General features: G+C 66.8%; 48 protein-coding genes and 3 pseudogenes. 14 read left to right on the forward strand and 37 right to left on the reverse strand.

Translation table 11 applies throughout. The features are described 5' to 3' along the window. Both fbiC and cofC read left to right on the forward strand, forming a co-directional pair. Positions 1-586 (forward strand): annotated as a pseudogene (fbiC, locus tag PD653B2_RS24790) (7,8-didemethyl-8-hydroxy-5-deazariboflavin synthase); the annotation flags it as partial. Continuing rightward, complete coding sequence (gene cofC, locus PD653B2_RS24795) at positions 583-1,164, forward strand: 2-phospho-L-lactate guanylyltransferase (RefSeq protein WP_165763349.1); 582 nt, start codon at positions 583-585, stop codon at positions 1,162-1,164. The pseudogene fbiC and the gene cofC, both read left to right, overlap by 4 nt. A gap of 287 nt (positions 1,165-1,451) precedes the next feature. On the opposite strand, the gene PD653B2_RS06175 is transcribed toward cofC, so the two are convergent. The 8 genes from PD653B2_RS06175 to PD653B2_RS06210 form a co-directional block, all read right to left on the reverse strand. Continuing rightward, positions 1,452-2,069 carry a cysteine hydrolase family protein gene (locus tag PD653B2_RS06175; protein ID WP_085871468.1) on the reverse strand — a complete coding sequence of 206 codons (618 nt, stop codon included), beginning with the start codon at positions 2,067-2,069 and terminating at the stop codon, positions 1,452-1,454. Between the two features lie 82 nt (positions 2,070-2,151). Continuing rightward, positions 2,152-3,222: an LLM class flavin-dependent oxidoreductase gene (locus tag PD653B2_RS06180; protein WP_085871469.1), complete on the reverse strand. Its 1,071-nt coding sequence runs from the start codon at positions 3,220-3,222 to the stop codon at positions 2,152-2,154. Positions 3,223-3,911: 689 nt separating this feature from the next. Next, positions 3,912-4,748 carry an FAS1-like dehydratase domain-containing protein gene (locus PD653B2_RS06185; RefSeq protein ID WP_085871470.1) on the reverse strand — a complete coding sequence of 279 codons (837 nt, stop codon included), beginning with the start codon at positions 4,746-4,748 and terminating at the stop codon, positions 3,912-3,914. Continuing rightward, positions 4,741-5,880 carry a CaiB/BaiF CoA transferase family protein gene (locus PD653B2_RS06190; RefSeq protein ID WP_085871471.1) on the reverse strand — a complete coding sequence of 380 codons (1,140 nt, stop codon included), beginning with the start codon at positions 5,878-5,880 and terminating at the stop codon, positions 4,741-4,743. The genes PD653B2_RS06185 and PD653B2_RS06190 overlap by 8 nt, the downstream gene beginning before the upstream one ends. A gap of 2 nt (positions 5,881-5,882) precedes the next feature. Then, on the reverse strand, positions 5,883-6,713 hold the full coding sequence (locus tag PD653B2_RS06195; protein ID WP_085871472.1) for an HpcH/HpaI aldolase/citrate lyase family protein: 831 nt from the start codon (positions 6,711-6,713) through the stop codon (positions 5,883-5,885). A 9-nt stretch (positions 6,714-6,722) separates the two neighbouring features. Then, positions 6,723-7,883 carry an acyl-CoA dehydrogenase family protein gene (locus PD653B2_RS06200; RefSeq protein WP_085871473.1) on the reverse strand — a complete coding sequence of 387 codons (1,161 nt, stop codon included), beginning with the start codon at positions 7,881-7,883 and terminating at the stop codon, positions 6,723-6,725. Continuing rightward, complete coding sequence (locus PD653B2_RS06205; protein ID WP_085871474.1) at positions 7,880-8,740, reverse strand: alpha/beta fold hydrolase; 861 nt, start codon at positions 8,738-8,740, stop codon at positions 7,880-7,882. Before PD653B2_RS06205 ends, PD653B2_RS06200 begins: the two co-directional genes overlap by 4 nt. Positions 8,741-8,752: 12 nt before the next feature. Continuing rightward, complete coding sequence (locus PD653B2_RS06210; RefSeq protein ID WP_085871475.1) at positions 8,753-9,706, reverse strand: 3-carboxyethylcatechol 2,3-dioxygenase; 954 nt, start codon at positions 9,704-9,706, stop codon at positions 8,753-8,755. 140 nt (positions 9,707-9,846) lie between these two features. Here PD653B2_RS06210 and PD653B2_RS06215 point away from each other — a divergent pair, with 140 nt between their 5' ends. Continuing rightward, on the forward strand, positions 9,847-10,782 hold the full coding sequence (locus PD653B2_RS06215) for a LysR family transcriptional regulator (RefSeq protein ID WP_085871476.1): 936 nt from the start codon (positions 9,847-9,849) through the stop codon (positions 10,780-10,782). Between the two features lie 530 nt (positions 10,783-11,312). On the opposite strand, the gene PD653B2_RS06220 is transcribed toward PD653B2_RS06215, so the two are convergent. The 7 genes and pseudogenes from PD653B2_RS06220 to PD653B2_RS06245 form a co-directional block, all read right to left on the reverse strand. After that, positions 11,313-11,504 (reverse strand): hypothetical protein, encoded by a 192-nt coding sequence (locus PD653B2_RS06220; RefSeq protein WP_085871477.1) that lies wholly within the window; start codon positions 11,502-11,504, stop codon positions 11,313-11,315. Positions 11,505-11,513: 9 nt separating this feature from the next. Further along, the gene (locus PD653B2_RS06225; RefSeq protein WP_133058987.1) at positions 11,514-12,200 is read right to left on the reverse strand and encodes a hypothetical protein; all 687 of its coding nucleotides are present in this window, start codon (positions 12,198-12,200) and stop codon (positions 11,514-11,516) included. After that, positions 12,197-12,775 (reverse strand): RNA polymerase sigma factor, encoded by a 579-nt coding sequence (locus tag PD653B2_RS24800; RefSeq protein ID WP_165763350.1) that lies wholly within the window; start codon positions 12,773-12,775, stop codon positions 12,197-12,199. The genes PD653B2_RS06225 and PD653B2_RS24800 overlap by 4 nt, the downstream gene beginning before the upstream one ends. A gap of 70 nt (positions 12,776-12,845) precedes the next feature. Continuing rightward, a complete protein-coding gene (locus tag PD653B2_RS24805) occupies positions 12,846-13,358 on the reverse strand; it encodes a hypothetical protein (protein WP_165763351.1) in 513 nt (170 codons plus the stop codon). A gap of 219 nt (positions 13,359-13,577) precedes the next feature. Next, positions 13,578-13,859: pseudogene (locus tag PD653B2_RS06235) on the reverse strand (YnfA family protein). A gap of 63 nt (positions 13,860-13,922) precedes the next feature. Further along, on the reverse strand, positions 13,923-15,224 hold the full coding sequence (locus tag PD653B2_RS06240; RefSeq protein ID WP_133058989.1) for a sensor histidine kinase: 1,302 nt from the start codon (positions 15,222-15,224) through the stop codon (positions 13,923-13,925). Between the two features lie 62 nt (positions 15,225-15,286). Beyond that, complete coding sequence (locus PD653B2_RS06245) at positions 15,287-15,964, reverse strand: response regulator transcription factor (RefSeq protein WP_085871481.1); 678 nt, start codon at positions 15,962-15,964, stop codon at positions 15,287-15,289. A 162-nt stretch (positions 15,965-16,126) separates the two neighbouring features. On the opposite strand from PD653B2_RS06245, the gene PD653B2_RS06250 reads away from it, so the two are divergent. Further along, positions 16,127-16,531, forward strand: coding sequence for a hypothetical protein (locus tag PD653B2_RS06250; RefSeq protein ID WP_085871482.1), 405 nt, complete (start codon positions 16,127-16,129; stop codon positions 16,529-16,531). Between the two features lie 129 nt (positions 16,532-16,660). Continuing rightward, positions 16,661-17,515, forward strand: a complete 855-nt coding sequence (locus tag PD653B2_RS06255) for a metallophosphoesterase family protein (protein ID WP_165763352.1) — start codon at positions 16,661-16,663, stop codon at positions 17,513-17,515. 167 nt (positions 17,516-17,682) lie between these two features. Here PD653B2_RS06255 and PD653B2_RS06260 read toward each other — a convergent pair whose 3' ends face one another. The 9 genes from PD653B2_RS06260 to PD653B2_RS06300 form a co-directional block, all read right to left on the reverse strand. Further along, positions 17,683-18,108 (reverse strand): hypothetical protein, encoded by a 426-nt coding sequence (locus PD653B2_RS06260; protein ID WP_133058990.1) that lies wholly within the window; start codon positions 18,106-18,108, stop codon positions 17,683-17,685. Positions 18,109-18,251: 143 nt separating this feature from the next. Next, positions 18,252-19,061 carry an ABC transporter permease gene (locus PD653B2_RS06265; RefSeq protein WP_085871485.1) on the reverse strand — a complete coding sequence of 270 codons (810 nt, stop codon included), beginning with the start codon at positions 19,059-19,061 and terminating at the stop codon, positions 18,252-18,254. Continuing rightward, entirely contained in the window at positions 19,058-20,026 is a 969-nt protein-coding gene (locus PD653B2_RS06270; RefSeq protein WP_085871486.1) for an ABC transporter ATP-binding protein, read from the reverse strand. Before PD653B2_RS06270 ends, PD653B2_RS06265 begins: the two co-directional genes overlap by 4 nt. A 114-nt stretch (positions 20,027-20,140) precedes the next feature. Beyond that, positions 20,141-23,233: an FtsX-like permease family protein gene (locus PD653B2_RS06275; protein ID WP_085871487.1), complete on the reverse strand. Its 3,093-nt coding sequence runs from the start codon at positions 23,231-23,233 to the stop codon at positions 20,141-20,143. Further along, complete coding sequence (locus PD653B2_RS06280; protein WP_165763353.1) at positions 23,230-23,898, reverse strand: ABC transporter ATP-binding protein; 669 nt, start codon at positions 23,896-23,898, stop codon at positions 23,230-23,232. The genes PD653B2_RS06275 and PD653B2_RS06280 overlap by 4 nt, the downstream gene beginning before the upstream one ends. A gap of 35 nt (positions 23,899-23,933) precedes the next feature. After that, positions 23,934-24,623, reverse strand: a complete 690-nt coding sequence (locus PD653B2_RS06285) for an ABC transporter ATP-binding protein (protein ID WP_085871489.1) — start codon at positions 24,621-24,623, stop codon at positions 23,934-23,936. Continuing rightward, complete coding sequence (locus tag PD653B2_RS06290) at positions 24,620-25,516, reverse strand: hypothetical protein (RefSeq protein WP_085871490.1); 897 nt, start codon at positions 25,514-25,516, stop codon at positions 24,620-24,622. Before PD653B2_RS06290 ends, PD653B2_RS06285 begins: the two co-directional genes overlap by 4 nt. Positions 25,517-25,593: 77 nt before the next feature. After that, positions 25,594-26,943 (reverse strand): sensor histidine kinase, encoded by a 1,350-nt coding sequence (locus PD653B2_RS06295; protein WP_165763354.1) that lies wholly within the window; start codon positions 26,941-26,943, stop codon positions 25,594-25,596. 8 nt (positions 26,944-26,951) lie between these two features. Beyond that, a complete protein-coding gene (locus tag PD653B2_RS06300; RefSeq protein ID WP_085871492.1) occupies positions 26,952-27,677 on the reverse strand; it encodes a response regulator transcription factor in 726 nt (241 codons plus the stop codon). A gap of 125 nt (positions 27,678-27,802) precedes the next feature. On the opposite strand from PD653B2_RS06300, the gene PD653B2_RS06305 reads away from it, so the two are divergent. The 5 genes from PD653B2_RS06305 to PD653B2_RS06325 all read left to right on the forward strand — a co-directional run bounded on the left by PD653B2_RS06305 (position 27,803) and on the right by PD653B2_RS06325 (position 33,172). Then, positions 27,803-28,126, forward strand: a complete 324-nt coding sequence (locus PD653B2_RS06305) for a PepSY domain-containing protein (protein WP_085871493.1) — start codon at positions 27,803-27,805, stop codon at positions 28,124-28,126. Positions 28,127-28,551: 425 nt separating this feature from the next. After that, on the forward strand, positions 28,552-29,031 hold the full coding sequence (locus PD653B2_RS06310; RefSeq protein WP_133058991.1) for a hypothetical protein: 480 nt from the start codon (positions 28,552-28,554) through the stop codon (positions 29,029-29,031). A gap of 3 nt (positions 29,032-29,034) precedes the next feature. Beyond that, a complete protein-coding gene (locus PD653B2_RS06315) occupies positions 29,035-29,775 on the forward strand; it encodes an ABC transporter ATP-binding protein (RefSeq protein WP_085871495.1) in 741 nt (246 codons plus the stop codon). Continuing rightward, positions 29,772-30,482 (forward strand): ABC transporter ATP-binding protein, encoded by a 711-nt coding sequence (locus PD653B2_RS06320; RefSeq protein WP_242665161.1) that lies wholly within the window; start codon positions 29,772-29,774, stop codon positions 30,480-30,482. The genes PD653B2_RS06315 and PD653B2_RS06320 overlap by 4 nt, the downstream gene beginning before the upstream one ends. Further along, positions 30,479-33,172: an ABC transporter permease gene (locus PD653B2_RS06325; protein ID WP_085871496.1), complete on the forward strand. Its 2,694-nt coding sequence runs from the start codon at positions 30,479-30,481 to the stop codon at positions 33,170-33,172. The genes PD653B2_RS06320 and PD653B2_RS06325 overlap by 4 nt, the downstream gene beginning before the upstream one ends. A gap of 203 nt (positions 33,173-33,375) precedes the next feature. Here the strand turns inward: PD653B2_RS06325 and PD653B2_RS06330 are convergent, their stop codons facing one another. After that, positions 33,376-34,344: a tyrosine-type recombinase/integrase gene (locus tag PD653B2_RS06330; protein ID WP_085871497.1), complete on the reverse strand. Its 969-nt coding sequence runs from the start codon at positions 34,342-34,344 to the stop codon at positions 33,376-33,378. Between the two features lie 401 nt (positions 34,345-34,745). Between PD653B2_RS06330 and PD653B2_RS06335 the strand changes: the two genes are divergently transcribed. Then, positions 34,746-35,036, forward strand: a complete 291-nt coding sequence (locus PD653B2_RS06335; RefSeq protein ID WP_207559385.1) for a hypothetical protein — start codon at positions 34,746-34,748, stop codon at positions 35,034-35,036. Positions 35,037-35,080: 44 nt separating this feature from the next. On the opposite strand, the gene fahA is transcribed toward PD653B2_RS06335, so the two are convergent. The 5 genes from fahA to PD653B2_RS06360 all read right to left on the reverse strand — a co-directional run bounded on the left by fahA (position 35,081) and on the right by PD653B2_RS06360 (position 40,925). Beyond that, complete coding sequence (gene fahA / locus PD653B2_RS06340) at positions 35,081-36,265, reverse strand: fumarylacetoacetase (protein ID WP_085871498.1); 1,185 nt, start codon at positions 36,263-36,265, stop codon at positions 35,081-35,083. Further along, positions 36,262-36,969 carry a hypothetical protein gene (locus PD653B2_RS06345; protein ID WP_207568278.1) on the reverse strand — a complete coding sequence of 236 codons (708 nt, stop codon included), beginning with the start codon at positions 36,967-36,969 and terminating at the stop codon, positions 36,262-36,264. Before PD653B2_RS06345 ends, fahA begins: the two co-directional genes overlap by 4 nt. 140 nt (positions 36,970-37,109) lie before the next feature. Next, positions 37,110-38,324, reverse strand: coding sequence for a homogentisate 1,2-dioxygenase (locus tag PD653B2_RS06350; RefSeq protein ID WP_085871500.1), 1,215 nt, complete (start codon positions 38,322-38,324; stop codon positions 37,110-37,112). A gap of 25 nt (positions 38,325-38,349) precedes the next feature. Further along, positions 38,350-39,957, reverse strand: coding sequence for an FAD-dependent monooxygenase (locus PD653B2_RS06355; RefSeq protein WP_085871501.1), 1,608 nt, complete (start codon positions 39,955-39,957; stop codon positions 38,350-38,352). Positions 39,958-39,962: 5 nt separating this feature from the next. After that, positions 39,963-40,925 carry an MBL fold metallo-hydrolase gene (locus tag PD653B2_RS06360; protein WP_085871502.1) on the reverse strand — a complete coding sequence of 321 codons (963 nt, stop codon included), beginning with the start codon at positions 40,923-40,925 and terminating at the stop codon, positions 39,963-39,965. 94 nt (positions 40,926-41,019) lie between these two features. Here PD653B2_RS06360 and PD653B2_RS06365 point away from each other — a divergent pair, with 94 nt between their 5' ends. Together PD653B2_RS06365 and PD653B2_RS06370 are read left to right on the forward strand one after the other, a co-directional pair. After that, entirely contained in the window at positions 41,020-41,949 is a 930-nt protein-coding gene (locus tag PD653B2_RS06365; RefSeq protein ID WP_085871503.1) for a LysR substrate-binding domain-containing protein, read from the forward strand. 179 nt (positions 41,950-42,128) lie between these two features. Then, on the forward strand, positions 42,129-42,671 hold the full coding sequence (locus PD653B2_RS06370; protein WP_165763355.1) for a MarR family winged helix-turn-helix transcriptional regulator: 543 nt from the start codon (positions 42,129-42,131) through the stop codon (positions 42,669-42,671). 36 nt (positions 42,672-42,707) lie between these two features. Here PD653B2_RS06370 and PD653B2_RS06375 read toward each other — a convergent pair whose 3' ends face one another. The 6 genes from PD653B2_RS06375 to PD653B2_RS06400 all read right to left on the reverse strand — a co-directional run bounded on the left by PD653B2_RS06375 (position 42,708) and on the right by PD653B2_RS06400 (position 48,935). Beyond that, positions 42,708-44,183 (reverse strand): APC family permease, encoded by a 1,476-nt coding sequence (locus tag PD653B2_RS06375; RefSeq protein ID WP_165763356.1) that lies wholly within the window; start codon positions 44,181-44,183, stop codon positions 42,708-42,710. 110 nt (positions 44,184-44,293) lie between these two features. Next, complete coding sequence (locus PD653B2_RS06380; RefSeq protein WP_085871506.1) at positions 44,294-45,208, reverse strand: polysaccharide deacetylase family protein; 915 nt, start codon at positions 45,206-45,208, stop codon at positions 44,294-44,296. Continuing rightward, complete coding sequence (locus PD653B2_RS06385) at positions 45,205-45,630, reverse strand: RidA family protein (protein ID WP_165763357.1); 426 nt, start codon at positions 45,628-45,630, stop codon at positions 45,205-45,207. Before PD653B2_RS06385 ends, PD653B2_RS06380 begins: the two co-directional genes overlap by 4 nt. Positions 45,631-45,648: 18 nt before the next feature. Then, the gene (locus PD653B2_RS06390; RefSeq protein ID WP_085871508.1) at positions 45,649-46,908 is read right to left on the reverse strand and encodes an amidohydrolase; all 1,260 of its coding nucleotides are present in this window, start codon (positions 46,906-46,908) and stop codon (positions 45,649-45,651) included. After that, complete coding sequence (locus PD653B2_RS06395) at positions 46,905-48,380, reverse strand: 4-hydroxyphenylacetate 3-hydroxylase N-terminal domain-containing protein (RefSeq protein ID WP_085871509.1); 1,476 nt, start codon at positions 48,378-48,380, stop codon at positions 46,905-46,907. The genes PD653B2_RS06390 and PD653B2_RS06395 overlap by 4 nt, the downstream gene beginning before the upstream one ends. 15 nt (positions 48,381-48,395) lie before the next feature. After that, on the reverse strand, positions 48,396-48,935 hold the full coding sequence (locus PD653B2_RS06400; RefSeq protein WP_165763358.1) for a flavin reductase family protein: 540 nt from the start codon (positions 48,933-48,935) through the stop codon (positions 48,396-48,398). A 635-nt stretch (positions 48,936-49,570) separates the two neighbouring features. Here PD653B2_RS06400 and PD653B2_RS06410 point away from each other — a divergent pair. After that, positions 49,571-50,518: a LysR family transcriptional regulator gene (locus PD653B2_RS06410; protein WP_133058992.1), complete on the forward strand. Its 948-nt coding sequence runs from the start codon at positions 49,571-49,573 to the stop codon at positions 50,516-50,518. Positions 50,519-50,746: 228 nt separating this feature from the next. On the opposite strand, the pseudogene PD653B2_RS06415 reads toward PD653B2_RS06410, so the two are convergent. Next, positions 50,747-51,048, reverse strand: a pseudogene (locus tag PD653B2_RS06415) (IS3 family transposase); the annotation flags it as partial.

Raw genomic sequence — 51,048 nt, forward strand, 5'->3', positions numbered from 1 at the left:
GTCGCTGCCCGGCACCGCCGCCGAGATCCTCGACGACGAGGTCCGCTGGGTCCTCACCAAGGGCAAGCTCCCGACCCGCACCTGGATCGAGGTCGTCACCACCGCCCACCAGGTCGGCATCCCGACCACCTCGACGATGATGTACGGCCACGTCGACAACCCGCGGCACTGGGTCAACCACCTGCGCGTCCTGACCCGCATCCAGGCAGAGACCGGCGGCTTCACCGAGTTCGTGCCACTGCCCTTCGTGCACACCTCCTCCCCGATCTACCTGGCCGGCGTGGCCCGCCCCGGCCCCACCCTGCGCGACAACCTCGCCGTCCACGCGATGGCCCGGATCCTCCTACACGGACGGATCCCCAACATCCAGACCTCCTGGGTCAAGCTCGGCATCGACGGCACCCGCGCCATGCTCCAGGCCGGCGCCAACGACGTCGGCGGCACCCTGATGGAGGAGACGATCTCGCGGATGGCCGGCTCCGAACACGGCTCCGCGAAGACCGTCGCAGAGCTCGTCGAGATCGGCGCCGGCATCGACCGACCCGTCCGCGAACGCACCACCACCTACGGCAACAGGCTCCGGTGACCTCGGTACTGCTCGTCCCGGTCAAGCGACTCACATTGGCCAAGACGCGACTCGACGTGCCCGCAAGCGATCGCTACCGCGTCGCTCGAGCGCTGATGAGAAACACACTAAGAACCGCCGCCCATGCAGCCGGGGGAACGTCGCTAGCAGTCGTCACCGCGGACGAAGAGGTGAGCGCGTTTGCAGCGGGCCTTGGCGCCGGTGTCGTGCTCGATACCACCGCAGACCTCAATTCAGCATTGGAGCAAGGCTTGAACGAACTCATTGCGGCAGATGCTGCACGGTCAGTGACCGTATTGGTCGCCGACCTCGCCCTTCTAAGTCCCGCCGACGTCCATTGGCTCCATCGAGAAGCAACAGCGACCAGCCAGCCCAAGCACGTTTCTGACCAAGCCGGCACAGGAACAACCGCCGTCGTCCTTCCGGCCGGGCACAGGGTTCCGATGGTATTCGGACCATCCTCGGCTGAGCGCTTTCGTTCATCCGGATGCCTGCCGCTCGATGGAGCGCCACTGGGTTTGCGCGCGGACCTGGACACCCTTACCGACCTGCGAAGGCTGGGCATCCCCGCCGCCTAATACCCGCATGGACGTCAATGAGTCACGCAGCCGCTGCTTCCAGTGTCGGTTGCAGGACCGCGACGGGAGCCTCGAACGCAGAGGCCTTCAGGAGCGACGACGTTGTGCTCCTCGCAGTCCGCTGGCGCCGCCATTGACAGTCCGAAGCGCGAGCGCACCACACCTACGGCGCCTCCGAGCGTCGATCTAGCCCGCCCAGAACAAGGGCGGCGCAGAGCAGATAGTGCTCTGGGCCGCGACAGCCGACAGGCTGTCTGCCTCTGCGGGCGCAGTTGGTGGTTTGATGGTCAGCTCGCATGGGACGCCGGCGCGCGGAGCGCCTCAGTGAATTCTTCGACGGTCGAGATCGTGGCGAGCAGAGACAATGACTGTGCGGAGGCCGCATGGGTTGCCGCGTCGGCGGCGCTGCAGGCGTCCTCGATGAGCAGCGTCTGGTAGCCGAGGTCGGAGGCTTGCCGCGCCGTTCCCTCAACTGAAGCGTTGGTGGCAACGCCGGCACAGGCAACGGTGGTGACTCCCCTACTCCGAAGCAGCAGGTCGAGCTGGCTGCTGGTGAACGCGCCAGGACGCTGATGGGTCACCACGAGGTCACCCGGCTGGGGAGTGAGCTCCTCGATGATCGTCGCGCCGGGAGTACCGTCCACGAGGCAACCGGCCTGTTGCACCATGCCCAGGAGCGGAGAGTTCGCGACCAGATCGCTGTAGTCGGACTGCCACGCGATCCGTAGGTAGACGATGGTGGCTCCTGCGGCCCGGCCGGCGGTGAGTGTGGCGCGAATGTGCTCGATGACGTGCCGCTCGGTCGCCTGCTGAGCGAAGATGGCGCCGAACGCGCCCTCGGGCCGCACGATGTCGTTTTGCATGTGAACTACGAGAATGGCGGTCTTGCTGGGCTCGAATTCCATCGGGCGTGTCCTCACAGTTGATGGTGGGTTTGGCTTGCGGCCCTATGTCGGGGACGCCGTGGCGTGGCTGCGTGACGACATCTCAGGACAGAAGTGCCCGGCCAATGTTCGCGATGTCACGGTGAGTCTCGGTGGGGTTGTAGAGGAAGAAGCTCAGCCCGTCGAGGCCGGAGTCCATCATGAGCTGCGCGTTGTCGCGGATCTCGGAGCGGCTGCCGTACAGGCACCAGAAGTCCAAGAGCTCCTTGCTCATGAGCTTGGAGTGACGCGGATCGTAGCCCTTGGCGTAGTTCTTCCACTGGTCGAGATGGTCGGTCGCACCGACCTCCTCGGGGGCGCCCATCAGCGCCATGGCCGCGTTGATGGACTTGTCCACGATGTCGACTCCGATCTCTTCTCGGTGCAGCTTCAGGAAGCCCATGTCGGTGATCGTTGAACCCATCGGCGCGGTCGTGCCAAACCCCTTGGACAGCGCATCCTCCCAGGTCTCCCCGGGTTGAGACTCATAGAACCAGGTCAGACCGATCAGCTTCACGCTGCCCGGCGAGCGACCTTCCTCCTCGACGAGTCGGTCCAGCTCCTTGCGGACCATGGCGATCATGTTGGGGTTGGGGCCGACGCAGTAGATCAGCGCGTCGGCGTACCGCGCGGCGTTGCGCAGACCCTTCGGCCCTCCGGCAGCGACGTACATCGGCATGTGCTCGGCCACCCGCAGCGTCCCGTCGCCGACGGCGAGGAGCTCGACGGCCCTCTCTTCGCCGCGCCAGTCATGCATCGCACGCTCCCCGTGAACCATGGCCTTGATGATGCCCATCGCCTCGGCGAGCTCCTTGGGAGACGCCGACTTGCGGCCCATCGAGTGCATGGCGTTGTTCGCCGTACCCATACCGCAGAAGATGCGGTTCGGCGCAAGCTCCTCCAAGGTGGCGAGGGAGTTGGCGATCGAGGGCGCGATGCGCGTGACCGGATCCATGACGTACGGCCCGATCTTCAACTCAGTCGTGACCTGAGTGGCCAGCGCCATGTATTGGAAGGGGTCGCTGGTGATGAGTGGCCCCTGCCCGATGCCAAGATGTGAGATACCGCTGTCCTCGGCGACCTTCGCCATTTCGATGTCATCGATCTTCGCAGTCGATCCAACAATGATGTCCATCGTGTGCCTTTCATTCTTGACGCTGGCACGAAAATCGCGCCAGGCCCCAAGCGGGTGTCTGTTGAGTCGGATTCCGCGATGAAGACGCGACGGGCGCGCATATAGCGGTGTGGCTGGTGTCACATGCTCGTCCGATCCACCGCCGCGATGAATACTTCTGATCCGCTGAGCGGGCCATTATTTCCTTGGCGAATCCTTCGGGTTACCTGGACCGAACCACCGCGCTATCCACCGCGAGATCACTCGGTCTGGACCGGTGGCGCCAAGACGACTCGCAGGTCGAGCGGTCGCCGGAACATCGAGCAGGGATCTTTTCCATTCGTATTCGTCGGCCAGTCGCATGTCGGGGTAGGCACTCAGCAGGGCGTTGATGGCGGCGCTGCTTCGATGCGTGCCAGCGGCGCCCCAATGCAGGTGTGGATCCCCCGCCCACAGGCGAGGTGCGCCGAGGCGGAGGGCCCGGGTCAAGGCGGAAGGAGTCGGCGTCGGGGCACCACGCTTCCTCGTCGCGGTTGGCGGACCCGAGGTGAAGGATCACCTTTGTCTCCGCGGCGATGATGGCATCGTGGACCTGGTCCTGGCTGGGGTGATGCGCAGAGTGAACTGCAGCGGCGTGTCCAGACGCAGGCTCTCCTCCACTGCGGCCGGCACCTTGCTCTTGTCTGCCCGCACGCTCTCCCACGAGGGGGTCAGCGTGAGGTGATCGAACCGGTCGCGGTCTGTCGCCCTGTGTAATCACGGACGTAGGTTTGGACGCCGCTGCTGCTTGTCGACGCGCCAGCGATCATCCCCTGGGATAGGAATAGCGGCGCGAGGAGTCTGTACTCGAAACAAAGCCCGGTGACGGTCTGCAGTCCCGCCGCCCTTGCAGTTTCTGCCATGATCAGGGCCTGCAGGGGCCCGTGCGTGACGAGATCCGGGTAGCCCTCGATCTTGGTCGCATAATCTCGGTCGTAGTGAATTCGGTGGGCGTTGTAGGTCAGCGCCGAGAATCGGAACAACAGCGTTTCCGACACCGGAATCGCGCGCTCGTGGGCGGCAAGGCCTAATGGACGCGGAGTGAAGGCGTCGTCGGGTCCGTCTGAGACGTGATCGCCAGAGTCAGCCACCGGGGCAATCGGCCGGTAGACCAGGTCTTGGTGCTCGACGAGCTTCACCTCGCCGTGCTGGGACAAGGCGTGCTCGACCTTGGCGAAGGTCAGCGGCCCGGAACGTCCTTGTTTCTCGGTGAGGGAGGTGAGCGTGCTGCGCCGCGTCGTATGCTCACCGATCCTGAGTTCGCCGTAGTAGGTCAATCGTCCGCCGGCCCACATGCGCCGTAGTCCAGGCCTTGGTGGGGCGGGGACTGTGTTGTGGAGCGGGTGTCCATCGGCGCCGATGTCTTCTTGGCGAGGATGTTCGAGTAGGTAGATCCAATGCCAGCCCAGCGGTAGCACGTCGCTGGGCTCGGGTACGTCGATGAGCGCTGCGAGTGCCTGCGCGGGCCACGGCTCCAGGATCCCGTCTCGCTCGGATACGTCAGTCATGGGCGGCGAACTCCGCTCGGAGGCTGGTGTTGTGTTGGCCGAGTTCGGGCACCGCACCCATCGCCGGCTCGCGTCCGGGCACCGTGACCGGGGGCAGGAGCGCTTGGACTCGGCCTCCTGGTGAGTCGATCTCGCGCCATCGGTCGCGGGCCTGCAGTTGCGGATGATCAAACAAGTCTTCGGGATTGCGCACGCGGGCGCATGCGAATCCCAGGACTTCCAGCATGGCGATGACTTCGTCGGAGGTCCGCCGGGCGAAGGTCGCCTCGAGGTAGCCGCGGATCTCGTCGTCGTTCTCGACGCGCTCGGGGTTCTTGGCGAACCGGGGATCCTCGGCGAGTTCTGGTCGGCCGATGACGTCGCGACAGAGGACCTGCCATTCTCGGTCGCTCTGGATTCCCAGGTAGATGGTGCCATCGGCGGTGCGGTAAGGCCCGTAAGGAGCGATCGAGGGGTGCTTGGCGCCGCTGCGGGGGAAGGGCCGGTCGCCGTAGCCGGCGTAGTAGACCGGTTGCATCATCCACTCGCTGAGCGCGTCGATCATGGCCACTTCCAGCGTGGTGCCCGTCTTGGTGCGCTGGCGTTCGTAGAGGGCTGTGAGAATGCCCGTGTAGGCGTACATGCCGGTGGCGATGTCAGCCACCGAGATGCCGACGCGCGCCGGTTCGGCGGCAGTGCCGGTGGAAGCCACGAGCCCGGCCTCGCATTGCACCAGCAGGTCGTACGCCTTCTTGTCCTCATAGGGGCCACCACGTCCGTAGCCGGAGATCGAGCAGTGGATGAGATCGTGCCGCGCCGCTCGGAGCGTTTCGGCGTCCAGACTGAGCCGCTCCACGGCGCCGGGGGCGAGGTTCTGGACAAGGATGTCGGCCTTGGCGAGGATCGCGTCGAGGAGCCGCCGGTCGGTGTGGTCCTTCAGGTCGAGCTCAACGCTCTCCTTGCCCCGGTTGAGCCACACGAAGTAGCTGGCTTCGCCCCTGACGGTGCGGTCGTAGCCGCGGGCGAAGTCTCCAGTGCCGGGTCGTTCGATCTTGATGACGCGCGCGCCGAGGTCGGCGAGCTGGCGGGTGGCAAAGGGCGCCGCGACGGCGTGCTCGAGCGTGACCACCGTGATCCCTTGCAAGGGCAGCACGATCAGCTCCTCTCATCGGGGTCGGGATCACGGTGGGGGGCTCGGTCCGAGGCGGCGGCGCGGGCCAGGACCTGGCGTGCTCGTTCGAGCACCGGCGCATCGACCAGTGCGCCTGCCACCTGGGCCGCTCCCCTGCCTTCGGCCTCGAGCACCTCGCGGGCCCAAGCGATGTCGGCGGCCTGCGGGGCGAAGCCCTCGGCGACTGCGGGCACCTGGGCCGGATGGATGCACAGCTTTCCCCCGAACCCGAGACTCCGCGCGTAGGCCACGTCGGCGGCGACGGTGTCGAGGTCGGTCACCGCACGAGTGACGCCGTCGATCGGCGCGGGGAGTCCGGCGAGTCGGGAGGCCAGGACCAGTTCGCTTCGTGCGGACAGCAGCGCCTCGCGGGTCTCGAGTGCGCCGAGGTCCAGCGCCAGGTCGATCGCGCCGAGCGCGAGCCTGGACACCGCTCCCCCGGCGGCGATGCCGCGGGCGCCCCCAACGCCGGCGGCCGACTCGATCAGGGCGAGGACCGGGCAGCCGAGGGTGGCCGCGATGCCGGCGAGGGTGTCGCCGTCCTCGGCCTTGGGCACGACCACTCCGCGCAGACCGGGGCGGCCGGCAAGAGCATCGAGGTCGGCGTGGTGCCAGGAGGCACCGGCCGGGTTGATCCGCACCCAGGCCTGCGCCGAGCCGAGCCACTCGGCCACGGCTCGCCGGGCCGTCTCCTTCGCCGGCTCGGCGACTGCGTCCTCGAGGTCGAGGATCACCTCGTCGGCGCCGCTGGCCGCCGCCTTCGCAAACCGCTCCGGACGGTCGCCCGGGACGAACAGCCACGTCACTGCGTGCACGAGCCCTCCTCAGATCGGGTTTCGGGCGACCAACTGGCGTGCAATGACATTGCGCTGGATCTCGTTGGTCCCCTCGCCGACGATCATCAACGGCGCATCGCGGAAGTAGCGCTCGACGTCGAACTCGGTGGAGTATCCGTAGCCACCGTGGATGCGGACGGCGTCGAGTGCGATGGTCATCGCTGTCTCGGAGGCGAACAGCTTGGCCATGCCAGCCTCCAGATCGGCGCGGGCACCCGACTCGTAGCGGCGTGCGGCGTACTGGACCAGTTGACGCGCGGCGGTGAGGCTGGTGGCCATGTCGGCGAGGTAGTTCCCGATCGACTGGTGCTCCCAGATCGGCTTGCCGAAGGAGTGGCGTTCCTGGGCATAGCGCAGCGCGTCCTCCAGCGCGGCGCGGCCCACGCCGAGAGCCCGACTGGCGACCTGGATCCGACCGATCTCCAGACCGCGCATCATCTGGGCGAAGCCCTTGCCCTCCTCGCCTCCGAGGACCGATCCGAGGGGCGTGCGGAGGTCCTGGAAGGAGAGCTCGCATGCTTCGACACCCTTGTAGCCGAGCTTGGACAGGTCGCGGCTGATCTCGAATCCGGGACCCTTCTCGACCAGCAGGATGCTGATGCCCCGGTGGGGCGGGTCGGCGGTCGGGTCGGTGCGGCACAACAACGCGAATAGATCGGAGCGGCGGGCGTTGCTGATCCAGGTCTTGGTGCCGTTGACGACGTAGTCGTCGCCGTCGCGGGCGGCGCTGGTCTTCATCGCCTGCAGATCAGAGCCACCGCCGGGCTCGGTGAGCGCCATGGTGGCACGCAGCTCGCCGGTGGCCATGCGCGGTAGGTAGTGGTCCTGCTGCTCCGGAGTCCCGAAGTCGACCAGCAGCTTCGCGACCACGCTGTGTCCGCCCATGGCGCCGGCCAGGCTCATCCAGCCGCGAGCAAGCTCCTCGGTCACCGCGGCGTAGCACGGCGCGGATACCTTGGCCGCTCCCCACGGCTCCGGTATCGCGAGACCGAAGATGCCGAGCTCCTTCATCTGCTCAATGAGCTGTTCGGGATAGGTGTTGGCGTGCTCCAACTCCTTGACCACGGGCTTGACCTCGCGATCGACGAAGGTGCGCACCAGGTCGACGATGGCCGTCTCGTCGTCGTCGAGCTCGATGTCCGGCCTCATGGGGTCGAACCGCTGTTCCGGGCGAGAAACTCCAGCATCGTCTTGTTGTAGGTGGCGTGCTGCTCCCACTGCGGCCAGTGGCCGGCGCCTTCGATGAGCTGGAACTCGCCCTGGGGGATGGCCTCGGCCATCTGCAGGCCCGCGCCGGCCGGGCCCGACGGATCGTCGCTGGTCCAGATCACGATCGCCGGTGCCTCGATGGCGGCGAAGTCCTCGTCCGAAACCAGATTGCGGGCACGGATCTCGGGATCCTGGAGGCAGAGGATGTGCCGCATGGAATCGGCGAAGCCGGGCTGGGAGTAGACCCCTCGGCGGACCTCGACGAGCTCGTCGGTCACCGTCGCCGGGTCGGCCATCAGCCATTCGAGCCGGGTCCGGACCGCTTCGGGCGTCGGGTTGTCGGCGGCCGCTTGGCTCAGGGTGCGGATGCGGTGCATGACCTCCGGGGTAGCCATCGTGCCGCCCGGGGTGTTGAGGACAAGCCGGTCGACCAGATCCGGGTGGGTCGCGGCGAACTTGAGCGCGACCCATCCGCCCAGGGACTCACCACACAGATGGGCTTTCTCCACCCCCAGGGCGCTCATGAGCTCCTTCAAGTGGGCCACGTACTCCGCGATCTCCAGGTCGTGGTCGGTGAAGGTGGTGTAGCCATGGCCAGGGAAGTCGTAGGCGATGACGCGGTACTCCCGGGAGAGCGCCTCGAGATTGTGGGTGAAGGCCTCGAGGTGACCGCCCGTGCCGTGCATGAGGATCAGCGCGGGGCCTGTTCCGACGTCGAGGACGCGGGTGTGCCACGGACCGACGTCGACATGGCGAAGGGTGTAGTCAAGGTGGTTCACGGTGGTCCAGATGCTCATGCCTGGGAACTCCTAGATGGATGCGGCGGACTGAAGGACAGCGGTCGTGGTCGCGAAGCCGGCGAACCACTCGGGGATCGGCCGGTAGTAGGTCGAGGTGACCGCGTAGTCGCCGAAGGCGGCCAACGCGGCGTACGCCGCGATCCAGGTCCGGACCTCGTGGGCGGAGTGGCCGCCCTCGGCGACGAACCAGTCGTTGTTGTGTTGGTCGATGGCTGCGAAGTCTGCGGCCGCCAGGGAGTCGAGGACCCGGCGGTCCCACTCCGGGTTGAGCGGACGGTACTTCGGCGATCCGGCGAAGAACTCTCGCGCGGCGCCGATGACGTTCTTCTCGCGTGCGGCCATCTGCTCGGGAGAGGGATTGCGGCCGTGCTTGAGACGTTCGATGACCTCGGGGGTCGATTCATCGAACCGGAGGACCGGCGGGTCGTGCGAGAGGCCGCCAGAGCCGATGATGAGAACCCGCCGATCGAGTCCGGACAGCGCCTCGCCGACGGCCCTGCCGAGCAACCGGGCGCGTATCGCCGGCCCGAGCGGCTCGGCGACGGAGTTGATGAAGATGGGCACCACCGGAATGCTGTGGATCGCATCGAAGAAGAAGGTGAGCGGCTGCACGATGCCGTGGTCGACCTGCATGTCTTCCGACAGCGCCAGGTCGATCCCGCTCTCCAGCGCGTGACGCAAGATCCTGCGGGCTACGCCGCGATCCACCTCCAGTGGACCGGTCGGCATTCCGTAGTCGCCGACCGACGTCGCCTCGGCACCGATGCAGAACGACGGCATCATGTCGTACAGGAAGCCGTTGTAGTGATCCGGCCCGAAGATGACGACGAGGTCGGGAGCGAAGTCCTCGACGAACGCGCGAGCACTCGCCAGGACCCCGTCAACCTCGGCTCGGACTTCGGGGCGCGGGTCGTGCTTCCCGAGGAGCGGGGTGTGGGATGTCCCCACCAGCGCGGCCGGCATGAACTCCCTCCAATCAGTATTGGGGCTGCACTGGGGGTCAGCCGGAGACTCTCGACCTTCATCATCAGTCCTGATGTGACGGCCTGTACAATGAAAATTCTTGATGCCCAGATCAGGAGCACGCATAGAGAGCAGTCGACATGGATCTCAGGCAGCTCACCGCCCTCGTCACGGTGACGGAGGTCGGCAGCATCACCCGCGGCGCCCACGTGCTGCATCTGGCCCAGCCCACGGTGACACGACAGATCCAACTGCTCGAGGACGAGCTCGGCGTCACGCTGCTGGAACGAGGCCGCCAGGGCGTCACCCTCACACCGGAGGGAAGGGTCGTCGTCGACGGAGCCCGCCGAGCGCTGCACGAACTGGACCGGGTGCGGGCGGAGATCCGTCCCCTCCGCCACGAAGTCACCGGCATCGTGCGACTCGGGCTGCTGGAGAGTGTCGTCGACCTGCTCGGCGACCCGCTCGTGCGAGCCGTTCGAGAAGAGCACCCCGGCATCGAGCTGCGCGTCCTCGCCGCCTATTCGGGACACCTCCGCGAATGGCTGGACACCGGAGACATCGACCTATCGCTGCTCTACAACCTCACCGCCTCGCCGACCCTCTCCGTCGCCCCTCTCGTGACCGAGGAGCTCTGGGCCGTCGCAGCCGCCGGAGAGCAGCTGCCACCCTCAGGCGTGCGCTGCCGCACCTTGCTGGACCACCCCCTCGTCCTGCCTGCCCCCGGACACGGTCTGCGGGTGCTGATCGACCAGGCCTTGGCCCACTTCCAGCGCGAGCCGAACATCGTCGTCCAGGTGAACTCGCTCCCGCTTCAGAAGAACCTCGTCGCCGCCGGTCACGGCTGGACTATCCTCCCCGCTTCGGCTGCCGTCGACGATGTCGCAGCGCACCGACTCACCGGCGCGCCGCTCATCGAGCCCCAAGTGACCCGCAATGTGGTCCTCGGCCTCCCCAGAGGGAGGCGGACACCCCGTGCCGTCGAGGCCGTCGTGGCCACCGTCACCCGCGTCGCAGGTGCGCTGACTGAACAGCAGAAGTGGCGCGGGACTCTCCTGCCGAGCAGAGGTACCTAGGAAAACGCGGCCGGTCTGCCGCCCTGTCCCATGCACCAGATCAACCCTGGCAGGCTCGAGGCCCCTGTCCGAAAGCGCCCCGACGTCGTCCACGACGAGGTCGGACTGCCCCTCGCCGCGCTCACGGCAGGGCACGTTCGTGTCTGCTCCCTGGGGGACCGCGGGTAAGCGCCCACACAAAGATCCAACTTCGCCCACTCGTTTCTGGTCAGAAACCTCGAAGGCCCCCTGGCCAGCGTTTCCGCTGGCCAGAGGGCCATTCTTCGTAGCGGGGGCAGGATTTGAACCTGCGACCTCTGGACGAGATCGGGGCACCTGCAACGACTACGGAGTCGGGCCGGAAGCTACCGATTCGCTCGGTGTGGTGAGGGATTCGCCCTCGCTTCCAGTCTCAGGATACCCGTCCGGTACCGAGTCGGACTGGCCCAATGTGGACCGTAAGTGGACCCGGATCGATTCCCCTGGCCCACGGTCGGCGTCCTCGCCGAGATCCTTGATATCAGCTGGCAGCGCCAAACCCGGGGCGCTTCTTAGTGATTGCCGAACTCGTAGCTGCCATCGACAAAGCCCAGCAACAGCCCGAGCACGGCGATGACGATTCCGGAGTACAACAGAATGTGGCCGGCCTTCTTGATGTCGACGTGCGGCGTCTCGACGGTGACGGCGAACTTCAGCACCGAACCGGCGATGGCGAGGAAGATGCCGAGGCCGAGGAGTCCCATGGTGTCCCGTCAGTTCTGGCCGGAGCCGTTGGTGCCGTGCTGACCACCGGTTGTTCCGGAGCCGCTGGAGCCGTTGCCCGATGTGCCCGTGTCGCCCGACTCACCGGTGGTGTCGCCCGTGGTTTCCTGGCCGCTGCCTTGCTGGTCCGCGCCACCGTCTGACCCGCCCTGGTCGCCGGAGCCGCCGGCCGGCTCGCCCGACTGGTCTCCACCCGACTGGCTGCCCTGGCCGTCGCTCTGGTCACCCTGTTCGGTTCCGTCCTGGCCGGGCTGGTCGACGTCCTGACCGGGCTGGTCGCCGTTGTCGTCGATGTTGGTGTCGGTCTGATGCTCGACCGGCCCCTGCTCGTCGGGGTTCGGGATTTCCAGTGGGGTGAGGGTGTTGATCACCCGGGAGACGATGCGCTGTGCCGGGGCGGGCAGCTCGTTGGCTGCGGCGGCGGCGGTGACGCCGCCGGCCAGGATTCCTGCCGTGACCAGGCCGATGAGGCCCGTCTTGGCTGCCTTGTTCCGGCGACTGCGCGCGGCGGCAAGTGGGGTTGCTCCAGCGAAGAGGGCAGCGAGTCCATGGCCGATCGGCGGCGTGGGTCGGTCAGCGAGGGCGCCCAGCTCGGCGAAGAGATCGCGCAGGGCCGGGTCATCCAGTGCGGTGTCGCTGATCATGGGTTCGTCCTCTTGATGGTTGTACTCGGTCATCGGAGTCCCTCCGACGTGGTCGCATCACTGGGGTCCGAGGGCTCGGTGCTCAGCAGCCTGCGGAGACTGCCCAGTGCCTTGCTCTGGAGCTTCTTGATGGCCACCTCGCTGCGCCCGATCGTCACCGCTGTCTCCTTGAGAGTCAGCTCGCCCAGCACCCGTAGTGTCACCACGGTGCGTTGGTCCTCGGGGAGCAGATCGAGCACCGCCAGGACGTCGCTGGAACCGGCACGTTCAAGGGCCTGGTCCTCGGCGGAGGCATGCGTGCGTGGGTCCGAATCCGCGTCGTACTCGGTGTGAGCCGGTCTGCGGTCCCGACTCCGCAACTCGTCCACGAGCTTTCCGTGAGCGACGGTGAACACGTAGGCGCGGAACCCGGGCCAGCCTCCGGTGATCTCGGCCATCCGGGGCAGGACCCGGACGAAGACATCGTTCGTCAGGCCGTCGGGGTCTGCTGCGCCCCGGAACTCCAGGTAGCCCGCGACGCGGGATGCGAGCGCCTCGTAGAGGGTGCGCATCGCTTCGCCGTCACCGGCCGCGGCAGCGGCCACGGCCAACTCGAGCTCTTCGGTCACCGACTGATTCCTCCAAGACACGATGGTAGGACGGGCAGGAAGACTGCCCGTCCTACCGATGACCATGGTGTCAGCCGTTGGAACCGTCGCCGTTCGCGCCGTCACCGGCGTTGTCCTGGCTGTCGCCAGCGTTACCGGAGTCGGTGTTGCCCGTGTCGCCCTGGTTGTCGTCGGCAGCAGCGTCGTTGGTGTCGCCAGCGTTGTCCTGGACGTCGCCTTGGGCACCGTCGTCAACGTTCTGGTTGTCGCCGTTGTCGTCGCCCTCGGCCACGTCACCGTTGTCGGCGTTGTCGTTCTCGCCGTTGTCGTCACCCTCGACGACGTCGCCCTCGTCGTTGTTGCCGTCCTGGGCGTCACCCTGCGCGGCATCGTCGGTGTTCTGGTTGTCGCCGTTGTTGTCACCCTCGACCACGTCAGCCGTGTCCTCGGGCGTCGCCGGCGTGCTCGGAGCGTCTACGACGGCCGGAGTCGGGGTCGTGGGGGCCGGGTCGCTGGTGGCCGCGTGAGCGGCGACGCCGATCCCGCCGATCGCGAGGACGGCGATGCCGGTGGCGGCGATGGTGCGCATGTTGGTGATCTTCACGGTGCTCTCTCCCATAGTCGTGGACGAAGGCGTCCTTGGCTGATAGGAGAACCGTTCGGCGCTGACCTGACGGCACCCCACGTGTCCAGAATGCGAGACATGGCTGCTTTCGTGGTCCCGACGACGCCACGCACCGCAGCCAGACATGCGAGTCGCCTTCGCCCGAAAGCCACGTCGAGTGTTGGACACGGCTCGAAACCGGTGGCGGCCGGCTCGAACCTACGATCGTGGCGCGTACATGATCCCGCCAACGCCGGCGAAGCAGACGAGAGCACCGGTGACGTCGTACCGCTGCGGCTTGAAGCCGTCCATCGCCATACCCAGGCGAACAAGTCGGCGACGAAGACGCCGCCGCCGTAGGCGGCGAGGATGCGGCCAAACGGAGCGTCCTCCTGCAGGGTCGCGTCGAACCCGAATGCACCGAGGGGCACGATGCCAGCGCCGATCCAATTCCAGCCGCGGTGCTCGGGGACCCTGCGAGACCAGCCAGGCGCCGCCGATCTCAGCCTCGACCCGCTGTTTGAATTGCCCGAGGTCGACGAGCGCTCGGCTCGACTGCTTGCGTCAACGTGTTGCTCGCGGGATCGTGAATGCGAATCGAGCACCAGCCTCGCTGTGAATCAGGTCAAGGGTTCCTCCCAGGGACTGCGCGATCTCGCGGGCGATGGGGAGTCCGAGGCCGGTGCCGCCCTGGGTTCGGGCCCGGCTCTGGTCCAGGCGCACGAACCGCTCGAAGACACGATCGCGGTCGGCCAGCGGAATTCCGGGGCCGTCGTCGATGACCTCGATCGTGGCCGAGTCGTCGGCCTCGGTGAGACGCAGCTCGATCCGGGAGTGGCAGTGGCGTGCTGCGTTGTCGGTGAGGTTGCGAACCGCGCGGGCGAGCTGGTGGCGGTCGGCGACCGCGCGGACCGGAGGCGCATGGAGGGCGACGTCGAGACTGTGCACGCGTCCTAGTCGGTCGGCTTCCTGGCGGAGGATGTCGTCGAGATCGACCTCTTCGAGGGTGAGCGGGATGCCGCGCTCGTCGGCGCGCGCGAGCAGAAGCATGTCGGCGACGAGCCGGTCGACACGGTCCAGCTCACCCAGGACCTCCTGCCCGGCCTGATCCCATTCCTGGGCCTCTGGGTGCAGGGCCGCGATCTCGTGCACCGCACGGATGGTGGCCAGCGGGCTGCGAAGCTCGTGGGAGGCGTCGGCGACGAACTGGCGTTGGCTCTGGCTGGCGACGTGCAGGCGGTCGAGCATGGCGTTCATCGTTTCGGCGAGACGGCTGATCTCGTCGTGCGTGTCGGGCACGGGGACGCGTTCGGTGGCTTTCGAGGTGCCGTGGATGCTGGCCACTCGGCGGCGGAGCTGCTCGACGGGAGCCAATGCCCGCCCGACCAACCAGTAGGAGGTGCCACCCACGGCAGCCAGCACCAGCGGGTAGCCCACCACCAAGAGTCCGACCACGATGGCCGTCGACTCGCTGACCAGTTCCAGGCTCTCGGCGACAAGGATGGTCACGGGACCGTCGGGGGTCCGTGCCCCCTGCGCGACCACGACGAAGTTGCTGCCTTCGCCGATCGGCAGGCTGTCTGTGACCAGGGTTTGCGTCGTCCCGACGTCGGGCTGGGCCGACACGATGGGTTGCTCGCCGTCGACTGACGGGCTGGACGCGATCACCCTCCCCTGTGCGTCGACGATCTGGACCAGGGACTGGTCGCCCTCGCCGGTGTTCAGGGCACCGGACGGTGTCGATGAGGCGATCTGGCTTGCGAGGTCGTGGGCTTGCTGTCGCGCAGCGTCGACGACAGCGTTCTCGAGCTGGTGGCGTTGGAGCAGCGCGAATCCGACCGCCCCCAACCCCAGGAAGATCGCCACGACGAGGGTGGCGGCGGCCGTGGCACGTACGCGGACGCTGCGGGTCCGACTCGACAGGGGACTCACGAGCTGCCGCCGACCAGGCGGTATCCCGCACCTCGCATGGTCTGGATCGTGGTGGTGCCGAACGGGTGGTCGATCTTGCGCCGCAAGTAGCCGATGTACACCTCGACGACGTTCTCGTCACCGTCGTAGTTCATGTCCCACACGCTTTGCACGATCTCGCTCTTGGACAGCACCTCGCCGGGATGGCGCATCAGGAACTGCAGCAGCCCGAACTCTCGTGGGGTCAACGTTATGTCGATCTGGCCGCGGCGGACCGCTCGGGTCGCCGGGTCGAGTGTGAGGTCACCAGCGGTCAGGACCGTGGGACGCTCGGGTGCGCCGCGCCGCACGAGTGCACGTAACCTGGCCACGAGGACCACGAAGGAGAACGGCTTGGTGAGGTAGTCGTCGGCGCCCAGGTCGAACGCGTCGGCCTCGTCGTACTCGCCATCCTTGGCGGTCAGCATCAGGATCGGTACCCACACCCCCGCCTTGCGCAGTTCCCGGCACACGTCGTATCCGTTCATCGAGGGCAGCATGATGTCCAGCACGATGACGTCGTAGTCACGAAGCTGCGCCTCGTCGAGACCTTCCGCCCCGTCGTGGACGATGTCCACGACGAAGCCCTCGGCACGCAAGCCGCGGCTGACCGTCTCGGCCAGCCGCACCTCGTCCTCCACCATCAACACCCGCACACCACACCTCCTCGATCCGTCGCCTCAGTCTGCGTGATCGCTGTTGTGAGGACGCTGAGGACGGCTCACAGCGGCTCTCAGCGTCGTCACAGCGCCTCTCACGCACTCTGGATTCATCGAGGTCGCCACCAAGGCGGCCCGAACACCCAGGAGGCAACCATCATGAAGACCACCAACCCGTTCCGGCGCAACGCCGCTGTCATCGCGGCCGCCGCGGTCGTCGGTGGCCTTGGCATCGGGGGTCTGGCCACGGCGAACGCCGACTCCGGCAATACCGGCCCGGGACCCAGCCAGGTGCAGCCGGCCGACCAGTCCGACGGCGACGGCGAGGCCAATGACGCCACCGAGGTCGAAGGCATTGAGGGCGCTGAGGAGGCCAACGACGGACCCGACCAGGGCCCCGACGCCAACCCCAACGAGCCCGGCCACCAGGACGCCGACGAGTCCGGCGAGGCCGAGGGCACCGAGGGCGCCGCGGAGGCCAACGACGGCGCCGACCAGGGCCCCGACGCCAACCCCAACGAGCCCGGCCACCAGGACGCCGACGAGTCCGGCGAGACCAACTGAGCGATCACACCCCCGAGATCGACGGTAGGTCGACATGGCTGAGTCACGTCGCAGCACGAGGGGCCCCACCGCATGAGGCGGTGGGGCCCCTCCCCGGTGTGCAGTCGGCGCCGTCAATCGCTGGTCCTCGTGCTGACGCTCATGCTGTTCGGCGCGGTGGGCGCCTGTACGCCTTCGGGTGAACCCACCACAGATCACGCATCGGGACCAGCCCTGAGTCTGGAGCAGGAGCCGACGACGCGGCTGGCCGTTGCCAGAGACACCGGAACGGGCACCGGAAGCGCCATCGAGGCAACGGTCGAGGAGATGGTCGCTCAAAACGCGATCTACAGCTATGACGCGCTCGTCCTCCTGGGCGACCTGATCTACCCGGAAGGCGATGCCGAGCAGGTGCCGACGCGGATCAGCGGCGTCTTCGACGCCCTGACGCAGCGGGGTGCCCGCCTGCTGCCCGTGCTGGGCAACCACGACTACATGAGTGACGAACAGGCGCAGATCATGCATCGGCTCGGGCGCTCCACGTCCTGGTACACCGAGACAGTCGGGATCGTGCGGGTGGTCGTGCTCGACACCGAGCAGGTCGACGACCCCGACCAACTCGCCTGGCTGGACGAGACCCTGGCCACCCCCACAGACGCCCCGTGGACGATCGTTGCGATGCACAAGCCCGCCTACTCGGCTGGCTACCACGGCTCTGACGAGTCGATCCAGGAGGAGTGGGTGCCGCTCTTCGAGCGGTACGCCGTGCCGTTGGTGCTCGCCGGCCACGACCACGACTATCAGCGCTCCAAGAAGATCAACGGGGTCACCTACGTCGTCTCTGGTGGCGCCGCTACTCTCCGACCCACCGGGAGGCGGGACTTCACGGCCGTCAGCGCCTCGATCCGTCACTTCCTCGACCTAGTCGTATCCCCCACCCGACTGACTGGGCGCGCCATCGACCAGAACGGGAACCTGATCGACTCGTTCGACCTCCGGCGGTGACCGTCAACGAACGGCGAGCCAAGGTCACCGCGTCGCGCGCCCGGTAGGTACGAGCCCAACGGAAAGTGGTGGGCGACGCGGCAGCTGCCGCGGCCGCCGGCTGGTCCGGGACCGTGGATCCACCGGCGCGAGCACGCCGTTGTGCCGAGGGATCTGAGGACGGGCGGTCATCGCTGGTCCGAGTTCCGAGGTCGCCTCGCCATCCATTGCTGGACCAGCAGCAAGGCGCCCAATGCTGCGGGAACGCCCAGGGCAACGCCGAGTATCCCGTGGGGGTTGAGCGTCTGTTGGTGCTCGACGCGGATGGTCGCTGCGTTGGACGCGGCGATCGTACGGCTCCGAGGTGTTAGAGCTACGGCGTAGGCCACGAAGTCGCCGCTGGAGATCGGTTGGACGATCCACTCGACCACTCTGGTGTCGCCGGGAGGTATCGCGCCCACCTGCTTCGTCAGGGTCGAGGTCCAGTCCTCCGGGTCCACCGAGGTGGACTTCGTCGGGTCGGTGACGTCGAGATGGAGGACCAGTTCCGGAGTCGCTTCGGCACCGTTGTTGGTGAGGGTGACATGGAGCGGGAGAGTCTCTCCCAGCTTCACGGACGCGTCTCGAGGGTCGACGCGCACGTCGATGGACCGCGTCCCTGGTGACCGAGTCGCCCCGGCCGCGTGGGCGGAGGCGGATCCGGAGATGGCGAGTAGCGCTGCTGTGAGCAGCGCGATCAGGAGAGCGGCCAGCCGGCTCATCGCGCATCCCCTAGCTGTAGCCGGCGCGCCAGCAGGATCGCAGCGGCGGTGAGGGCAATCGTTGCGAGGATCGGCGAGAGCAGGTAGATCCACTGCTCGGTCCATTCCTGTTGCTTGACGAGCACGTTGTCCGCGAGCGTCAGGCCGGCGCTCACCGGATTCGCCTTGATCAGGACGGGACCGAGTGTCGCGGACTTGGTAATCGCCGGGAGCTGGCTGGGGGCGGCCAGCATCAGCAGGATCGAGATCGAGGCAGCCAGGCTGGCCCGGTTGGACATCACGAAGGAGCTGATCGCAAGACCCAGTGCTGTCAGGGCGGCGGCGACGAGTCCGCCGGAGATGACCAACACGAGGACGGCGTCGAGGCCCACACGGGGGCCGTCGGCCATCACGACCACGAACGGAAGCGCCACGACCAACGCCGCCAACCACATGGTGCTGGCGGCAAGCAACTTGCCGGTCACGATGTCGCGGCGTGCAACGGGGGTCACCAGGAGCGCCTCGAGGGTGCCGCGCTCGCGCTCGCCGGAGATCGCATCGGCGCTGACCACTACGGCCGTGAGCGTGCCGAGCCCGATCGCGGTCTTTACGACCACGCCGACCGACTCGCGCGCATCCAGCAGGTTGATCGCCGCGTCGCCCGAGGCGAGGTAGGCCAGCACAGACAGTGCGATGGAGAAGGCGAGGAGGACGGAGAGACCCTTGGCGCTGAGCCACAGGTCCGCCGTCTCCTTGCGGAGCACCACCCGCCAGCCGGACCGCGCTCGCTCTTGGTGCTGTCGCGCCGCCCGCTCGGTCGTGGTCATTCGGTTTCACGTCCTCGTGAGGTGAGAGCGAGGAAGGCGTCGCTGAGCGCGGCCCGTTGGAAGTCGAAGGCTCGGGGCTCGATCCTTGCGTCGAGGAGGACCTTGAGGAGCTGGCTGCGTGCTCCGTCGACGGGGGCGAGTTCGACGTCGATGTCACCTGGTCGCGCGTTGTCGTACTCCACGGCACTCACGGCTGGCAAGGCGCGGAGCACCTCGTCGGCGGCGAGTACGTCGCCGAGGGCGACGCGGATCCTGGCTCGCTGGGTGACGCCGGAGCCGGCGACGACGTGGTCAACCGTGCCGTCAGCCACGATGCGTCCGTGGTCCATGACCGCGACCCGGTCGCAGACGCGTTCCACCTCGTCGAGCTGGTGGCTGCACAGGATCACGCAGGTGCCCTCCTCGACCGCACTGCTGGCCAGTTGACGCAGCAGGTCTTCCCGACCGGCCGGGTCGAGCCCGAGCGTGGGCTCATCGAGCAACAGCACGGCGGGCCGATTGATCAAGGCTCGTGCCAGGCCGAGGCGTTGCCGCATCCCACGTGAGAAGGTGCCGATGGGTTGGGACTTGTCGTCCAGCCCCAGTTGGCGAAGTCGATGCTCGGCCTGGCGCCGGGCCTCGCGGGGGTCCAGGCCGAACAGTTCTGCGTAGAAGGTCAGATGGGCCTTCGCGGTCTGGATGCCGGGATAGCCGTTGGACTCCGGCAGTACTCCGATGCTGGTCCTGATCGCGACCGGGTCGGTCAGGTCGTGACCATTGACCAGGATCGTTCCACTCGTGACGGGAACGATGGTGGTGATGGCGCGCACGACCGAGGTCTTGCCGGCACCGTTGGGGCCCAGGAGTCCGAGGATCTCGCCCGGACGCGCGACGAGGGAGACTCCGTCCACGGCCATGAACGTGCCATAGCGGACGTGCAGATCGACGCACTCCAAGGCGAGGGCCGGTGTGGGTTCATCTGTCATGGACGACTCCCTTCACGACCGTCGTCGTTGGAATTCTGGGAGGGTGCTCCTGAAGCCAGCCTGAACGTGGGGCCGATGGATGCGGAACCAACCCATCGCGTGGCAGCCGAGGAATCATCCATCGCGGAGCAGTTCTGCTGGATCCAGTCGTTGCACCAGCCAGTGTCCGAGCATGGCGGCCGCGCCGCCGGCGACGATAACCACACCGGCTGGGATGAGCGCCGCGGAGAACGGCACGACGAGAGGTGGCGACAAGACGAACAGCGGCTGCAGCACGTGCACGAAGTAGGTTCCCATGACGATGCCGACCGGGATGCCGGCGAGGGCGCCACCGATGCTGACAGCACCTGTCTCGGCCAGGATCCACCACAGGATGGAGCGGGCTTCGCATCCCTGCGCCCGCAGTGTTGCGTACTCCCGGCGCCGGTGCAGCAATAGTCCAAACACAAACAGTCCGCTGGCGATGGATGCCATGCCCAGCGCGAACCCGGAGTCGAGCGCGACCAGTCCCTTGATGTTGAGGGCGGCCAGGCTCGACTGGTCACTGCTGAGGTTGGTCCGCCGGGTGTCGATATGGAGGTCGTACCTGGCCGCAGGCGGACCCTCCAGGGCGTGCACTGCCGCATCCAGGGCGCCGTCAGTGTTGGTCGCAGCATTGGCCAGGAAGAAGTCCGGCGTCTGGGAGGGGACCGCGCGGGCGAAGGTGTGGAGGTCGATCACAGCGTCTGCGCCCTCGGGGAATCCTGGAAGGCGGGTGAAGAGTCCGACGACGTGGAGGTGGACGGTGCGCTGGTGCTGGGTGCTGCGGGCGAGGAGGACGTCGAGGTCGTCTCCGGTCCGCACCTTCAAGAAGGTGGCCATCTCTTCGCTGAGGAGGACCGCGTGGGGGTCGGACGCGATCTTGGAGAGTGCCCGGCTGCTAGTGGAGTCGACGAAGTGCTCGTCGTGCAGGGGGGCGATGGCTTGGTAACCGTGAGGGTCGACCGCGGCAAGGTTGGCCGGGTCGGAGGTGCGCGCGCTGGTGAGGATCACGTTGCTGGTGGCGAAGATGACGGGCGTCGCCTGCGGGACCGCCTTGCTGGTGAGTCGGGTGCTGTCGGAGATGTCGAGTTGGGGCTGGGCCCCGGCGGCTTGGGTGACCCGTAGGTCGGCGCCGGTGGCGAACCGGGCGTCCTCGCTCTTGGCCTGGTCGTAGGAGGCGGTGAAGGTGGCCAACGTCGTGAGGAGAGCCACGATCAACGTGACGAGGGCAGCAGCGTTCGCGATCGGCCACGGCCGTCGTCCGATGTTGAGCTGGGCCAGCCGCCACCTCAGTGGTTGGAGGTCAGCCCGCGAGCCGGGGTCCAGCCGGCCCAGGGCGGTCGAGATGAAGCGGGCCGCGACAAGGGAGCCGCCGACCCAGGCGGCAAGGGGTAGCAATAGGAGCTTGAGGTTGAGGTCGACGCCCCGTCCGAAGTACACAGACCCGGGCGCGCCGGCGAAGGCCCCGAGAGTGAGGGCCACCGTGGTGCCGATGACAACCACCGTGACGATCAGTAGGTCGACATGGAGGCGTCGCCACAGCGGTGCGCGTCGGAGGTATGCCGCGCGGTCCTCGTTGATCTCCCGGTCGACCGAGCGGCGCGCGGTCAGGTAGAGCGCCAGTCCGGTGGCGACGAAACCGGCGAGCGTCCCCAACGCCGCAGAGGTCAGGAGGTCGGTGGTGCGGGCCCGAGCGAGCGACTGAGCTCCCAACAATTGTCTGGTGGCGAGGTAGCCGACGGCGAGGCCGACGACCGAGCCGGCAGCCGTGATGAGCGTGGTGTGCAGCGCGAGCATCCGGAGCAGCTGGCGTCGGCTGGCGCCCCGGATGCGCAGGACGGCGTGCTCGCGTCGTTGGGTCTCTGCGAGGACGTTGCCAGCGTAGGCGGACAGCATCGCGGCCAGCAGGGCCCCGGGCACGCCGAGGAAGACGAACAGTCGTTTGGCCGCGGCGGAGTCGGCCACGGCGACCGAGAGGGTGTTGGAGATGTTGTCGAGAAGGTAGTCGTCCTGGTAGGGAGCCACCTGCATCACCGCGTCGGCCACGGCCTGGGTCTGCGTCAGTGCCGTCTGCGGATCGGCATCGAGGGCTTCACGGTCGAGGGTGAGGTCGACCTCGCGGATAGGTGGGGTCTTGAAGTCGTTGCGAATGCGGAGGGCCCGCTCGTAGGCCGGCTGGATGCGGTCGGCGAAGAGTCCTGAGCTGACCGCGACGGACAGCGGGGTGTACTGGAAGGTCTCCAGGTCTCCGCCGCGCCGGGAGGTGAAGAGCGTTCGTGCCCGGCTGAAGTCGGCGGTGCCGGAGACGGGCAGATGGATTCGGCGACCGTCAGGCAGGTCGAGGGTCACGGTGTCCCCGACGGCGATCGCGAGCTCGTCGGCCACCTCGGCCGAGACCACGGCCGCGTCGGGTCGCCAGCTGCCTGTGCGGAGGCGGATGTCCTGGTGACGCCTGGCGAAGCCCGGTTCGAAACCGAAGACTCTCCCCGGGCCGGGAGCCAGGTGTCCGGACGCGCCGATCGAGGAGTCCGGTAGTGCACCGATCGAGAGTGGCTCGGCCGCAGCGACCCCGCGGACGCCGGCGAGCTTGGCGGCGAGTTCGGCCAGTGGGGTCTCGGCGGGTCGGTTGGCCGGCACGGGGCTGACGGTCTCGCTGGTGGAGACGCTGGAGCGAACCGATTGCGGCTGGGCCGTGGTGTCGATCGCGATCTGGTAGGTGATCCGGTGGTGGCCTCCCGAGGCCAGGGTGCCGAGGTTCAGCCCGGCGCCCGTGGATCCCGCGGCGAGCGGGTTCGCGCCTCCCGATGCAGGGAGCGGTCGGCCGTCGAGGAAGGCGCTGCCCTTCTTGAAGGTCACGCCGGGCTGGGGTTGGGAGCGGACGGTGACCTCGTGGGCGGGGAATCGGCCGCGGTTGGAGACCGTGAGGACAACCTGGCCGACCCCGGGCTCCCCAGTCTGTTCAACCGTCTGGTGGAGTCGCACGCCATTGCCTGCGGTGCCTTGCACGATGCGTTGCATGTCGATGGTCAGTGCCGAGACCGATCGCTGGGTCATCGAGGCCGTGAGCCCGTCGATGAAGAAGAGCACGCCGCAGAACAGGCCGACCCCGACGGTGATCCCGACAACCGTGGTCAAGGTGCGACGGAGGTTGCGGCGCAGGTCCGCCAGGATGTAGCTGAGCGTCATCGGTCCTGCCTGTCGTGGCGTTGGGGGCGCAGGTGGAACGTCGTTCCGATTGACGTGGCCACGGCGGGGTCGTGGGTGACCAGCACCAGGGTCGCGCCTACGAAGCGCGTGGCCTCGAGCAGTGTGCGCACCACCGCCCGGGCCGCGACGTCGTCGAGGGAGCCGGTCGGCTCGTCCGCCAGCACGAGGGACGGTCGGGGTGCGACTGCGCGTGCAACTCCAACTCGCTGTCGCTGGCCGCCGGAGAGCTGGTCGGGATAGCGAGAGGCGAGCTCGTCCACTCCGAGCTCGGTCAGCACCTCCGTGCAGCGGGCCGTGGCGTTGGCGCCGGAATCGGCCACGGCCAGAGCCAGCGCGACGTTCTCTTCGACCGTCAGGTGGGGTAGCAGGTTGTCTGCCTGGTACACCATGCCCAGGTGGCGGCGTCGGAAGGCGGTGCGGGCAGAGCCGCTCAACGAGGACAGTTCTGTCGCGCCCACCTTGACGGTGCCGGCGGTGGGTGTGGTCAGCCCGGCGAGCAACGACAGGAGCGTTGACTTGCCGCTACCGCTCGGGCCCATGACGGCGACTGCGTCGCCGGCTTTCACGTCGAACGAGGCGAGGTCGAGGGCCCGAACGGCTCCTTCAGGGGCTGGGTGGTCGACGAGCACGTCGCGGACGGACACGCCGTCTCCGGAGTCGCCTGTCCGGTACTCCGTTGTCATTGCCTCACCGCCGCCGAGGCGAGGGCAAGCCTGTGATCGTGGATGGAGTACCTGATGGGCATCGCCTCGGCGAGCTCCCGGTCGTGGGTGACCAGCACCAGGGCCCAGGGTCCGTCGAGGATCTCGGCCATGACCTGGGCGGCGTTGGATTGGTCGAGCTGGGCGACGGCCTCGTCGGCAAGGATCAGGTCGGGCCCTTTGGCGATGGCCACCGCGACGGCCACGCGTTGGGCTTCGCCGCCGGACAGGGTCCGCGGCAGGTTGTGGGAGCGGTGGGCGACCCCGAGCGCGGCTAAGGTGTCGCGGGCGCGTCGGCGGCAGTCTCGTCGGGACCCGAAGTGTCCCAGTCGCAGGGCGAGCTCGACGTTCTCCTGCGCGGAGAGGAACGGGATCAGGTTCTCTGACTGCAGTGCGATCCCGATGTGTCGGGCTCGCAGTCGGGCGCGGTCGCGGTCTGGCAGCGATTCCAGGTCGTGTCCCAGGACGTGGACGCGACCGTGGGTGGGTCGAAGGAGTCCGGCAATCAGCGACAAGAGCGTCGACTTGCCAGACCCGGAGGGGCCGACGAGGCTGATCCGTTCTCCCCGATGAATGGTCAGGTCGATCTTCTCCAGGACCGGCGGCGTGTCCGGACGGCCGTAGGTCTTGGAAACTTCATGGAGCTCGACCAGGTTCTCGGTGCTCACCGGACACGCTTCGCGTCGGGAGCATCGGCGAAGACGTCCGGGGCGACCGTGCGTGCGTGTGCTTCCAGGTCGAGGACGAGCTTGCTCTTCCTCGCTGTTCCGCTCGGCGTGAGCTCGATGAAGTTCAGGAGCTGAAAGGTGTCCTGGTGAAGGCTGGCATCGAGCGGGACGTTGTCGATCACGCCGACGCCGGGTGCGTAGTACTTGTTCTCGTTGTCAGGGGCGTCGACCTCGCCTTCCTGGACCACCCGTACGTCCTTGTAGCACCCGAACTTCACGCAGTGCTTCACCCCGACCTCGACGGGCTTGCCGACGGAGGGTTTCTCCCCGTCAGCGGCGGAGATGCACCACTGCGGGGTGTCCGCGGTCACCTTCGCGGGCGCCAGGATTCCTACCAGCGTCGAGTCCGACGCCCCCAACCACGCGCTCTCCACGTCGGTGAACTGCCCGCCCTCATAGGCCTCGGTGTAGCCGCCGAAGATCCAGACGTTGCCGTCCTTGTCCAGAGCCAGGTAGTCCATGCCGACCTCGGCGACCTCGCCGGCGTCGGTGGACTCGTCGAGCATCGCGATGGCGGGCACACCGTCGATTTGCCGGACGACGTCGGTCATGGTGGAGGTGACGGTGAAGGGCACCTTCCTCGATCCGACTTCCGTCGTACCGCCGCGGACCCACTGCATCCCCGGCTTCAGCGGGTGGTAGGGGTTGGTGTCTCGCGTGGGGTCGACGAAGCTGGCAGGGTCGATCTCCGCCTGCGTGCACGCGCCGGCCTGCGACTTCCCGTCGCTCGTGGCGGTGCCCCCGCACGCGGAGAGAAGACAAACCAACGCGGTAGTGACGGCGACGCCCAGGGTCAGCTTGCTGGGAACACGGTCAGCGACGGGGTGTGTCATGGTTCGACCGTGGCAGGTGTCAACTGAAGGCATCCTGAAGGCGGCACGACGGCGGCGTGCCTGCACCTGCGCTCCTGCTACTGACCCGGTGGCGAGAGCGGGAGCCTGAGTCGCATGGTTGTCCCACGGCTGGCATCGACCAGGTCGACGCTCCCCCCGTTGCGTTCGGCGAGCTCGCGGGCGATCGACAGGCCGAGGCCGCTGCCTCCGCGGCGGGACCTGGCCGTCTCGGCTCGGTGGAAACGGTCGAAGATCTTGTCCCGGTGCTCCGCGGGCACGCCCGCTCCGTCGTCGACCACGAGGAGTTGTGCACACCTCCACCCGTCCACGTCCGCGCTGTCGACCACCAGTCGTACGCGGCTTTCAGCATGCTCCGCAGCATTGTCAAGCAGGTTCCTGACGATGCGACGGACATCAGCAGCATTGGCGTACGCCGGCGCAGCCGAGACCGCACCGGTGTCGACGTCCGCCGCGCTGCTGCTCCGTGCTCGGGCAGCCTCCTCGAGAACGATCGCGTCCAGGTCGAGATGCGTGGGGGAGGCAGCGCCGTGCGCGTCGATGGAAGCGAGCTCGAGCAGATCCCCGACCAGCCGCTCCATGTCTGCCGTTGCGCCCAGCACCTCATCGCGCAGCCGCGCCGCGTCGACGCCGTCGGAGCCGGCCAGGGCGACCTCGAGGGCGACCCGTTGCGCTGTCAGCGGGCTCTGCAGGTCGTGGGAGACGTCCGCGACGAAGTCACGCTGCCGCCGCGCGGCGACATCCAGGCGTTCGAGCATCGCGTTCATCGTGGCCGCAAGTCTTCCGACCTCGTCCTCGACCCCATCGCCGGCCACGCGCCTGTCGAGGTTCTCCTCCGTGATCCGGTCCACCTCCGCCCGAATCCGGTCGAGACGTCCGATCACCCGGCCCAGAAGCAGCCAGATCGCGACCCCGAGCAGCACAACGATCACGGGTACGCCAACACCCAGAGCCCACCGCAGGACCACCGACGCCTCTGAGACCGCCTCCAGGCTGTTCCCGACGTACACCGTGACCGACCCTTTTGGACTCGGGCCCGAGGCGTACCAGAACCGGTAGGTCTCGACCTCCTGGTCGTCAGGCGCCTGGAAGGTACTCGTCTGAACCTCCTCGCCCGGATGTAGTCGGGCCACCGCCGGGCGCCCCGCGACGTTGGGGGAGGCAGCCAGCACGATCCCGTCGTCGGCGACGACCTGGGCGACCCCGTTTTCGTCGACGTTGCGCAACGTCCTCGGCAGGTCACCCTTGCGCGCCAGGGCGAGCAAGTCGTCGACCCGAGACCGGGACAGCTGGTCTGAGGCTGCAGTCAACCGGTTCTCGAGAATCTGCACCAGCAGCACCGATCCCACCGCCAGGAGGACCGCGAACACGAGCGTGCCGATCAGGGTTGCCCTGGCGCGCAGGCTCAACCTCATCCTCATGTCTCGCCCGGCGCTTCCAACTCTGGTCTGGAACCAGCCGCGGGCTGCGCCACGTCGTCGACGACCCGATAGCCGACCATCCGGACCGTCTGCAGGGAGCGCCGGTCGAATGGCTCATCGATGCGTTGCCGAAGCTGTCGCACGTAGACCTCGACGATGTTGGGATGCCCGTCATAGGCAAAGTCCCACACGTGCTCCAGGATCTCCGTCTTGGACAGGATCCGGTCGCCGTGCCGCATCATGAATTCCAGGAGCGAGAACTGCTTGGGAGTCAGGTCGACCGGGATGTCCCCGCGCCAGACTTGGTGCACAGCCGGGTCCAGGCGCAGGTCCCCGACCTCGAGAACGGTGGGCCGCTCTCGGTTGTCCCGCCGCAGCAGGGCCCGCAGCCGGGCCGTCAAGACCATGAACGAGAACGGCTTGGACAGGAAGTCGTCGGCCCCGGCGTCGAGAGCCCGCGTCTCCTGCTCGGGGCCACTGCGCGCCGTGAGCATCAGGATCGGCGTCCAATCCCCTGACTCCCGTCTCCGCGCACAGAGGACGTCCCCTGCCACGCCGGGCAGCATCACGTCCACCACCATGGCGTCGTAGGTGTTTTCGGCGGCATACCACTCACCGTCAGTGCCGGTCAGGGCGACATCGACCGCATAACCCTCGGACTCCAGCCCACGTCGCAGGGCCGCCGCGAGCTGCTTATCGTCCTCGACCACAAGAATTCGCACAACGACAGGATCTCAGCCGCTGCTGAAGGCTCGCTGAAGGTGAACTGATCTGACCGGCTTCAGGGTGGCTTCAGCGAACGCCGACCAGGCTGTGGACCAGGTTGAACGATCACGAAAGGAGAGCCATGCGCAAGCGAGTAGTCATTGCCGCAGCCGGGATCGGCGCCGCCCTGGCGGTCGCCGGTGGGGGTGTCGCCGTCGCCACGAGTGGTGGTGACGACGGTCCGGTGAGCCATCAGTACACCCAGGAGCAGGCCGACGCCGCGACCTCGGCGGCACTCGAAGCGACCGGTGGAGGGACCGCGAACAGCGTCGAGACCGACAATGAGAACGGCGCGACCTACGAGGTCGAGGTCACCAAGCCCAACGGGGCCACCGTCGACGTACGCCTGGACGAGAACTACCAGGTGGTCGTCATCGAGGGCGACAGCGACTCCGGCGGCAACTGACCACCACCACCCCCGGCAGCAGGGTGCGGCGCCAGCCGCACCCTGCTGTGTGTCGCTGTGTGTCGCAGTGCCGTGCGCCGGCAAGTCAGCCGCCCAGACCCACGCGCCTTGCCCCGGCGTGGAGGGCGACTATTCGGACGGTGCGCTAAGCGAGCCGGCGTCGCCCAACGGCCGCTCTCAGGGTGCTCACAGCGGATACCTCGCACCATGGATCTGGTCCCTCGGACCACGCAGATCCACCCACTTCCGCTGGAGGCCATGCCATGAATCCATCGCAGCACGCATATTCTTCTGCTTCCTGGTCGCCCACTCGTCGTCGAACACGAGTCTCTGCCGCCGTGTTGACCGCGGCTCTCCTCGCTCTGTCCGCACTGCTGGGTGCGTGTGGAGGCTCGTCGTCGAACACGGGCTCGGAGTCGGGGACGGTGAAGGAGTACAGCCCCGCTGGCGACATCCCCGACGACCAGGTGTTCGTGGACTACACCGACACTTCAGGCCGGGTGACGATCAAGGTCCCCGAGGGCTGGGCACAGTCGGACACCGCGAACGGCGTCAGCTTCACCGACAAGCTCAACACGATCCAGCTTGAGGTGCTCGACGCCAGCCAGCAGCCGACCGAGGCCACGGTCAAGAGCGACGACCTGCCACAGCTCCTGAGCTCGATGAGCAACTACTCCGGCGGAGAGGTCTCCAGCGTCGACCGTGCGGGAACCACCGCGATCCTCGCGACGTATGAGGCCGACGGCCCGAAGGATGATGTGACCGGTAAAACCGTCACCGACGCCTTCGAGCGGTACGTCTACTTCCAAGACGGCGTCGAGGCGATTCTCACCCTGTCGGGCCCGACCGGGGCCGACAATGTCGACCCGTGGCGGCTCGTCAGCGACTCACTGCGCTGGAAGTGACCGATGACCGCCACGACGGCGCAGACCTCGACCACGGTGACCGCACCGGGAACACCAGCGGTGGCGGCGGAGAACGTGTACCGCTTCTACCGGTCCGGGGACGAGGAGACCCTCGCGCTGCGCGGCGTGAGCCTGCTGGTCCAGGCGGACGAGTTCGTGGTGATCAACGGCCCCTCGGGGTCGGGCAAGTCCACCCTGCTGGCCTGCCTGACCGGGGCAGACGAGCCATCCGGGGGCAGCATCCGCATCGCCGGAGAGCGGATCAACCACCGCTCCCAGAAGGACCGCGACCGGATCCGAGCCAGCTCCATCGGGGTGATGGCACAGTCGGGCAATCTGGTCAGCCACCTGCGGATCCGCGACAACCTGCGCTTGGCCGCCCACCTGGCCGACACCGGTCGGTCCTACCAAGGAGCTGCCCGGACGCGCACTGCACCGTCGTGGACAGCGACGGCCGAGGAGCTGGGGATCGGACAACGGCTTGATGCCTGGCCCGAGGAGCTCTCCGGCGGCGAGTCCGCTCGGGCAGCGCTGGCCGTCGCCCTCGCAGCAGGCCCGCTCGTGCTGGTCGCCGACGAACCTACCGGCGAGCTGGACGCTCACACCGAGGCATCCCTGATCGAGCAGCTGCGGGCGGTGGCCGCGCGTGGGGTCGCGGTGATCGTGGCCAGCCACAGCGACGCAGTGGCGGCCGGCGCCGACCGCGTCGTCCGCCTCAACGAGGGACAGGTCGTCCCATCGTGACCACCACCACGAGTGGAACGATCGGGCGACCTGCGTCGGTTCCGGCGACAGCGGTCGTCGAGGCCGATCAGGTGTCGGTGACCTACGGCCGCGAGGACGCGACGGTCCGTGCGCTGGTCGAGGCAAGCCGTCGGCTGCTTCCGGGCGACACGATCGCGCTGTGTGGCCCGTCCGGGTCGGGCAAATCGACCCTGCTTCACGTAGTCGCCGGACTCGTGCCACCCACATCGGGGCACATCCGTTGGCCCGGGCTGGACCCATCGGTCCCCCTCAGGCAGCAGATCGGCGTGGTGTTCCAGGCACCCAGCCTCATCCCCGCGCTGAGCGTGGTGGAGAACGTCGAGCTACCGCTGCTGCTTCACGGCAGCAGCCCGCCCGCCGAGGCCCGCGACCTTGCCCTGGCTGCCTTGCGCGACCTCGACCTCGATGGCCTGTCCGCTGCCCTGCCGGAGGAGATCTCCGGCGGCCAGGCCCAGCGTGTGGCCGTGGCCCGCGTCCTGGCCGCACGACCCCGATTGATCTGCGCCGACGAACCCACCGGGCGGCTCGACCTGGACCACGCCCTAATGGTCACCAACCTCCTGCTCCGCGCCGCCAGCCAGCTCGGCGCTCCGTTGCTGGTAGCCACCCACGACCCCCGTATCGCTGACCGGCTCGGGACGACCTGGCCGATCGCCGACGGCCGACTGGCCGAGGAGCCCCGATGAGCAGCATGCTGGAAGGCCTCCACCACCACGTGGCCTGGATCTCCGGAACGACCCGACGCCGCCGCGGCCGGTTCCTGGCTGCGGTCGCCGGGGTCGCGCTGACGGTCACCACATTGGCGTTCCTCGCGATGTTCATCAGCGCCTCGCGCGCCACCATGACCGACCGTGCCGCCGCCAGCGTCGCCGTGGACTGGCAGGTCGCCCTCGACAACCCCGCCGACACCGCCCGCGTCACCGACACGCTCACGGCTCGCGGCGGCGTGACCGCGGTCGACCCGGTCGAGTTCCTCAACGCACGAGGCATCGAGGCAACCACCGGTGGCACTCGGCAGGTGACGGGCAAGGCCGCGGTCCTCGGTCTTCCCGCGACATACCGCCGCGACTTCCCCGACGCGATCAGGACCCTTGTAGGTTCAGACACCGGGGTGCTCCTGGCACAGCAGACCGCAGCGAACCTGCACGTCGAGCCCGGCCAGGAGATCACCCTGCTGTGGGGCGACCGGCCCACCACTGTCACCGTCACCGGTGTCGTCGAGCTCCCGCAGGCCGACTCGCTGTTCCAGAAGGTCGGAGCACCACCGCAGTCGCAGCCTCTGGCCCCACCGGACAACGTTGTCCTGATGCCCACCGCGCTGGCACACAAGCTCGCCACCGGCTCCGGCGTCACCCCCAAGGTCCAGATCCACGTCGCACTGACCGGCACCCTCCCCGCCGACCCCGCATCGGCCTACGCAGCGACCCTGGCCGACGCCAACAACCTCGAAGCCGAGCTCGCCGGGTCGGTCCGGGTCGGCAACAACCTGGGCGCGGCCCTGGACGCGGCCCGCGAGGACGCGGCGTACTCCCAGATCCTCTTCCTGTTCCTCGGCGCGCCTGCGGCGGTGCTGGCCGGGCTGTTGACCGCCGTGGTGGTCGGCTCGGGTGAGGATCGCCGTCGCGGCGAGCTCGCCCTGCTCCGGCTCCGAGGGGCCCGCCGCCGAACGGTGATGACTCTCGCGGCGGCCGAGGCCGCCTGCGTCGGTGTCGTAGGCACCCTTGCCGGGGTGGGCGCTGCCATGCTCGCTGGCCGGTTCGCGTTGCACAGCGTGACCTTCGGTGCCACGTCGAAGGCGGGGATCGTGTGGCTTGTGGCCATCGGCCTAGTCGGCTTCCTCACGGCTCAGGCCTGCTATCTGCTGCCCACGGTCAGGGACCTGCGTGCCCTGACCGTCGCCGACAGCAGACGCCAGTTCGGCGCAACCCGGACGCCGAATCGGTACGCCGGCCTCGTCGTCGCCATGATCCTGCTGGTCGTCTCCGGGCTGGTGTTCTGGGCAACCTCGCGCAGCAAGTACGCCCTCGTGCTTGCTCCCGAGGGCGTGCCGAAGCTGTCGATCAGCTACTGGGCGTTCGCCGCGCCGGCACTGCTGTGGATCGGCGCGTACCTCCTTACCCGCGACGGCGGCTCAGTCGCCCTTCGCTATGCGCGGCGGCCGCTGACCATGGTTCTGGCTCCGCTGAACCGGCGGATCACCTCGACCGTCGTGGCTGGCGTCATCCGCAACCGAGCCGTGATCGCGCGTGCCTCGACGCTGCTCGCCCTCGCCGTTGCCTTCGCGATCTCGGCCGCCACCTTCAACAGCACCTACGCCCAGCAATCCGAGGTCGACGCCCAGCTCACCAACGGCGCCAACGTCCAGGTCGTGCTCCCACCCTCAGGGTCGGCCTCTGCCCCCGCCGCTGAGCAACGCATCGCACAACAGCTCGACGCAATCCCAGGGGTACGCCGCGTCGAGCCGCTACAGCACCGCTTCGCCTACGTCGGAAACGACCTGCAGGACCTCTACGGCATCGACGCCCAGACCCTGCCCACGGTCACCGCTTTCCAAGACGCCTACTTCCAAGGCGGCACCGCAGACCAGATCCTGACTCGGCTGCGCGGCACCCCCTCCGGGGTGCTGGTTAGCGCCGAGACCGTCACCGACTTCAACCTCAGCCTCGGTGACCATCTCAAGCTGCGGCTGCCCGACGCCACCTCGGGAAGCCTCCGCCCGATCGAGTTCACCTACGTCGGCGTCGCCAACGAATTCCCCACCGCACCCAAGGACAGCTTCCTGGTCGCCAACGCCAGCTACGTCGCCGACCAGACCCATGACCCCACCGCGGGCACGTTCCTCGTCGACACCGAGCCCGGGCAGGAACGCGCCGTCGCGGACGCGGCCCGCAGCGCCCTGGGGACCTCAGCCGCCGTCACAGACATCACCCAGACCCGCGGACTGATCGGGTCCAGCCTGACGGCAGTGGACCTACGCGGCCTCACGCGCGTTGAGCTCGTTCTCGCCGCGCTGCTGGTCCTGGCCGCCGCGGCCTTGGTCACCGGTCTCCAGCTCGCCGAACGCCGACGCACCTTCGCCATCGCCCAGGTACTCGGCGCACGACGTCGACAACTGGTCAACCTCGCCATCAGCGAGGCCGCCCTGACCAGCGCGATCGGCCTCATCGCCGGAGGCATCGTCGGATGGGCGATGAGCCACATGCTCGTCAAGGTCCTCTCCGGAGTCTTCGACCCCCCACCCGCATCCCTCGCGATTCCCTGGGCCTACCTCACGACCATCGCCCTGGCGACCCTCGCCGCCATAGCGACGGCCAGCGCGGTCGCTGCACGGCTCAGTGCCAGTACCACCGTCGCCGACCTGCGGGATCGCGACTGAACCGCACTGAGCCCACCCGTACTGCACCCAGCGTGCCCGCAGCAACGGTCGGCGACTTGAACGTCCATGTGCTCGCGATTGAGCGGATCGCATCACCGTCGCAGCATTGGGCGTCGACGTTGAGAGCCGACCTCGGCGTCGGGTGGGCACCCACCGAAGCGGTGACGCCGCAGCTGCTTCGACGCCTCCGGCATGTGCCTGTGTCAGAGGTTGCCCAAGTCAAGCCTGCGTGCCTCGGCGGCAGCCCGTTCCCCGGCGGTGGCTCGGGTGTAGCGGACGAGCATGTCAGTGCGGGTCCAGCCGGCCATGGCCATGAGTCCAGACTCTGACCCGCCCTTGGCGAGCCAGCGGTGGGCTGCGGTGTGGCGGAGTCTGTGGGGATGGAAGCCGTCGATGCCGGCCAACTTCGCGCGGCGACGAAGGGCGCGGCCGAGCCCGTCGTACCGGAAACTGGTTCCGCGCGCCCCCAACCAGACAGCGGACTCCTCAGCCCCGGGGTGGTCCCGGCGCAGCTCGAGGTAGGCCTCGAGCGCTCTGGCGGTTGCCGGGCCGACCGGAATGACCCGGCCTCGGCCGCCCTTGCCCAAGCGGATGGTGATCCGACCGGCTGGCAGGTCGAGGTCGCCGGTGTGCAGCGCGATCAGTTCGCCGGCGCGGATGCCGGTCTCCATCATCAGCCGAATGATGGCCTCGTCCCGCCGGTGGTGCAGTGGCTCACCGCGGCGATGGGTCGGGGTGGTGCAGGTGGCGATGAGGGCTCGTAGTTCGTCGTCGCTCAGCGGCATGACGACCGGGTAGCGCTGCGCGGGCCCCTTGATCCCGACGAAGGGGTCGCCCGGCAATTGGCTGGTGGCGATGAGCCAGGCGGCGAAGCGCCGCACCGCGAGCTGGCGGGTCCGCACTGTCCCCGGAGCAGAGCCGGTGTCGAGCAGTTCGGCCATCCAGGTGTGCAGCGACGTCCTGGCCATGGGGACGGCGTTCGTGGTCTTGCACCACCGCAGGTAGCGCTCCGTCCCGTCACTGTAGACAGCGATCGTGCCGGGACTCTTGTTCTCGGCACGCAGCGCCAACTGCCATTCCGGGATCAGCGCCGTCAGCGCGGCGGCCTGCCCGCTGCTGATTGGAGCAGTGACGGTCAGTTCGGAGGAGATCGGTGGGGTGTGTGGGTTCATGGCCGCACTCGATCAGCGGGCGCACCGGGCGTCGGGCTGCTCGGGAGAACCTGGGGATCAGGGCGGTGGAGGCAGCGTCCGAATATCCCGTCACTAAGTGGACACTTGATCAAGTTCGTAAATGCTTTCAGGCTCGGAATCCGTAGATTCCGAGCCTGAAATTCGTAGCGGGGGCAGGATTTGAACCTGCGACCTCTGGGTTATGAGTGCCGTAATCCCTCACCAACTGCCTCACCACTTGGCTCACATTGTGTCGACAGGTGAGCCACTCTGAGCGTAAAGTCGCAGGTCAGAGCCCTATTCAGATTCCGCCTCCTTTCGCTGACCTTCGCTGGCTTTCGGGGCAACGTTTGCGGACACTGTGCGGACATTGCTGATTTCGAGTCTCTCGGGAGGCAGTCATGGCGTGGATCAAGGAGCGTGTCACCGGTGACGGGGACAAGCGGTTCGTGGCCTGCTACCGCGACGCCGAAGGCGTACAGCGGTCGGCCGGCACCTTCTCGTCTCGCCGTGCCGCCGAACGCGCCGCGAACCGGGAGGAGGCCAAGGTCCGAGACGGCACGTGGCATGACCACTCCCGCGGTGTCGTCACCTTCGCCGAGTACGTCGAGACCGTGTGGCTGCCCTCCAAGCAGGTCGAGACCTCGACGTTGGCGGCGTACCGGTCGGTCAAGTCCCTCGTAGTGGTGTAGCGCTGCGTGGGCTTCGGCGGTGGCCGTGGCGACGACCTTGTCCTTCACGCCCCCTGATTGGCGAGGATGCATCCTCGGGCCTCGCCGAAGCCGATCCGGGTGCCGCCCGGTCCGGGTGCTGTGGCGGACAGGACGATCTCGTCGCCGTCCTCGAGGAAGGTGCGCTGCGCGCCGCCCACGTCGACGGGCTCCTGCCCGCCCCAGGTGAGCTCGATGAAGGCGCCGCGCTGGCCCTTGTCCGGACCGGAGATCGTGCCGGAGGCGAAGAGGTCACCCGTGCGGGTCGGGGCGCCGTTGACTGTGAGGTGGGCGAGCATCTGGGCCGGCGACCAGTACATCGCGGCGTACGGCGGTCGGCTGACGACGTGGCCGTTCCACTCGACCGCCAGGTCGATGTCCAGTCCCCACGGTTCGTCCAGAGCGAGGTAGGGCAACACTGTCGGTTCCTGGACGGGCGTCGCCACCCGGGCGGCCTCCAGCGCGAGCAGGGGAACGACCCACGGGGAAATCGTCGAGGCGAACGACTTCCCGAGGTTGGGCCCCAGCGGCACGTACTCCCAGGCCTGGATGTCGCGCGCGGACCAGTCGTTGAAGAGCACCACACCGAAGATGTGCTCGTCCGCCCGGTCGACCGGGATCGGTTCGGCCATCGGGTTGCCCATGCCGACGACGAAACCGAGCTCGGCCTCGATGTCGAGCCGGGTCGACGGGCCGAACACCGGGGCGTCATCCGATGGGGCCTTGCGCTGGCCTGCGGGGCGCACGATGTCGGTGCCCGACACCACGATCGACGAAGAGCGGCCGTGGTAGCCGATCGGCAGGTGCTTCCAGTTGGGCGTCAACGGGTCCGGGTTGTCGGGGCGGAACAGCCGTCCGAGGTTCGAGGCGTGGTGCTCGGAGGCGTAGAAGTCGACGTAGTCACCGACCTGGAACGGCAAGTGCAAGGTCACTGCGGCTAGCGGGTGCACCGCCGCCGCGAGCACGTCACCCTGGAGCGCTGCGATCACCCGCGCCCGCACGTCGATCCAGCGCTTCCGGCCCTGCGCCATGAAGGCGTTGAGTGAGGACTGCCCGAACGTCGCCTCGTCGTCGAGCACCAGACCGAGGTCGACGACATGGTCGCCGTAGCGGACCGCGACCCGCGCGGCCTGGCCCGCCACGGTGTAGACGCCGTACGGGAGGTTGTGCAGGCCGAACAGATCGTCGGACTGGACGTCGAGCGTGGTCATGCGAGGTCCTCCGTCAGGCGGGTGTCGATCAGACCAAGCCCGGCGAGCTCCTCGACCGGCTCGGTGACCGAGCAGGTCCCGAAGGACCGGAATGTGTTGCGGACCTCGGGGGACAGGGTCCGCACCCGGTCCGCGACCCGCGTACCGTCGCGGTCCGCGAGCAGCTCCGCGAGCTCTTCCTCCTCGGCTCCGTCGAGCGCTGCGCCGGTGGCGGTGAACAGGTTGAGGAAGCCGTGCTGCTCGAACTTCGTCTGGGGGTCGGTGTTGCGGAGCGCGTGATGCAGGCCTGCGGTGGCCTTGAAGGGCACCCCCGCGGCGGTGAGAGAGGCAACGGCTGCGGCCAGCTCGGTCTCGTCTGGATAGAGATCGGCGCTGACCCCACCGGTGCGCAGCTTGGCCATGAAGCCGGTGCCGGACAGCGCGTTGACCAGCTCCGCTCGACGTTCGTCCCTGGGCAGCTCGATGTAGACAGGGACCGCGCGGTCGCCCAGCGCGCGCTTCAGGAAAGGCACCACCTCGGCGGAAGCCGCGTCGTCGGGCAGAGCGACCTCGACGGACTCCAGCCGTGCGGGCGCGATCTCGTCGACGTACGCCACCGCTGCCGCTACCTGATGGAGCGGCACGGTCAATGACAGGCGGAACGAGCGCGGCGCAAGGTTGTCGGCAATCGGGGCCAGCCGTTCGAGGTCCTTCGCGGCGAGCACGAAGGCCCCGACCATCGGCGCGTAGGCCGCCGCCTCGTGCCGGCCGTAGGCAGGCACAGCATCGGCCAACGGCAGGTTGCCCGGCGGGAAGACGGCAGCGTCGTCGCAGAGTCCGGCGAACAGGGGCGGTACTTCGACGCTCATCCGCCCGTCTCTCCCGTCTTGCCTCTGTCTCCGCGTGCCCAGGAGTAGGCGTAGACGCCGTCGTCGATGTCCCGAGCGGCCTCGCCCAGCTCGAGCGGGCGGAAGGTGTCGACCATGACCGCGAGCTCGTCGAAGTACTCGGCGCCGATGCTGCGCTCGTAGGCGCCGGGCTGCGGGCCGTGCGGGTGGCCGCCGGGGTGCAGGCTGATCGAGCCCTGGCCGATGCCCGATCCCCTGCGGGCCTCGTAGTCGCCGCCGCAGTAGAACATGACCTCGTCGGAGTCGACGTTGGAGTGGTAGTAGGGCACCGGGATCGACAGCGGGTGGTAGTCGACCTTGCGAGGCACGAAGTTGCAGATCACGAAGTTGTTGCCCTCGAAGACCTGGTGAGCCGGCGGTGGTTGGTGCACCTTGCCGGTGATTGGCATGTAGTCGTGCACGTTGAACGCATAGGGGTAGAGACAGCCGTCCCAGCCGACGACGTCGAAGGGGTGGTCGGGCAGCACATGGACCGTGCCCGCGATGCCGCCGGGGCCGGGACCACGGTGCTTGATATAGACCTCGACGTCGCTTCCCTCGACCACACCGGCATCCGAGGGGCCGCGGAGGTCGCGTTCGCAGTACGGCGCGTGCTCCAGGAGCTGCCCGAAGCGGGACAGGAACCGCTTGGGCGGCGTGATGTGCGAGTTGGCTTCGATCGCGTAGATCCGCACACTGCCCTTGGGCACGATCCGGTGGGTGGTCGCCCGCGGGATGATCGCGTAGTCGCCCTGAGCCAACTCGAGGTCACCGAAGACCGTCTCGACGGTCGCTTCGCCGGACTCGACGTACAGGCACTCGTCACCGATCGCGTTGCGGTAGTACGGCGACGTCGTGTCTGCCACGACGTAGGACAGGCGCACGTCGGCGTTGCCCAGGAGCAGCCGCCTGCCGGTGACCGCGTCCACTCCGGCGGTGCTCTCGTCGAAGAGCTTGTGGGGCACGAGGTGGATCGGCACCAGAGGGTGGTTCGGCGTCGTGGTCAGGTCGGGCAGCTCCCACACCCGGTACTCGCTGATCGCCGACGGGATGCTCCGGTGGTAGAGCAGCGAGGAGTCGGAGGAGAAGCCCTCCTCGCCCATCAGCTCCTCGTAGTAGAGCGTGCCGTCGGGGGCACGGTGCTGCGTGTGGCGCTTCTGCGGAACGTGGCCCACTGAGCGGTAGTACGGCATCTCGGTTCCTCTTCTCTCGTGGGAGTCAGGGGGTGGCGCCGATGGCGCGGCGTGCGGCCGCGGCCAGGTCGGCAGGGTCAGCGGAGGTGAGCACGGCGGCGACGTGCCCATCGGGCCGGAGCAACCAGGTCTCCCCCGGCTGCGCGGCCAGCGCGCCGGTGAGGGTGCCCGAAGAGTCGATGTCCGCCATCCGCAGCACGCGGGTCGGTGCCTCGGTGGCCTCCTTCAGGACGATCGCGATCTCGGCGGCGTCGACGCCGTCGGTGGTCAGCGCAAGTAGGCCGTCGCGGACCAGCTGGCGCACGCGGACCACATCAGGTCGGTCCGACACGGCTACCGGGGCGTCGGGCACGAGCACGCCGGGCACGACGACGGGCATCTCCCCACGGGGCGGCCTCCCGGCGAAAACGCGGTCCGGGTCAGCCGTCGTGAGAGGCGAGTCGACGTACCAGAAAGGCTCGGCGAAGCGGCCGCTGTCGACGCGCGCCTGCGCCTCTGGGTTGCCGATAGCTTCCTCGAGCAGGCTCCGGCGAGCCTCCCACTCGGACTCGTCCTGAGGGACCAGGAAGCGCATCGTGTTGCTCGTGACCTCGAGGTTCTCGTGTGCCGCGGCCAGCCGCTCGTCGCTGTAGCTGTCGAGGAGGGTGTCGGGTGACCAGCCGTGCATCACGAAGGCGAGCTTCCAAGCAGCGTTCTCCGCGTCGGCGACGCCCGAGTTGAGGCCACGGGCACCGAACGGTGCGACCAGATGGGCGCTGTCGCCAGCGATCAGCACTCGGCCGACGCGCATCCGGTCGACGGTGCGGGCGTGGAAGCGGTAGACCGACTTCCACACGATCTCGTAGGGCCGGGCGCCGATGATCTGCCGGATCCGGGCGGAGAGCCGTCCGTCCTCGGCTTCGGCGTCCAGGTTGAACTCCGACGGGACCTGCCAGTCGATGCGAAAGGTCGAGTCAGGGCAAGGGTGGATCAGCACCTGCCGGCCGGGATTCCACTCCGGGTCGAAGTAGAAACGACGCTCGGTCTCCCAACCGGGAAGCTCAGCCCGGATGTCGCAGATCAGGAACCGGTCATCGAAGGTCTGGCCCTCGAAGCTGACTCCCAGCATCTGCCGGACCTGCTCGCCCCGGGCGCCTGCCGCGGCGACGGTGTACGCCGCCTGCACCTGGCTCTCGCCATAGGCCGTGGCGCACGTGATCGTCACGGAGTCGGCGGTCTGCTCGATCGCCACGGCCTCGTGGTCCCAGCGGACGTCGATCAGCGATTGCCCTGCGATCTGCTCGTCAAGGACCTGCTCCGAGTGGCACTGCGAGACATTGACGAACGCCGGGAGCGGCGAGTGACCGCGGTTGACGAATGCCCAACTGAAGAGTTCCTGGTCCCGGTAGAAGGTGCGCGCTGTGGTCCAGGTCAGGCCCGCCTCGGCGATCTGGTCGGCCCCCACGGCCGACCAGATGTCGAGGACGTCGCGCTGCTGGCAGATCGCCTTGGAACCCACGACGTCGCGCTGTGCGCGGCCGTCGAGAAGGACGACGGGGATGCCCCATCGGGCGAGCAGTAGTGCGGTGGTTTGGCCGACTGGACCGTTACCGATGACGGCTACGGGGAGGCCGGTGTAGGTGGGGACGCTCATGGCACTCAGCCCTGCAGTTCGTCCCAGACCTCACGGTCCCGTTCGGCGGTCCAGATGCGAGGCCAGTCGATGCCCTCGAACTCGTCCCAAAGTCGCGAAACGTTGAACGGCAGGCAGTGCTCGAAGATCGGCCAAGCGCCGAACTTGGGGGCCAGCGCCTGATGGGTGAGCTCGAACGCCTCCTTGAGGCCAAATCCGCGGCCGTGCGCCTCACCGACTTTTGACCGCATGACGAGCAGAAAGTCGCGGGTCTGCTCGATGGCGGCGTCGACGGCCTCGCGGCCGCGCGGCACAGCGCCGCGCCCGCCGACCAGGGCCTCGGCACCGAAGGCCTTCACCCGGTCGAGGGTGCCGGTGGACCAGTCGGTGTGGAATGCGTCGCCTGTGTAGAGGGCGGCCTCGGCCTCGACCAGGTCTCCTGCGAAGAGCACCTTCTGGCGGGGCAGCCAGGCCACGATGTCGCCGGCGGTGTGGCCGCGGCCGCAGTACTGCAGCACCAGGTCACCGCGCTCGCCGCCAAGGTCGATGGTCATGGAGTCGTTGAAGGTGAGGTCGGGCCAGGTGAGGCCGGGAACCGAGTCGGGGTCACGGAAGAGGCGCGGCATACGGCCGAACTCGCTGTCCCAGTCCTGCTTGCCACGCTCCTCGATCAGCCGGCGAGTGTTGTCGTGGGCGACGATCACCTCTGCGTCGTACGCGGACGCACCGAGCACCCGGACCGCGTGGTAGTGCGAGAGGACGAGGTACTTGACCGGCTTGTCAGTGTGCTCGCGGAGCTGGGTGAGCCAGTCCCGGGCGGCGACGGGCGTTGCTCGAGCCTCGAAGGCGACGAGGAAGTCCTCACCCTCGATGGCGCCGACATTGGGGTCGCCCTCAGCAGTCAGCGCGTAGACACCGTCTGCGAGGACCTCCAGGGTCTCGGTCTTCTCGACCAGGTCGGCGGAGGAGGCGAAGGGCTTGGCAGCCATGGGTTGTCCTTTCGGCGGGTGGATCCCCCAATGTGGCACCGGTCACCTATGATGGAAAAGCACAAGTAACTGCTGATCTTCATAAGGTGGCCTTATGAGTTCCCTGCGCTACTCGCTCCGCCAGCTCGAGTACTTCGTGGCCATTGCCGAAGCCGGCAGCCTGAGCGGCGCGGCCGAGGAATTGCGCGTCTCGCAGTCAGGACTGTCGCAGTCGCTCACGGACCTCGAACGCGCGCTGGAGGTTCAACTCGCCGTACGCCGCAAGGCACACGGCGTGGCGTTGACTCCGACAGGCACCCAGGTGCTGCGCCATGCCCGCGACCTCCTCCGTCACGGCGAGGACCTCGCCAACATCGCCGCCGGTGGAGATTCTCTGCGCGGCGTGCTGTCCCTCGGCTGCTATGTGACGCTCGCCCCGACTGCACTGCCGTCATTGCTCCAGGACTTCACCGCGCTTCATCCAGGGCTCACGATCGACTTCGTCGAGGGCACACAGGATGTCCTCCAGCGTCGAATGCTCCTCGGTGAGCTCGACCTGGCAATTCTCTACGACATGGAGATTCAGCCCGACATGGAACGAGCGCTCATCGACACCGCGCGGCCACACATCCTGCTGTCGGCCGATCACCGCCTCGCTCGGAAGCGGAAGGTGTCCCTCGCGGAGCTGGCCGCCGAACCCATGGTGTTGTTGGACGCCCCGCCCAGCTCCCACAACACGCTCGCCATCTTCGAGCGCTTCGGTGTTCGGCCCGACGTGCGCTACCGGCCGACGACGTTCGAGCTGACCAGGGCGCTGGTCGGCCGCGGCATGGGTTACGCCCTGCTCGTGCAGCGCCCCGCCAACGACCGGACCTACGAAGGACACCAGGTCGTCGTCAAGGAGATCGCCGAGCCCGTCGGCGACTCCCAAGTCCTCATTGCCTGGCCGAAGGCAACGCGGCTCAACCGCAGGTCACAGGCGTTCGTCGGATTCTGCCAGGCTCGCGGAACGTCACCGCAGCACGATGACCCGGTTAGACCCTGACCCAATGAGACATAGAAGCGTTGATAAGTGCCGATGTTGCAGCCTCGTGGCTACCGGCAGGCTGCCGTCACCGGTCTGACCCCGCCGACGCGACTCGATGGGCCGGCCACCGGCAATAACGGCGTATGCCGTCCCCGAATCAGAAGCGGTCAGAACCCCCGGTGCCTCATGCCGCGTCGGTGCGCGGGTCCGAGTTCTCAGGCCTCGCCGCCGGTCGAGTCAGTGGCCTGCTCCCCGGCGTCGACATCCAGTCGATGGAACTGGGGTTTAGTTTGGAACGCGCCGCGAATGCGCATATGCAGCAGTCCGAATCGTCCGTACACCGTGCTCTCGGCATCAGTTGGAGCGCGTTCCGGGTCCTGTACATCATCTGGATCCTCGACGAGGTCGAGGCTCGGGACGTCACCCGAATCTCGGGGGCCACCCGACAGGCGACCTCAGCGGTGCTCAAGCAGCTCGAGACGAACGGCCTGGTCACGCGGACACGGAAGTCTCCTGGCGGACCGCCGGCTCTCGGGATGTCATGGTTGGACGCGCCCATCGAGATCGCGGCCGATCTCCAGCGGCGCGAACGGGCATGGATGCGCCTGTCGGACGCGATGGATGGCACCGAGGCCGGGGAATGGCCTGCCCTGCTGACCAGAGTCGCACTGCCGGCCGGGGAACACCTCGACCAGGACGCTTTCGCAGACGTCCTGGCCGAGGCGCTTGCGACTAGATAACGGGGTCAGACCCGGGCCCTTCGGCGCAGCCAGACATCACTGCTCTCCACCGTCGTTGCCAAGGAGTTCGTCGACTGTGGAGAAGTCGCTCCCGTCGGGACCTCGCACCGAACCGACGACGAATCCCAGGATGCCCACCGCCGGCACGACGAGCCAGATCCAGCCCAGCGCATCGCCGGGTGCGGCGCCGACGAGGAGGGAGAAGTTTTTGATCGCGAGGACGATGGATGCTACGAATGCTGCTGCAGAGACGGCGGGAGCAACCAGCTTCGCCCACGTGCTCTCCCCCGAGTCGCGATTCTTCATGTAGAAGTAGGTGATCGCCGCGGCGGACGTCGCCGCCACCACGCACAGGATGGCTACCGTGCCGATCGCCAACAGCCATGTGTAAATCTTGTACGGATCTGTGCCAGCGATGAAGAACACGCACAGGACGAGCAGTGCCGCGCCCGACACGACGAGGCTGGCGACGCTGGGCCCGCCGTGCCGGCCGTGCGTGGTCGCCAGGCCCTGCGGCAAGATTCCCGCTCGCCCAAGGGCAAAGACGTACCGGCTGAGGATGTTGGTCACGCCGGCCACGATGGCGAAAAAGCTGGTGACTACCAGCACGTTCATCACAGTGACAGCACCCTCACCGAGGTACCCCCTGGCCAGTTCGATGACCAGCCCGGTGGGGTTCGCCAAGGCCTCTTGCTGCACGTTGGCCGTCCCGACTCCGTTCGCAACGGCCCATGCGGTGACGCTGTAGAAGACTCCTAGCACCGCCAAGGAGCCGTAGGTCGCGCGCGGGATCGTCTTCCTGGGTGACTTGGCCTCTTCGCTGTAGACGACGGTCGCCTCGAAGCTGCCGAATGACGACAGAGCGAAAAGAAACGCCAGACCGAAGCCTCCACTGAAGACCGACGTCGGCGAGAGCCCGTCTAATGACAGGGAAGCTCCCCCGCCCTCACCACCTTGGAAGAAGATGGCGAAGTCAAGCCACAGCACGACAAGAACCTCAAGCACCAGAAGGACGCCCATGACGCGAACGCTGAGCTCGACCTTGTTATAGGCCAGGGCTGCGATCAGGAAGAGGCATCCGAGCGCCCAGACCTGCCATTGAATATCTATCTCGAACACTTCGAGAAAAGTCTGATGGGCGAATACGCCGAAGCCTCCGTACAGGGCGCACAACAAACTCAGATAGGTAAGGAGTGCGACATACGACGCGGCCGTGCCGGCCCTGTGCGAAAAACCCTTCGCGATATAGACCACCAACCCACCCGTGCTGCCCAGGTGCCGATTCATTGCAAGGTAGCCAATCGAGAACACGGCGAAAAGAGCTGCGCTGAGGATATAGACCCCGGCCGCACCTGCGCCACTTTCCGTGAACACCAGTGGTGCAGCAGCCAGTACCGCGCCCATCGGACCAACGGTGGCGACCACGAAGAAGATCAGTGCCGGCGTCCCAATCGCGTTGGGCCTCAGATACGAGCGCTGGCGGCGGCCGGTTCGTGATGCGTCTGTTGTCATTCCATTCCATCCCATCTTACGTCTGTCAACAGTCAGCCGACCCTTTGATCGGGACCTTGGTGAGCCGTCGCCTTACCCGATGCGGTGACGAGATTGTTTACTGGCCGGATTCAGTAGGTGTCGCCCGCCGAAAAGGCCCTCGAATCCCCACCCCCCAGAGGCCCTTTGTAATAGGGCAGGCGGTCTGTACGCAGCACCGCACCGCCACTGTCGACCTCTTCGCGGAGATGGCGTGCAATCATTTCGAGCGGCGCGAACCAGACATCACCGCGGTCCTTCATGTGGGAAATCATTCGACCGATCTCCTTCAATCGCGCCGGACGACCCGATACGAATGGATGCCACACCGATATCCACAAGCCGCCGTCTTCCCATGCGGCGTCGAACTCGGACAAGAAGACATCTGCAGCGCGCCCAGGCGAATTGATCGGCATCATGTAGTTGTAATCGGGCAAATGCGTGTACTGAGGCCAGTCGTCCAAAGCGAAGTGGGTAGGCAGTTCGACCACCGTGCCACTTCCGCCGTCGATGAGGTAGGGATCGTGATCGGCCATGAGGGATGAGTCGTACAAGAACCCCTCCTCACCCAAAATCCTGGCGGTATGGTCCGAGAAGTTGTAGACCGGGGCGCGATAACCCCTGGGCCGTTGGCCGGTGAGTTTTACGTGAGTATCGATTGCCCGTCCCATCCAGTATTCTTCGTCTGCAGGCTCCAGCGTGCCGGGCGCTTCGTGCAAATAGCCGTGTGCAGCAATCTCATGACCGTCATGCAGGATGCTGTCGACTAGTTCAGGGTGGCGCTCCATGACCCAGGCAGGCATGAAGAATGTCTGCGTCATCTCATGCTCGCGGTAGAGCTTGAGAATCGCCGGGATCGCGATGGAGTCGTAGCGCATGAATGACATCGGACCGACCATGCGATGGGCTCGGTCTGGGAAGTCAAGAAGCAGCGTGCTTTCGGAATCCACGTCAAAGGTGAGTGCGACCGCGACCTTGGCCCCATTCGGCCACGAGGGGACAGTCACGACTGGGTCCCAGACGCTGCGCGGGGGACAGCGGCGATCGCCTCGGCTTCAAGGACCAATCCTTCGCGCCCCAGGAACGTCCGGATCGCGGTCCCTGCCGGCCCCGGGTCCTCGAGGAACTCCAATCGAACTCTCGTCATCTTCTTCCAGAACTCAACCAAAGCCTCGCCCTCACCATCATGGTGGTAGAACGTGTTGAGCTTCACGATGTCTCGCATGTCCGCGCCGGCCTCACGAAGGACGCTGCGGATGTTCTCGAAGACGACCCTCGTTTGAATTTCGATATCATCGGGGCCGATGACCTCGAAGTTCTCGTCGACCGAGATTTGGCCGCCGACGAAGATCAGGTCGTAGTCGCCCGACAGCCGCCAGCCCTGGGAGAACGGCGTGACAATGGGCCAGGTCCAGTGCCCGTCGGGCATGATCCGCGTCTTTTCCATTTACTTTCCTTCCGAAGATGCGTGCGGTGTTCGGTCTTGGTTCGCCTTCGGCCCATCGAGATACGAGAGGCATGCAGTTGTTGCAAGAAGTGTCCCGGCTCTGATCGCGCCAATCGGCTCGGGCGCGAAGTGGGGCGAATGAAGACCCGGGCGTTCGGTGGCCTGCGACTGCGAGGATTCGCCCTGTGCACCTAGGAGCCAATACACCTGAGGAGCGGACGCCGACTCACCGAAGTGGCCGAAGTCTTCGCTTCCGAGCTTTTGGGTGCCCCGTGTCACGTTTCCAGCGCCCACGATGCCCTCAAACATCTCGGCCAGCCTCTCCGTCTCCCCTATGTCGTTTCGCAACAGCGGGAATGAATTCAGCACCCTCATCGAGGGTGCGGGTGCGCCCGAAGCAAGGGCCTCCCCTTCGAGCACCTGGTTGATCGCGTCGAGAACGACCTTCCGTACCTGGTGGTCGAAGTACCGTAGGTTGAGGCCGAAGATCGCAGAGTCCGCGATGACATTTTCTTTGGCTCCCGCGCGGATGTAGGCGACGGTGAGGACGGCTGCATCAAGGGGTGCAATCCGCCGGGACACCACAGTTTGAAGGCGAACGATCATGTGAGCGGCGAGGACGACGGGATCAATCGTCGTTTCGGGTTGAGAACTGTGACCACCACGTCCTGCGACGCTCACTTCGAAAGAGTCCGCCATGGCCATGAAGTCGCCGGGGACCACCTCGACCGTGCCGACGGGCGCTGGCCATGCGTGCTGCGCGAAGATGATGGATGGTTGTCCGACCTTCGCCCAGACGTCGTCCTCGATCATCGACCGTGCCCCAGCGGCAGTTTCCTCTGCAGGCTGGAAGATCACCGCCAGCGTGCCGGACCAGCTCTCCCTGTTCAGATCCAGGTGACGAATGAGGGCGATGGCGATGGACATGTGCAGGTCGTGCCCGCAGGCGTGCATGACGCCAACGGTGCCCGTCCCGCCCGCCTCCTTGGACTCCGCGACGCTGGCGTACTCCAAGCCCGTCAGCTCCGTGAGAGGGAGCCCGTCCATGTCCGCCCGATAGGCGACGATCGGACCGGGCCCATTGACGAGCCGGACAACAAGACCCGTCGGGGAACAGTCGTCGATCTCGAGCCCCATGCCTGCCAGGCACTCGCGCAGGTACTCCCGGGTCGAGAACTCCTGCCCGGAAAGCTCGGGATGACGATGGAGGTGGCGATAGTCGTCAACCGTTGCCGCCAGGATCGCCTCGTCCAGGATCACCGTGCGGCTTCACGCAGGTAGTTCCGGACGAACTCGGCGGCAGTACTCCGGTCGGCTGACTGATAGACGATCTCCGCCACAGCGGCCGGAGGCGTTGCGTTGACCTTCTCGAAGTGGCCAAGTCGTGCCGCCCCCAAGCTGGACGTCATGTCCCAAACGAAGTTGGAGATCAGGTTCTTCTCGCGCGCTGAGACGTCGTGGCCCGGCAGGTAGGCACCGAGTTTGTCGGAGAACTCCGGGCTGTCCCACACGTCCTTGGACCAACGAGAGACGAGTCCTTGCCCAGCAAGGTCACGCAACTTGGAAATCACGTTGTCGTACTCGGTGATCGAGTAGTAGCGGCCCGCCGAGACAAGCGACGGGTTCGGAACCGCCACTCCGTTCCACTCTTCGCATCGATCGACGGCAGCGAAGGAGAAACTCTTCAGCACCTGAGCATAAGCAGAGATGTCAGCGACAGTGCGCCGGACCGCCGGGATCTTGTCGGTGCCGAGCGCCTCGACTAACACCTGCGCCGTCCCAGCGAAGAGTTCCGCTCGGAATGAGAGCCTGGTCAAGATGTGCCACAGCGCATACACGCCGGTGTCGAAGAAGGCGGTCAGGAGGTCGAGGTTGCGGAGACTGAAGACGTACTTCTTCGGCAGTTCCACGTCGTCGAAGAAGATGAACTGGTCGGATTCTTCGCCCAGAACACCAATCGGATTGTCAAACGAGTTGATGTTTTGCTGAGACGTCCTGGGGCGCATGAGCAAAGAGATGCCCGGCAGGTTCACCGGCACTGCGGCCCAGATCGCCGCATCGGGCCCGAGTCCTTCGCCCAGCACCGATGAAAGCGTGAAGAAGTGCACGTTCGGACCTGAACTTCCAGCAACCTTGCTGCCGCGAAGAACGACGTAGTCGTCCGTCTCTCCGACAACGCGTAGGGTTCCGGGTCGCTCCATCCTGGGGACACTACGATCCGACTGAGCATCGGCGATCAGGTCCGTCGACAAGAGATTCGTCCGGGCAGACATGTCGATGAAGTTTCGGATGTTTTCTGCGAACTGCTCGTTCTCCCGTTCGATCCGGTCAATGACCCCCATGAACCCGAGCGACATGGCGGGTCCGTATTCGGGGGGGCGGCCGAACACACCCAGAGTCACCTCGTTGGCGACGCCGATCTGACGACGCTTCATCTCCAGGTCATCGCGGTTGCGCGGCACCTGCCATCCGCGAGCCTTTCGCTGTCCGTCGGTATCGACGAACGTCACGATGTCTTGGGTCGATTCATTGAACTGCAGATCCATGATCTTGGCGTAGGTGTCGACCGCCCGCCGGGTGACGGGGTGCTCGGTGACGTCGTCGATGACCTTTGCGCCATCGTCAAACACCTGCCGCCCGTCTCGGAGGGAGGCCTTGTACTGCTCGCCCGTAAGTAGGTGCGGCTGGGGGCCCGAAGTCAGGATCTTCTGAAGGTTCTCGATTGTGTCCATTTGGTGCAGTGGCTCCTAGGGTTGGTTAACGAATGTCAGCAAGGAGGCATCCGATAAGCGGTGCCAGTTCCGGGAGTGGTAAACGAGCGGTGACTGGTCGGGGGGGCAGTCGTCGACTTTGATGTGCGTGACCTCTCCTACGCACACCACCGCACTCCCCACCTCTGTGCGATCGACGACCACCATCCGGAGCCATGCGTGCACACCCTTGTAAAGCGGCTCACCGGTCGGCAGCGTCTGCCACAGATCCTTGTCCGCAAAACGATCGGTTCTTCCACGCGCACCCAGCTCGGCCAGCCACCGATTCTCCGAGCTCAGCAAGTGCGCAACCAGCGAGTCCGTCTTCAGGAGCTGTTGCGTGGCGTAGGAGTCCTTCGAGAGCGACACGACGACGACCGGCGGCGCGGCACTGACTGGAACCAACGAGCTGACCGTCATTGCGACCGGCTGGTCATCTGCCATTCCTGTGATGACCGCTACCCCGGATGGGTGGAGACGGAAGGCATCTCGGAACACATCTGCGTCAGGATGGGGCGATTCTTCATCGATCGCCACCACTCGACCCGCGTGTGCCATGTGCGGCCCGCTTCGGTCGCCTGACTGGGTCTTCTGGTCTGCAGGACTGCTACTGCGACTCGTCGTGGTGAGGCGGTTCATTGGCCCCCCCCGTTGTTCCAGGCGCTCGTCCAGTAACGACCCACGTATAGCGATTCCGGCGCCCCGCCCGCATGCTCGTGAGTCCGCAGCTTCGTCGCCCGCGGGTGCGTCTCGTTCAGGCGCTCGTCGAGGTACGCCCACGCCGCTTCACGCTCCTCGGACGAGAACGGCTGACTGTCTGCGGCGGCCCGATACGATGTCCTGGCGCCGGCAGGTTCCTCAACGATTGGGGCGTTGGCCTGATCGCCAACGTAACCGCGCTGAGGGTCGACGGAATCGAGCCGAACGCCGAAAGCATGCGACTTCAAGGAGTTGCCGGTGGTCCCGGCGTAGGCTGACAACATGTGTCCTCCGTTGGTCTGGGTTGGGCATTAGATGACTCGAGGTTCGGTCGATTCACCCCGCCGGCAGGTGCGGCGGCGGCGTTCGTGATCTCCGTCTCAGCATGGAGCCGGGCATCTGCGCGCTACAATGACCAGTTACCGATCGGCCGATCGGTGTAGCCGATCGGGACGTCGTTGAAGGAGGGCTCTGTGGACGGCAGGCAACTCGAGTACGTGATCGTGCTTGCGGACACGCTCCATTTCGGCCGAGCTGCCGAAAGGATGTGCATCTCGCAGTCTGCCTTCAGCACACAGATCGCACGCCTCGAGCGTGAGGTCGGAGCGATGCTGTTCGACCGTTCCGCGAACCGAGTGTCACTAACACCCGCGGGCGAGGCGTTCTTGGCGCGCGCGCGTAAGATCCTGGACGAAGTGGCCGATGCCAGCGCTGAGGCACGGACCCTCCACGCGGCCAGTCAGGGCATTCTGCGCGTGGGCCTATTTTGCGATTCCGCCGGCGAATTGACGCAGCCGATCATCTCAGCGTTCCGGCGGGCCTACCCAGAGGTAGAACTGTCGTTCCGCACACTCTCCATGACCGACTTGGTCGAGCCGCTGGCGTCCAATGAAATCGACGTTGAATTTCTCCGTCCACCGGTCGATGATCCACGATTGAAGTTGTACGACTTGTTTGCGGATCCCCGTGTCGCGGCGGTGCCAACGGGCCACGAACTTGCCTCCTTAACAGGGGTGCGCACCGATCAATTACTCGATCACGCGTTCGCGGTGGCTGTCCCGAATGCGCCCTCCAGATGGCGCGCCTATTGGGCCTGTGACGATGCGCGCGGCGAGCCGGGCCAGGTGGCGGCTTTGGTTAACAACATTCAGGACTGCTTGAACGCGATCGCGCATCAGGGCGCTGTCGATACCTTCCCCTTGTCTCTGTCACGCTTTCAGCCCTCCCCCGGAGTTGCATATAGGCCCTTGCTTGACGGCGGCTACTCCACCAACGCGGTAGCAGCTCGTCGCACGGATCAGCGCGTGCACGTTCAGGCGTTCGTTCACATCGCTCAACAGTTGGCCGCATCCTGCTTGGACCTCGTTCCAGACGCGGTGCCGCTCAGCGAGGCCGCTTCCGGCACTCCAGGGATCGACTAGGGCGAGCGTGGCTCCCTATTGTTACGGAGCCGACGGAATTGCCCGTGGTGACACGGGCATCGGTATGACAGTGATTCTGCGCACGTGCGAGGGCACCTATCCGGCGAAGTCCCAGTACACGTCTAAGCGCGTCCCAGCCTGAGTTCGGACGCAAAGCCGCATGCGAGGGTCTGCTGCAGGAAAAGGTGACAGGTTGACCCCCCACCGTTTGGGTTCCAGTCGCGGTGGCTAACTGGCTGCGGTGGTGTCGGTTTCGGGCAATAGTTCGTACTCGATCGGAGTGCGATAGCAGAGTGCGGAGTGGCGTCGGCGGCGGTTGTGGAAAATCTCGATGTGCTCGAAGATCGCGTTCGCGAGCTCGACCCGGGTCTTCCACTTCTTGCGGTTGAGAAGTTCGATCTGCATCCCAGAAACTCTCCATCATCGCGTTGTCGAGACCGTCGCCTACGGTGCCGAAGGATGGCAGCAAGCCAGCGGAGCGGATCTTCTCGCCAAAGACCCACGAGGTGAACTGACCGGGTTCAACCGGT

The sequence above is a fragment of the Nocardioides sp. PD653-B2 genome (genome assembly GCF_002117935.1).
In the GTDB taxonomy this organism is placed as follows: Bacteria; Actinomycetota; Actinomycetes; order Propionibacteriales; family Nocardioidaceae; genus Nocardioides.

Coding starts and splice junctions, on each gene's coding strand:
- PD653B2_RS06200 (WP_085871473.1), bottom strand. CDS start 7,883: ATGAGGCCGGACATCGAGCTCGACGACGACGAGACGGCCATCGTCGAC.
- fahA (WP_085871498.1), bottom strand. CDS start 36,265: ATGACCACGCTCGACGTCCAGTCCGACGATCTGTTCGGCCTGCACAAC.
- PD653B2_RS06225 (WP_133058987.1), bottom strand. CDS start 12,200: ATGACCGAGTACAACCATCAAGAGGACGAACCCATGATCAGCGACACC.
- PD653B2_RS06185 (WP_085871470.1), bottom strand. CDS start 4,748: ATGACTGACGTATCCGAGCGAGACGGGATCCTGGAGCCGTGGCCCGCG.
- PD653B2_RS06210 (WP_085871475.1), bottom strand. CDS start 9,706: ATGCCGGCCGCGCTGGTGGGGACATCCCACACCCCGCTCCTCGGGAAG.
- PD653B2_RS06175 (WP_085871468.1), bottom strand. CDS start 2,069: ATGGAATTCGAGCCCAGCAAGACCGCCATTCTCGTAGTTCACATGCAA.
- PD653B2_RS06355 (WP_085871501.1), bottom strand. CDS start 39,957: ATGAGCGTCCCCACCTACACCGGCCTCCCCGTAGCCGTCATCGGTAAC.
- PD653B2_RS06265 (WP_085871485.1), bottom strand. CDS start 19,061: ATGACCACGACCGAGCGGGCGGCGCGACAGCACCAAGAGCGAGCGCGG.
- PD653B2_RS06180 (WP_085871469.1), bottom strand. CDS start 3,222: ATGGACATCATTGTTGGATCGACTGCGAAGATCGATGACATCGAAATG.
- PD653B2_RS06325 (WP_085871496.1), top strand. CDS start 30,479: ATGAGCAGCATGCTGGAAGGCCTCCACCACCACGTGGCCTGGATCTCC.
- PD653B2_RS06315 (WP_085871495.1), top strand. CDS start 29,035: ATGACCGCCACGACGGCGCAGACCTCGACCACGGTGACCGCACCGGGA.
- PD653B2_RS06250 (WP_085871482.1), top strand. CDS start 16,127: ATGAAGACCACCAACCCGTTCCGGCGCAACGCCGCTGTCATCGCGGCC.
- PD653B2_RS06335 (WP_207559385.1), top strand. CDS start 34,746: ATGGCGTGGATCAAGGAGCGTGTCACCGGTGACGGGGACAAGCGGTTC.
- PD653B2_RS06270 (WP_085871486.1), bottom strand. CDS start 20,026: ATGACAGATGAACCCACACCGGCCCTCGCCTTGGAGTGCGTCGATCTG.
- PD653B2_RS06350 (WP_085871500.1), bottom strand. CDS start 38,324: ATGCCGTACTACCGCTCAGTGGGCCACGTTCCGCAGAAGCGCCACACG.
- PD653B2_RS06385 (WP_165763357.1), bottom strand. CDS start 45,630: ATGCCCGACGGGCACTGGACCTGGCCCATTGTCACGCCGTTCTCCCAG.
- PD653B2_RS06395 (WP_085871509.1), bottom strand. CDS start 48,380: ATGGACACAATCGAGAACCTTCAGAAGATCCTGACTTCGGGCCCCCAG.
- PD653B2_RS06360 (WP_085871502.1), bottom strand. CDS start 40,925: ATGGCTGCCAAGCCCTTCGCCTCCTCCGCCGACCTGGTCGAGAAGACC.
- PD653B2_RS06305 (WP_085871493.1), top strand. CDS start 27,803: ATGCGCAAGCGAGTAGTCATTGCCGCAGCCGGGATCGGCGCCGCCCTG.
- PD653B2_RS06365 (WP_085871503.1), top strand. CDS start 41,020: ATGAGTTCCCTGCGCTACTCGCTCCGCCAGCTCGAGTACTTCGTGGCC.
- PD653B2_RS06215 (WP_085871476.1), top strand. CDS start 9,847: ATGGATCTCAGGCAGCTCACCGCCCTCGTCACGGTGACGGAGGTCGGC.
- PD653B2_RS06290 (WP_085871490.1), bottom strand. CDS start 25,516: ATGACACACCCCGTCGCTGACCGTGTTCCCAGCAAGCTGACCCTGGGC.
- PD653B2_RS06375 (WP_165763356.1), bottom strand. CDS start 44,183: ATGACAACAGACGCATCACGAACCGGCCGCCGCCAGCGCTCGTATCTG.
- PD653B2_RS06275 (WP_085871487.1), bottom strand. CDS start 23,233: ATGACGCTCAGCTACATCCTGGCGGACCTGCGCCGCAACCTCCGTCGC.
- PD653B2_RS06220 (WP_085871477.1), bottom strand. CDS start 11,504: ATGGGACTCCTCGGCCTCGGCATCTTCCTCGCCATCGCCGGTTCGGTG.
- PD653B2_RS06330 (WP_085871497.1), bottom strand. CDS start 34,344: ATGAACCCACACACCCCACCGATCTCCTCCGAACTGACCGTCACTGCT.
- PD653B2_RS06205 (WP_085871474.1), bottom strand. CDS start 8,740: ATGAGCATCTGGACCACCGTGAACCACCTTGACTACACCCTTCGCCAT.